53 protein-coding genes (2 of these 53 only partly in view) are annotated in these 57671 nt (G+C 43.7%); 27 read left to right on the forward strand and 26 right to left on the reverse strand.

The genetic code is table 11. The features are described from left to right. Together GVO60_RS13090 and GVO60_RS13095 are read right to left on the reverse strand one after the other, a co-directional pair. Positions 1–1302 carry the 5' portion of a M48 family metallopeptidase gene (locus GVO60_RS13090; protein ID WP_159654716.1) on the reverse strand. Its footprint begins 543 nt before the window's first position, so only the first 1302 of its 1845 coding nucleotides appear in the window; the start codon lies at positions 1300–1302; the stop codon falls past the left edge of the window. Then, positions 1302–1892 (reverse strand): LemA family protein, encoded by a 591-nt coding sequence (locus GVO60_RS13095; RefSeq protein ID WP_162596544.1) that lies wholly within the window; start codon positions 1890–1892, stop codon positions 1302–1304. The genes GVO60_RS13090 and GVO60_RS13095 overlap by 1 nt, the downstream gene beginning before the upstream one ends. A gap of 706 nt (positions 1893–2598) precedes the next feature. Between GVO60_RS13095 and GVO60_RS13100 the strand changes: the two genes are divergently transcribed. Both GVO60_RS13100 and nqrM read left to right on the forward strand, forming a co-directional pair. Beyond that, entirely contained in the window at positions 2599–3096 is a 498-nt protein-coding gene (locus GVO60_RS13100) for a NifB/NifX family molybdenum-iron cluster-binding protein (RefSeq protein WP_159654720.1), read from the forward strand. Continuing rightward, on the forward strand, positions 3096–3302 hold the full coding sequence (gene nqrM, locus GVO60_RS13105; RefSeq protein WP_159654722.1) for a (Na+)-NQR maturation NqrM: 207 nt from the start codon (positions 3096–3098) through the stop codon (positions 3300–3302). The genes GVO60_RS13100 and nqrM overlap by 1 nt, the downstream gene beginning before the upstream one ends. 1 nt (position 3303) lies before the next feature. Here the strand turns inward: nqrM and GVO60_RS13110 are convergent, their stop codons facing one another. Beyond that, positions 3304–3585 (reverse strand): DUF134 domain-containing protein, encoded by a 282-nt coding sequence (locus tag GVO60_RS13110; protein ID WP_159654724.1) that lies wholly within the window; start codon positions 3583–3585, stop codon positions 3304–3306. 49 nt (positions 3586–3634) lie between these two features. Between GVO60_RS13110 and GVO60_RS13115 the strand changes: the two genes are divergently transcribed. Then, positions 3635–4030, forward strand: coding sequence for a PaaI family thioesterase (locus GVO60_RS13115; protein ID WP_159654726.1), 396 nt, complete (start codon positions 3635–3637; stop codon positions 4028–4030). Between the two features lie 221 nt (positions 4031–4251). Here GVO60_RS13115 and GVO60_RS13120 read toward each other — a convergent pair whose 3' ends face one another. After that, positions 4252–5253 (reverse strand): metal-dependent hydrolase, encoded by a 1002-nt coding sequence (locus GVO60_RS13120; RefSeq protein ID WP_159654728.1) that lies wholly within the window; start codon positions 5251–5253, stop codon positions 4252–4254. A gap of 177 nt (positions 5254–5430) precedes the next feature. Here GVO60_RS13120 and GVO60_RS13125 point away from each other — a divergent pair, with 177 nt between their 5' ends. The 3 genes from GVO60_RS13125 to GVO60_RS13135 are packed head-to-tail and all read left to right on the forward strand — an operon-like array spanning position 5431 to position 7056. Continuing rightward, entirely contained in the window at positions 5431–5769 is a 339-nt protein-coding gene (locus GVO60_RS13125) for a cytosolic protein (RefSeq protein ID WP_159654730.1), read from the forward strand. A gap of 39 nt (positions 5770–5808) precedes the next feature. After that, complete coding sequence (locus GVO60_RS13130) at positions 5809–6681, forward strand: patatin-like phospholipase family protein (protein ID WP_159654732.1); 873 nt, start codon at positions 5809–5811, stop codon at positions 6679–6681. Between the two features lie 33 nt (positions 6682–6714). Then, the gene (locus tag GVO60_RS13135; protein WP_159654734.1) at positions 6715–7056 is read left to right on the forward strand and encodes a hypothetical protein; all 342 of its coding nucleotides are present in this window, start codon (positions 6715–6717) and stop codon (positions 7054–7056) included. Positions 7057–7247: 191 nt separating this feature from the next. Here the strand turns inward: GVO60_RS13135 and GVO60_RS13140 are convergent, their stop codons facing one another. The 4 genes from GVO60_RS13140 to GVO60_RS13155 all read right to left on the reverse strand — a co-directional run bounded on the left by GVO60_RS13140 (position 7248) and on the right by GVO60_RS13155 (position 11835). Next, a complete protein-coding gene (locus tag GVO60_RS13140; protein WP_159654736.1) occupies positions 7248–8756 on the reverse strand; it encodes a DUF3360 domain-containing protein in 1509 nt (502 codons plus the stop codon). Between the two features lie 526 nt (positions 8757–9282). Continuing rightward, positions 9283–9858, reverse strand: a complete 576-nt coding sequence (locus GVO60_RS13145; protein ID WP_159654738.1) for a nucleoside triphosphate pyrophosphohydrolase family protein — start codon at positions 9856–9858, stop codon at positions 9283–9285. 172 nt (positions 9859–10030) lie between these two features. Continuing rightward, positions 10031–10591, reverse strand: coding sequence for a DUF1415 domain-containing protein (locus tag GVO60_RS13150; protein ID WP_159654740.1), 561 nt, complete (start codon positions 10589–10591; stop codon positions 10031–10033). Next, on the reverse strand, positions 10588–11835 hold the full coding sequence (locus GVO60_RS13155) for an MFS transporter (protein ID WP_159654742.1): 1248 nt from the start codon (positions 11833–11835) through the stop codon (positions 10588–10590). Before GVO60_RS13155 ends, GVO60_RS13150 begins: the two co-directional genes overlap by 4 nt. Positions 11836–11940: 105 nt before the next feature. On the opposite strand from GVO60_RS13155, the gene GVO60_RS13160 reads away from it, so the two are divergent. The 3 genes from GVO60_RS13160 to GVO60_RS13170 all read left to right on the forward strand — a co-directional run bounded on the left by GVO60_RS13160 (position 11941) and on the right by GVO60_RS13170 (position 14751). Beyond that, on the forward strand, positions 11941–12810 hold the full coding sequence (locus tag GVO60_RS13160) for a LysR family transcriptional regulator (RefSeq protein WP_159654744.1): 870 nt from the start codon (positions 11941–11943) through the stop codon (positions 12808–12810). Between the two features lie 110 nt (positions 12811–12920). Beyond that, positions 12921–14378 (forward strand): molybdate ABC transporter ATP-binding protein ModF, encoded by a 1458-nt coding sequence (gene modF, locus GVO60_RS13165; protein WP_159654746.1) that lies wholly within the window; start codon positions 12921–12923, stop codon positions 14376–14378. Positions 14379–14394: 16 nt separating this feature from the next. Next, positions 14395–14751 (forward strand): hypothetical protein, encoded by a 357-nt coding sequence (locus tag GVO60_RS13170; protein ID WP_159654748.1) that lies wholly within the window; start codon positions 14395–14397, stop codon positions 14749–14751. A gap of 38 nt (positions 14752–14789) precedes the next feature. Here the strand turns inward: GVO60_RS13170 and GVO60_RS13175 are convergent, their stop codons facing one another. Then, positions 14790–15017: a glutaredoxin family protein gene (locus tag GVO60_RS13175; protein ID WP_159654750.1), complete on the reverse strand. Its 228-nt coding sequence runs from the start codon at positions 15015–15017 to the stop codon at positions 14790–14792. A 111-nt stretch (positions 15018–15128) separates the two neighbouring features. Between GVO60_RS13175 and GVO60_RS13180 the strand changes: the two genes are divergently transcribed. Genes GVO60_RS13180 through GVO60_RS13190 form a run of 3 tightly spaced genes read left to right on the forward strand, consistent with a single transcriptional unit; the run spans position 15129 to position 16943 of the window. After that, entirely contained in the window at positions 15129–15626 is a 498-nt protein-coding gene (locus GVO60_RS13180) for a M48 metallopeptidase family protein (protein WP_159654752.1), read from the forward strand. Positions 15627–15635: 9 nt separating this feature from the next. Further along, positions 15636–16727, forward strand: coding sequence for a 23S rRNA (adenine(1618)-N(6))-methyltransferase RlmF (gene rlmF / locus GVO60_RS13185; RefSeq protein ID WP_159654754.1), 1092 nt, complete (start codon positions 15636–15638; stop codon positions 16725–16727). Positions 16728–16754: 27 nt separating this feature from the next. Continuing rightward, positions 16755–16943: a hypothetical protein gene (locus GVO60_RS13190; RefSeq protein WP_159654756.1), complete on the forward strand. Its 189-nt coding sequence runs from the start codon at positions 16755–16757 to the stop codon at positions 16941–16943. On the opposite strand, the gene pilW is transcribed toward GVO60_RS13190, so the two are convergent. Then, positions 16940–17659: a type IV pilus biogenesis/stability protein PilW gene (gene pilW, locus GVO60_RS13195; RefSeq protein WP_159654758.1), complete on the reverse strand. Its 720-nt coding sequence runs from the start codon at positions 17657–17659 to the stop codon at positions 16940–16942. The two genes, GVO60_RS13190 and pilW, sit on opposite strands and share 4 nt — an antisense overlap. Before the next feature lie 185 nt (positions 17660–17844). After that, positions 17845–18786 (reverse strand): homoserine O-acetyltransferase MetA, encoded by a 942-nt coding sequence (metA, locus tag GVO60_RS13200; protein ID WP_159654760.1) that lies wholly within the window; start codon positions 18784–18786, stop codon positions 17845–17847. Between the two features lie 129 nt (positions 18787–18915). Between metA and GVO60_RS13205 the strand changes: the two genes are divergently transcribed. The 4 genes from GVO60_RS13205 to GVO60_RS13220 all read left to right on the forward strand — a co-directional run bounded on the left by GVO60_RS13205 (position 18916) and on the right by GVO60_RS13220 (position 24919). Further along, entirely contained in the window at positions 18916–19308 is a 393-nt protein-coding gene (locus GVO60_RS13205) for an ATP-binding protein (RefSeq protein WP_159654762.1), read from the forward strand. Then, positions 19287–19724 carry a DUF3859 domain-containing protein gene (locus GVO60_RS13210; RefSeq protein WP_159654764.1) on the forward strand — a complete coding sequence of 146 codons (438 nt, stop codon included), beginning with the start codon at positions 19287–19289 and terminating at the stop codon, positions 19722–19724. The genes GVO60_RS13205 and GVO60_RS13210 overlap by 22 nt, the downstream gene beginning before the upstream one ends. 138 nt (positions 19725–19862) lie before the next feature. Further along, the gene (locus tag GVO60_RS13215; RefSeq protein WP_159654766.1) at positions 19863–22580 is read left to right on the forward strand and encodes a bifunctional diguanylate cyclase/phosphodiesterase; all 2718 of its coding nucleotides are present in this window, start codon (positions 19863–19865) and stop codon (positions 22578–22580) included. Between the two features lie 164 nt (positions 22581–22744). Continuing rightward, the gene (locus GVO60_RS13220) at positions 22745–24919 is read left to right on the forward strand and encodes a CHASE3 domain-containing protein (protein WP_159654768.1); all 2175 of its coding nucleotides are present in this window, start codon (positions 22745–22747) and stop codon (positions 24917–24919) included. A gap of 82 nt (positions 24920–25001) precedes the next feature. On the opposite strand, the gene GVO60_RS13225 is transcribed toward GVO60_RS13220, so the two are convergent. The 9 genes from GVO60_RS13225 to GVO60_RS13265 form a co-directional block, all read right to left on the reverse strand. Continuing rightward, positions 25002–25631 (reverse strand): MarC family protein, encoded by a 630-nt coding sequence (locus GVO60_RS13225; RefSeq protein WP_159654770.1) that lies wholly within the window; start codon positions 25629–25631, stop codon positions 25002–25004. Positions 25632–25698: 67 nt separating this feature from the next. Further along, positions 25699–27195, reverse strand: a complete 1497-nt coding sequence (locus GVO60_RS13230) for an EAL domain-containing protein (RefSeq protein ID WP_159654772.1) — start codon at positions 27193–27195, stop codon at positions 25699–25701. A gap of 137 nt (positions 27196–27332) precedes the next feature. Further along, the gene (locus GVO60_RS13235) at positions 27333–28475 is read right to left on the reverse strand and encodes an ABC transporter permease (RefSeq protein ID WP_159654774.1); all 1143 of its coding nucleotides are present in this window, start codon (positions 28473–28475) and stop codon (positions 27333–27335) included. Beyond that, a complete protein-coding gene (locus GVO60_RS13240; RefSeq protein ID WP_159654776.1) occupies positions 28472–29656 on the reverse strand; it encodes an ABC transporter permease in 1185 nt (394 codons plus the stop codon). The genes GVO60_RS13235 and GVO60_RS13240 overlap by 4 nt, the downstream gene beginning before the upstream one ends. Positions 29657–29663: 7 nt before the next feature. Beyond that, a complete protein-coding gene (locus GVO60_RS13245) occupies positions 29664–30641 on the reverse strand; it encodes an HlyD family secretion protein (RefSeq protein ID WP_159654778.1) in 978 nt (325 codons plus the stop codon). A 9-nt stretch (positions 30642–30650) separates the two neighbouring features. Further along, positions 30651–32048 carry a TolC family protein gene (locus tag GVO60_RS13250; protein WP_159654780.1) on the reverse strand — a complete coding sequence of 466 codons (1398 nt, stop codon included), beginning with the start codon at positions 32046–32048 and terminating at the stop codon, positions 30651–30653. 107 nt (positions 32049–32155) lie between these two features. Next, entirely contained in the window at positions 32156–33682 is a 1527-nt protein-coding gene (locus GVO60_RS13255; RefSeq protein ID WP_159654782.1) for a tripartite tricarboxylate transporter permease, read from the reverse strand. 18 nt (positions 33683–33700) lie between these two features. Further along, positions 33701–34219: a tripartite tricarboxylate transporter TctB family protein gene (locus tag GVO60_RS13260; RefSeq protein WP_159654784.1), complete on the reverse strand. Its 519-nt coding sequence runs from the start codon at positions 34217–34219 to the stop codon at positions 33701–33703. Positions 34220–34415: 196 nt separating this feature from the next. Continuing rightward, complete coding sequence (locus tag GVO60_RS13265) at positions 34416–35387, reverse strand: tripartite tricarboxylate transporter substrate binding protein (protein ID WP_159654786.1); 972 nt, start codon at positions 35385–35387, stop codon at positions 34416–34418. A 437-nt stretch (positions 35388–35824) separates the two neighbouring features. On the opposite strand from GVO60_RS13265, the gene GVO60_RS13270 reads away from it, so the two are divergent. After that, positions 35825–38884, forward strand: a complete 3060-nt coding sequence (locus tag GVO60_RS13270; protein ID WP_159654788.1) for an HD domain-containing phosphohydrolase — start codon at positions 35825–35827, stop codon at positions 38882–38884. 36 nt (positions 38885–38920) lie between these two features. Here the strand turns inward: GVO60_RS13270 and GVO60_RS13275 are convergent, their stop codons facing one another. Beyond that, positions 38921–39718 (reverse strand): hypothetical protein, encoded by a 798-nt coding sequence (locus GVO60_RS13275; protein ID WP_159654790.1) that lies wholly within the window; start codon positions 39716–39718, stop codon positions 38921–38923. Between the two features lie 250 nt (positions 39719–39968). Between GVO60_RS13275 and GVO60_RS13280 the strand changes: the two genes are divergently transcribed. The 8 genes from GVO60_RS13280 to GVO60_RS13315 all read left to right on the forward strand — a co-directional run bounded on the left by GVO60_RS13280 (position 39969) and on the right by GVO60_RS13315 (position 50664). Beyond that, on the forward strand, positions 39969–40664 hold the full coding sequence (locus GVO60_RS13280; RefSeq protein ID WP_159654792.1) for a GntR family transcriptional regulator: 696 nt from the start codon (positions 39969–39971) through the stop codon (positions 40662–40664). A gap of 11 nt (positions 40665–40675) precedes the next feature. Continuing rightward, complete coding sequence (prpB, locus tag GVO60_RS13285) at positions 40676–41572, forward strand: methylisocitrate lyase (protein WP_159654794.1); 897 nt, start codon at positions 40676–40678, stop codon at positions 41570–41572. 117 nt (positions 41573–41689) lie between these two features. Then, complete coding sequence (prpC, locus tag GVO60_RS13290) at positions 41690–42814, forward strand: bifunctional 2-methylcitrate synthase/citrate synthase (RefSeq protein ID WP_159654796.1); 1125 nt, start codon at positions 41690–41692, stop codon at positions 42812–42814. 75 nt (positions 42815–42889) lie between these two features. Then, a complete protein-coding gene (gene acnD, locus GVO60_RS13295) occupies positions 42890–45487 on the forward strand; it encodes a Fe/S-dependent 2-methylisocitrate dehydratase AcnD (protein ID WP_159654798.1) in 2598 nt (865 codons plus the stop codon). Positions 45488–45508: 21 nt separating this feature from the next. Beyond that, positions 45509–46693: a 2-methylaconitate cis-trans isomerase PrpF gene (prpF, locus tag GVO60_RS13300; RefSeq protein ID WP_159654800.1), complete on the forward strand. Its 1185-nt coding sequence runs from the start codon at positions 45509–45511 to the stop codon at positions 46691–46693. Positions 46694–46741: 48 nt separating this feature from the next. Beyond that, entirely contained in the window at positions 46742–48619 is a 1878-nt protein-coding gene (locus GVO60_RS13305; RefSeq protein WP_162596545.1) for a propionyl-CoA synthetase, read from the forward strand. A 113-nt stretch (positions 48620–48732) separates the two neighbouring features. Continuing rightward, the gene (locus GVO60_RS13310; protein WP_159654804.1) at positions 48733–49212 is read left to right on the forward strand and encodes a GNAT family N-acetyltransferase; all 480 of its coding nucleotides are present in this window, start codon (positions 48733–48735) and stop codon (positions 49210–49212) included. A 21-nt stretch (positions 49213–49233) separates the two neighbouring features. Next, on the forward strand, positions 49234–50664 hold the full coding sequence (locus tag GVO60_RS13315) for a bifunctional NUDIX hydrolase/phosphatase PAP2 family protein (RefSeq protein ID WP_159654806.1): 1431 nt from the start codon (positions 49234–49236) through the stop codon (positions 50662–50664). A 21-nt stretch (positions 50665–50685) separates the two neighbouring features. On the opposite strand, the gene GVO60_RS13320 is transcribed toward GVO60_RS13315, so the two are convergent. Both GVO60_RS13320 and GVO60_RS13325 read right to left on the reverse strand, forming a co-directional pair. Next, on the reverse strand, positions 50686–52323 hold the full coding sequence (locus GVO60_RS13320; protein ID WP_159654808.1) for a methyl-accepting chemotaxis protein: 1638 nt from the start codon (positions 52321–52323) through the stop codon (positions 50686–50688). 146 nt (positions 52324–52469) lie between these two features. Next, positions 52470–53279 (reverse strand): Cof-type HAD-IIB family hydrolase, encoded by an 810-nt coding sequence (locus GVO60_RS13325; RefSeq protein WP_159654810.1) that lies wholly within the window; start codon positions 53277–53279, stop codon positions 52470–52472. 156 nt (positions 53280–53435) lie between these two features. On the opposite strand from GVO60_RS13325, the gene queE reads away from it, so the two are divergent. Both queE and queC read left to right on the forward strand, forming a co-directional pair. Continuing rightward, entirely contained in the window at positions 53436–54104 is a 669-nt protein-coding gene (gene queE / locus GVO60_RS13330) for a 7-carboxy-7-deazaguanine synthase QueE (protein WP_159654812.1), read from the forward strand. Between the two features lie 10 nt (positions 54105–54114). Next, the gene (gene queC / locus GVO60_RS13335; protein WP_159654814.1) at positions 54115–54813 is read left to right on the forward strand and encodes a 7-cyano-7-deazaguanine synthase QueC; all 699 of its coding nucleotides are present in this window, start codon (positions 54115–54117) and stop codon (positions 54811–54813) included. Here the strand turns inward: queC and GVO60_RS13340 are convergent. From GVO60_RS13340 to GVO60_RS13350, 3 genes are all read right to left on the reverse strand, one after another. Beyond that, positions 54770–56740: a GGDEF domain-containing protein gene (locus GVO60_RS13340; protein WP_159654816.1), complete on the reverse strand. Its 1971-nt coding sequence runs from the start codon at positions 56738–56740 to the stop codon at positions 54770–54772. The two genes, queC and GVO60_RS13340, sit on opposite strands and share 44 nt — an antisense overlap. A gap of 163 nt (positions 56741–56903) precedes the next feature. Further along, the gene (locus GVO60_RS13345) at positions 56904–57257 is read right to left on the reverse strand and encodes a DUF2750 domain-containing protein (RefSeq protein WP_159654817.1); all 354 of its coding nucleotides are present in this window, start codon (positions 57255–57257) and stop codon (positions 56904–56906) included. Between the two features lie 90 nt (positions 57258–57347). Further along, positions 57348–57671: the 3' portion of an OmpA family protein gene (locus GVO60_RS13350; protein WP_371862459.1), read on the reverse strand. It continues 294 nt past the right edge of the window; 324 of the gene's 618 nt are visible here — the last part of the coding sequence; its start codon lies beyond the right edge, outside the window; the stop codon is at positions 57348–57350.

Here is a 57671-nt window from a genome sequence, read left to right on the forward strand (position 1 = left end):
CAGTTCATAATCCAACCACGGCAGTAGCTTCGAGTGTGAGACCATTGGAATATGCCCTTTGATCATCTCTCGCTGAATATCGCTGCCGTCAAAGATTAACAGTAAGGCAATAAAGCGGGAGCTATAAGGCTCACGAGCAATATCAATCAACTCTTGCGGTAATTGACTGATAAGTTGCTTACCAGTTTCACTAAGCTCTTCAGATGTCTGTCTATTGTCTAGAGGAGCAAAGTCAGCATCTGAAGCGAAGCCACTCACTTGTTCATTGGTAAAAGCTGAACCTTGATTCTGGCTTGGGCGAAAGAAGTTGCCATCCCAGTTAGGCTCAATACGACGTATTCGCTCTTCGAGAGGTGGGTGGGTAGCAAAGAACCCAGATAGCTTGCTTTGGCCAAACATCATGTGACTCATTTGATTGCTAGCTTGAGCGTTCAGGCTAGAACCAGACGAGTGACCGCCTATCTTTTTCAGGGCACCTGCAATGCCTTGGTCATTACGCGTAAACTGAACCGCACTCGCATCGGCCAAAAACTCACGTTGACGAGAGATAGCAGCTTTGATCATAGAGCCAAACAAGGTGCCGACCCAACCGAGTACTAGGCAGACGACAGCGATGAGCATGAGGATCATAAAGCCTTTGTCGGAGTCTGAAGAGCTTCTCGATGCGCGGCTGGTGTGGTGCGTATTGTCTAAAACCAAGTGACCAAAATGCGCGATACAAGTAATGCCAAACAGCACACCAATTAAACGTGTGTTCAACCGCATGTCACCGTTCAAGACATGACTGAATTCATGAGCAATGACGCCTTGCAGTTCATCACGGGTAAAGCTATCGAGTGCGCCTTGGGTTACGCCGATGACAGCATCATCAATACTCATGCCTGCTGCAAAAGCATTGATGCCCCGTTCTTGCGGCATCACATAAACAGGAGGCACAGGAACGCCTGATGCAATGGCCATCTCTTCAACCACATTTAGCAACTGTCTATGTTTTGTGTCTAAGGTATTCGAAGAAATAAGCTTGCCACCTATGCTTTCTGCAACACCACGGCCGCCATTCGATGAAAGCTCAGATAATCGAATCATCGAACTAATGGCCACCACTAATAAAACGCCTGCAAAACAGAGTAGAGCATAGAGAATAGCGGTTTGCTGGTCAAAAGGTTCACCAGTCACTCCGTAATAGATACCAATCGACAGGACGCTGACTAAGCCCGTGATGACTAACACTGCTAATGAAAACAGAAACACCAAAAGCCCAGTACGCTGACGCGCGGTATCTTGATGATCGAAGAACTTCATTAAAACTCAACCTTCGGCGCTTCTTGAATTGCTTCGGTATCTGCAAACTCCAACAACTTGCCATCTTGGAAACCAAACATATTGGCAAACAAAACTGGCGGGAAGGTTTGCTTATAAGTGTTGTAACTGGTGACTGAATCGTTAAATGCTTGGCGAGCAAAGGCGACTTTGTTTTCAGTGCTGGTCAATTCTTCTTGTAGTTGGCTCATGGTTTCATTGGCTTTTAGCTCTGGATAGGCTTCAACAACCACATTCAATTTTCCTAAGGCATTTTGCAACATACCTTCAGCTTGAGCCAGTTGGCTAATCGCTGCGTCACTGTCTGGCGCATCGCTTGCTGCTTTCAAACCAGAAATTGCTTGGTTACGGGCTTGAATCACACGCTCAAAGGTTTCTTTTTCATGTTCCATGTAACCTTTTGCTGTACTTACAAGATTTGGGATTAGGTCATAACGACGTTTTAGCTGAACCTCAATCTGAGCAAAGCTGTTTTTAAAGCGATTACGTAGCGTCACTAGTTTGTTGTAAATGCTGACAGCGAACACCGCAATAAGCAAAATGATGACAATAAAGACAATCAGTGAAGTCATAGTAAGTTCCAATTTGTAAATGTATTGGTATTTTATATAAGTATTTGAGATATTTAGCAAATTAGTCTTGAGAGTGGTGGCTATTTATCTTGCTAAGAGTCGCAATGATCACAATCTGTATATGGACAAAACTGAGATAGCATCTATTCAAACTTAGCTATTCCTGACTAGCTTATTCTATCCCAAGTATTCAAACCTCTTAGGTATTTACGAGGGCACTCCGAGCGATGGGAAGCAAATACTTGGGATATTGAAACGATAAAGTATTAATCGGATGGTGACTGGGCACCGTTTCGAGTTGACACCCTATCACTGGGTGCCGACTGTGAAGGTTCTGGACAATTCTGAGTTAGCAGTTTTGTTAATGTAGCTCTTCTCGGGGGACTTTAGGTATGTAACATGCGATCTAACACCGCTCTAAGTCAACCACGGAAAAACCGACAGTTCAAACATAAAACCAAAGGCAGCTAGCAATCAAAGTACCTGATAGAAGTAACCAACTCAGGGTTTCGTTTGTTTGCCTTCGCTTAGATTTTCACCAACATCGATCATACCGACGAGAAAGAGCTGCATTCATGCCAGTCAAGGCACTGAATAACCGCTCAAAGTAGTAATTCGGTGGATCCTAATTTTTCATAATTGGTTATTGGCATATGCCAATAACCAATTATATAGTGTTCTCCTTACACAGACAAAGGAGAACACTATGTTGTTTGCCATTCCCTGCCGCGAATCTTCTCTTTCCAATCATTTTGCCAAAGCCCCTCAGATTATGTTGTGGGATAACCAAACCAATGCCAAACGAATCCTTGAGTTGCCTAAATCATCATCGTGTTGTGGTCACAAGCACTTTTGGCGCGAGGTATTGCAAGACAATCAGGTGAATGCTGTTGTCGTTCGTTCAATTGGTTCGAATATGCTGAGTACACTGTTTAAGCTCAATGTTCGTGTTCTAAGTGCACCGCGTGGATTCTCTCTGGAGAATTTTGATGAAAACCAATTAACTCCAGTTACTCAAATTGAATTTGCTCGGCCCTCAGCGAATAAAAATAAAGCAAACTGTTCTGCTGCGATTGGTATGCGAAAAGCATATAGTGAAGTAAGAGTAACAGGATCTCGAAAACTCACTAATAAGCTTTCGCCACAAGCGATGAATCACTTGGCAAAAGCGTTTAAGCTAATCGACCAACAAGAGAAAAAATAATGATTTACCTAATCAGCTTTGCGATTTTTCTGGTTATTGTGGTCTTAATGGCGATAGGCGTAATGCTAAAAGGTCAAACGATACAAGGCAGTTGTGGTGGGCTAGCTAGTATTGAAATAGAAAGAGAGTGCAACTGCGTCGAAGCGTGCGATGAACATGTGCATGTACTTCACCAAATACAGGAACCGCAGGCATCAGGCTATTAGGCTATGGCTCGCGACTAAACATGAGTGCCTGTCCATGAACTAAGCTCTGAGCTACTTTGGAACGAGCACGCTTTATGATATTGCCAAATGTCTGCCTAGAGACTCCCATACTAGCAGCTGCTTCTGCTTGGCTGAGATCTTCGAGATCGGCCAAGCGCAGAGCTTCAAGTTCCTCGGCCAACAGCTCAACTTTATCGAGTTGGGAAAGAGGCACGCCATTAGGTTTAAAACTCTCGTATGGTGCGCTTCGGCAAATGTTGCGCTCTTTTTTTGGTCTTGCCACTTTGTTTACACCTCTAGTTTTATCGTCTTTTCTAACTGAGTAGTATTGTATGTCTATTTATATCCCCAAAAATCACCAACAATGTGCTGTTTGCTGCCAGCCTTTTTTCAACGATCATAGTGCCATCCACTTTGAGTTGACGGCTGACGGAGGTGTTGTGGGGCAAATTGTACCAACTAAAAAAGTGCAAGGCTATCAAGGTGTCATGCAGGGCGGTGTGATTGCTACATTGCACGATGCAGCAATGACTCATTGCCTATTCGCTCGTGATGTTTGCGCTATGACAGCTCGACTTGATGTTCGCTATATCAAGCCAATCCCTCTCAACTCAGTAATTCAGCTTCAGGCTCATTGCTTGATGGAAAAGAGAGGTATGTATTTAATGCAGAGTCGCATTTTTATCGGGGAGGACTGTTACTCAGCTGCTGAAGCCAAATTTATGTAATACCCTAGACATATTTGAGATGCTTACAATCGCGTTGTGAGACAACACTGTACTAAACTTCAATGTGACTACTCAAATGGCATTCTGTGGAGAGTGATTTAGCTTAGAAATATATACCAACTACCAGACCCAGAAATATTATATTTACTAATCTAAATTATTTTGGGGCAATAATGAGTTGCTTTAGCCACCACCATCGAAAGCTCTTTTTACTGGCTTGGTTAGAAATCGAATAGCATGTCGAAAAAGAGTTGTCTTGCTTCTGAACTATTGTCACGATGTGTCACGTATTCGACATGGGTGTTCGTGCTCGCTGATGGTGACAGTTTGACGCTCCAAAGCGCGTTGAATTGATTCGGTACCATTGAATATCGTACATCGATGATATGTCGTTCGTCGTCGGGGGATCTCGCGAGAAATCTGTTTGAAAACTCACTGAAACGAGCAATGTCTTTGGCTTGTTGCGAATGCGGGTCAAGCCACGGCAAATCCCGGTTTAGGTCTAGCTTTAGGATGGACTCGCCTGGGTATTTTTTTATTGAACGAGCAACTCGAATGGCATCAACATGGTAGCTCTCCTCCGTTTCATAAATCACTTTCCAAACCAAAATATTCGCGAAAGTGGGCTTGGCTTCTAATCGAATCGGTACGTGTTGTCGTTCATTCGCTAGTTGCCATCCAGCCGCTTCAGCTCTGTCTCTTTGAATCATGCCGAGCGTGGGATAAGTTAAAGCCCAAACTACGGCGATACGTGCAAGCCACGCGTTTCGTTTTAGCAGGGTAAATACGAGTAAAATTAATATGGGAAGGGTAAACGCTGGATCAATCACGGACACAAGATTCCAAGCATAGCGTTCATTCGTTAAAGGCCAAAACAGCTGAGTACCGTAAGAAGTACAAGCATCTAACAACGCGTGAGTGCTATAACCTAGTGCGCTATAAAGCCAGCTTTGCTGAAATGATAGTTGGTGCTTTTTGCCTAACAGTCGGTGTAAGACCAGAGCGCATAGGAAACTGCCAAAAGGTATAAAAAAGAGTGAATGAGTAAACTGTCGATGGAACTCTAAAAAGAGCAAAGGATCGCTTTCAGACCGGATCAAAACATCAAGATCCGGCGCCATTCCAGCGACTAGCCCAAAGAACCCAGCGACGAGTACGTGTTGTTTTTTGCTCACCGATAGAGAGAGGGACGCGCCGAATACACCTTGCGTTAGTGGGTCCATCATTAACTCATTGATTATGTATTAATTAATAGTAGATGATTGTCTGAGCTTCACCACTAAAATGCCAGTAATACGAGTGAATGTCCGCATATTGCCATCCACTCAGAAGCTCAATTTCTACCACGTTTTTCCTCTGATAGTGATAGAATCTCCGCATCAGAATTATCGAGAATCTTTATGTTTATCCATCATGTTAACGACATCGACTGGCTGGTGATTACAGCTTTTGAAGAACTGAAACCGATGTTTATCGAAGATGCCGGTCCAATCCCTTCTTATTTTTCTACCAGCAGTGAATTGAGCCTGATTGATCAAGCCAAACGTAGCTATGGATTCTTACCGACACTCCGAGGTGTGATCACTGATACCGGCACGTATCAAAGCAAAGATCTCGAAGAAGATTTGAACCCGCAGCTTGCATGCCTAGTTGAAGGGCGTGGTCGGGTGTTCATCTATCACGGCGGCTACGTTGCTTTTGTAGACGATGAGCAAACCTTTATCACCCGTATGGACTGAAACTTACCCAAAAAACTCATGACTTAAAGGATTCATTCGATGGCAAAAACGATCTCTCTTGTACTTGGCAGTGGTGGAGCAAGAGGCTTGGTTCACGTTGGAATCATTCGCTGGTTAGTTGAGCATGGCTATCAAATACAATCTATTTCTGGCTGTTCAATTGGCGCACTTATTGGTGGTGTCTACGCTGCGGGTAAGTTGGATGAATTTGAAGGATGGGTCACCAGTATCGACCAAACGGATATGGCGATGATGCTGGATTTTTCATGGCAATCGAGCGGTATGTTCAAAGGGGACAAGATCATCGACACCCTGCGCGAACTGATCGGCGAGATTTCCATTGAAGAGCTGCCTATCCCTTATACCGCAGTAGCCGCCAACGTCGCTGATGAAAAAGAGGTTTGGCTGCAATCCGGCTCTCTGTTTGATGCCATTCGCGCCTCTATATCTTTGCCATTGTTCTTCACGCCTCATGTCATCCGTGGTGAAGAACTCATTGATGGTGGAGTGCTCAACCCTGTACCGATTGCGCCTACCTTCGGAGACAAGACAGACTGTACACTGGCTGTAAACCTAGGTGGTGAACCTGAAACCGTTAAACCGGAAACGACACCGGCTGCCCTACCAATAAAAGAGAGTAACCTGCATGAGAAGGTTGTTCACTTTATCGATAATTTAGGTAGCAGTGTAAAAAGTAAAATGACCTTCAATTTTGCTGCCTACGACATTGCAAACCAAGCGTTTGATGCGATGCAATCGACCATTGCTCGCCAAAAGTTGGCAGCTTACCCCGCCGATATTACGCTGGAGATCCCGCGTAATGCCTGTGGCACCTTAGAGTTTGATCGCTCACAAGAGATGATAGACAGAGGCTACCATTTGGCGCAGGCTAAACTGGGCAACCGGCTTTAATAGTTAGCTTGCTGACGTGACGAGAGAGTATTTATGCAAATTGAACTCAAAGAGCTTATGGCAACAAAAGATGTCATCGTTTTGACTAGCTTAGAAGTGCCTGCCGTATCATGGCTAATAGATTGCTATCAAGAGAGTGTGGATATCCAGATTATCGAGAATGCACATCAATTAGATACTGAGGCGGTTTTGGCGCAATGTCGAAGCGGCCTTAGTGAAAGCAAAAAGGTCATACTTACCGCGCAGTTTCGCAGCCAGCTGCCTATCATCCAGATCGCTTCATTGTGTAATGAGAAGCGTAAATCATTGATCAATATTGAGCTATCAGGCTGGGATGAAGAAGAAGTTCGTCCTCACTCTTACAGCAGTTTCTAGGTAACAGACAGAGTCGTTCAAGGCAACGCTGTGAAATTGATTAGTCAGTGAGTAGGGCGGTTGTAGTTGTTAAAGATAGCGGTATGAGTTCGATAGAAAAACCAAGGCCTCGCGATTGCGAGGCCTTTTTGTGTTCTGACCCAAACTTAGCAACAGAAAGGGTTAAACATTGGAAAGCTATTTTTTAGAGGTTAACGAAAGCTTGGGATAATCGCTGGCAACCCTGGTAGAAGACCAACTAACGCCATCACACTCGTTAGTACCACAAACATAATGCCAGGTAACACCCAACGGCTCATTTTACTCAGTTCACCGCTACGTTCTTTACAACCGATTAGGCCTAAGTTATCTAACAGCATGGTGAGAGACCAACCAAACGCTGGGTTAACGAGCGCGGAAGAAAACACAACAATCGCTGCCGACTGGGTTGTTTTCCCTTCCCGTGTCATTTCCATTCCAGCTTCGAGCAATGGAACAAATACCCCAACAATTAGCGCTACACACAGTACAGGTTGCCAGATAGCTAAATCCATTGGGTAACCCCAAACAGCGGCGATGATACAGAACAGAGCTGTGAGCAAAGCGCCAGCAGGAATAGGGCGTTTGGCTATCGCTGCCGGAACAATATAAGTACCCCATGAAGACGTAAAGTTAGTACCACCAAGCAGAGAACCGAACGTTTGACGAATTGATGCTGTAGTCATGGTATCGTCAATGTTCATATGTACTTTTTCTGTACGTTCGGGATAGCTGATTTTTTGAAATACTTGATGCCCTAGGAAATCTGGCGACCACATAGCCACGGCTAAAATAGCAAAGGGCAATACCACCATGAAATGTTCAAGCGTAGGTAGACCTAGCATCCAGCCTGTATTTTCTCCCCACCAATACATAGGGTTCATATTGGGTAAACCAGGCTCGGTTTGAAAAGAAAACGGGGCGCCCATGGCAAAAGCTAAAGTACCACCCAATAAGCAACTAAGAGGTACGGCTAACCAACGCTTACGAAAATGTTCCAATAACGCGTACAAAATAATGGTGCAAAAGATCACGATAAAAGCGATGTGGCTCATACCGATTCCCTCAGCCCATGCGAACAGCTTTTTTACCTGAGAAACGGTTCCAACAAAGCCGAGGTAGAGCAGTAAACCGCCGCACACTCCCTTACTGGTGAGGTTTGCCAACATGCTGCCACCTTTGCTGATGGCTAACATTAAACCAAAAGCGCCTATCAGCAAGCCAAAGGCCATAGGGTGGCCACCTGCTGCTACGACAATCGGAATTAACGGGATGAGTGGGCCGTGCGTACCTGCGAGGTTAGCAGTCGGCAATAGAAAGCCTGAGAAAAGAATAATGAAAACAGAGGCGATGAGTAATTCATAACGCACATTTTCTAAAATAAAGCCTTCATTTAACCCTAGCGCCCCGGCAAAAGTGGCTGCAATGGCTCCCACCATAACAATCTTACCAATAGTCGCCGCCATCGCTGGGATGGTATCTTCTATTTCGAACCGATAATCTTTAAGCGGCAAATTAGGACGCCAGCGTTTAGGCACCATGATTTGTAACTCATGCTCTAAATATTGTTCTCGGGAATCAAATTCCGATCTGGGTTTATGTTGTTGCTCATAAGTGAGTTCATCCTCATTGGCTTGAGGCTTATCTGATCGTATATGTACGGACTCTAAAGTACTGCTCATGTTGATTCCTTTCGTTCACACTCTAAGGTGTGTTATTCCAACAAACGTTATTGCTTCAGGGCACGAAGGTGTAGCTATATATTTTCTGCCACAAAGAATTCGATGACTCTGTATTTTTGTAAATGAATTTATTAATTAATAAGTGAAAACAACTCACGGTTTAATATAAGTAATAAATAAACTGCGAATTAAGAAGGTCACTGAGATTTGATTGTTAGTACCTTATAACAAACCAAAAAAAACAAACAGCCTCAGACAGTTAGACATTAGTCGTAGAGTATGGTGAACCGTATATGGTATGAGTCAGTTTATTTATCGGCTATGAATTTCTGGGGCTAAACAGCAGCGTTCAACACTAAGTTATTATGGTTAATATTTAATTCAGTGATTGTTTTAAACAAATTCGATGTACTGTTGCCCAAATACTTAAATGTTTTTGGCCAGTCACTAGGGGAAGAGGGATGTGTATATGGAAAGGGTGGAATTATATACCGCCACTCAGTCTGTGCTGAATGGCGGTTTTAGATTATTTGGTTAGCGGAGCTAGATCCGCCGGGCGATAGTAAACAGATTTTAGAACCTTACCTTGGCGAATCGTTTTGCCTTCAGAGACAAAATCTTCTGCACATTTTGCGATAATGTAATCGCCTTTTTGAACAGCCATTAGTTTGATGCCTTGTTCTGCGTAATGCGCTTCGGTTTCCGCGTACTCTTTCTCGCTACGGCACACTTTACTCATGTTGCTTGAGTGAACTTCATCCCAACACGGTACAAAATCAATCCCGCGGTTTACTGCGACATTCAGTAGTAGGTCGATAAGGTAGCTAATCGCTAAGTTGTCTTCGATTTTATCGTGGCCTAAGTGAACAAGGCGCCCCATCAAAACATAAACGCTATCAACAATCGCATCTGCTTGCTCTGTCTTGCTATCAGCTTCAGCAAGTTCAGTCAGTTCTTCAATAGCTAGAGACGTGTGCAGTGTGTCTGCTTTGTCATCTAAGCTCTCAGGCGAGGAAACAGGTAGGTCAAAAGTGCTACGAAATTCAGTGATGTCGCGGTAAATGTGTTCAAAGATTTCGGTAGTGAGTTTAGAAAGGTGCATATCCTTAACCTGGATTGAAATAACAGTGGGCTAATACTACCAAAGCAGAAGCATGCTCGCCATTTTTAACGAGTTGAGTGGGGAGATTATAGACGTAGTTGCTGGTAAAGGGATTTACAGGCAAGGACCCGAAGCAGGCTCTTGCCTAGTTAAATTGCGATAGGGGGCTCGATTAGCTGAATAAGTAAGGAAACAGCTTACGGCGTTCTTCTGCGGTGAGTGATTCAACTCTTGCAATGTTGGTATCAGGAATCGCTTCTGGATTCGGGTAGTGTTTCAATACTTTTTCCATACTCTCTTCACGGATCAAGTGGAACACTGGGTACGGTGAACGGTTGGTGAGGTTTTCGTCATCCTCAGGGTCTGTGCCACCAAAGCAATAATCTGGGTGGAAGGTGGCTAACTGAAAAGTCCCTTCCCAATCCTGCTGTTTGATCAGGGCTTCGACCCAATCAATGAATAAGTTGTAGTCGAAGAAATCTTCAAGCATATTCGGCACAACAACCAAAGTGGTTTCCAACTCTTCTGGTGTTGAAGACTCTAGCTCCAAAAACTGGCATAAAATATCTTCCAGTAAGCTTTCTTCTTGGGTGGCTTCGCTGACGAAAATTTTGATCTGTTTGTTACGCTGTGGTTTTGCAGCAAATGGACAGAGATTCAGGCCGATGACCACGTCATTGAGCCATTGATTAACTTGTTGAGCAATCTCTTCTGTTGAGCGTGTGGTTGTCATTTTGCTTCCAAATTAGAATTTGGGCCAAGAATAGCAGAGTTCTCAGCAAGAGGCTCGCAGTCTGTGGGTTTGGCGTCTTGTTTTGATAGCAAATAACAGAGTGAAAATAGGGCGAGATAGAGCACACTTCCGCCTTGCATGACGCTTAGCCAACCTCCATGCTGCCAGCAATAAATCAAGAAGAAGCCACCAATACTTCCACCAATATAATAGTGAACAAGATAGAGCGCTGTCGCGGTCGCTTTGGCATGTGTCGCTTTTCGGCTGACCCAAGAGTAAGCCAGAGTATGAGTGAAGAAAGCGCCGAAACTGATCAGCATTAAGCCTAAAACCATGCTGGCGATTGAATCAAAATACGCAACCATCATTCCAACAAAGCTGATCGCTGAGCCCGTAACAATACCCGCGATAGGAGAGAAATGAGCGCACCATCTTCCTGTAAGTTTTGAGCTAATTGTTCCTGCTAAGTAACAAAGAAAGATCAAAGACGCCAAACTCACGGGTAAGCTAAGTGGCGGGGCAACTAATCGAAAACCCATCACTGAGTAGAGATTAACGAATAGCGCAAAATTGATCCCCCCGACAAGCATTGCCAGCCAGAGCGTTTTGTTTCTCATATGTTTAATGAGTGCTTTATTGTGGTAACGCAACATGCCTCGTTGGGGCGTAAAGTTTTTTTGTATCGGCAACAGTCGAATTACCACTAGACCACCCAGAAAGGTTAGGCCAGCAATAACCAGCACCGCGTATTGCCAACCAAATGCGTCTGTAAGCGTACCACCTGCAATACGGCCGAATATTCCACCTAAAGAGTTGGCAGCGATATAAGTTCCAATTGCTTTGCTAAAGGCTTTTTCTGAGAGCTCTTCCACCATGTAAGCGACCGCAACCGACGCAAAGGCAGCAAGGGCTATTCCCAGTAATGCACGCAATAAGATAAGGCTAAGTAAAGAGTCATTCATTAGCATGGCGAGGTTTATGAATGGGAGTGACAGTAAGCCCGTTAACATGACTTTTCTTCGGCCATAAGACTCCGACGCGACTGCCCAAGGAACTAAGAAGACTGATAAGGCCAATGTCGAAGCGGCAAAAATCCAGTTTATTTGCGTTTCAGTAACGACGAAGTGCTGTGCCATATACGGTAGCATCGGCTGAAATAAGTAGAGGTTACAAAAAATGAGGAATGAGCCCAGAGCTAAACCCCAAGTGATGTTCTGATATTGTTTGCTGCCAATTTGAATCATGTGATAAGTCACAATAGAGCGATTAATGTGATCAAGTTATCAGTGAAAATTGGATTGATAAAATATATTAAAAATATGAACATAATATATTTTTGATATCACGATATGGACTCTAAACACCTACGCCACTTTCTCGCCGTTGCTGAACATCAACATTTTACTATGGCAGCTAAAGCGCTTCATATTGCTCAACCAGCATTGAGTATTTCAATTAAGAAGTTCGAGCAACAACTTGGGGTAGAGCTGTTTCGCCGTGAAGACCGAAAGGTTATGTTGACGGATGAGGGCGAAGTATTACTTGAGCATGCAAAGCGTGTACTTCAACAATTGGATGATGCCCAACTAGCCATTGATGAACTCAAGGGGCTTGAGAAAGGTGAGGTTCGTTTGGGAGCGCCAAGTATGATGGGTTCTTACTTTTTCCCTCAGGTGTTAATGGCTTTTAAGATGCGCTACCCCAATTTAAAACTGACGCTGGTGGACGCGGGCACTGAGTCCATCAGGCAGATGTTGCTCGACGGTGAACTAGATATTGGCGTTATCAATAATGATCATGTCCCTGATGACCTCGAAGTTGATCACCTTTTTGATACTGAGATGGTTGCTGTGGTCGGTAAAGAACATCCACTTGCTAACCAAATCAGCATCAGCTTTGAGGAGTTCTTTAAACATGAGCTCGTCATGTTCAAATCTGGTTACTTTCACCGCGAGTACATTGAAAAACGGGCGCAGCAACATGGTATTGAAATGCGGTTTTCATTTGAGACCAACTTGTTGCCGATGATTCTGAGTATTGTCCAACATGAGTTCGCGATTACGGCCTTACTGAATTTAGTTACAGAGCATGAACCTTCAGTGGTGGGTATCCCATTTGATGAGCCTGTGAAATTGAGTTTAGCGTTGGCCTGGCGCAAAGAGGGGTATTTATCGGTCGCCGATCGGACCTTCATTGATTTCGTGAAGCAGTACACCTGATTTACGTTTCCGTCTGCCAATATCACATTTCTATCTTTCTCTATCGCACGAAATAACGTCTTGAAGTAACGTGTTTTTCAATTCGATTTTTAGGTAAGGATGCCGAATCAATGCAAATTCATTTCTCAGATGTCTCGGTCGAGTCAGGCACAAGCAGATTAACGATCTCAAACTGGGCGATCAGCCGAGGTCAATCATGGGGTGTATTCAGCACTGAAGGTGATATTGGATCTGCTCTTGGCTGTTTATTGTGTGGAGAACTGACCATTGAATCCGGAAAACTAGAGTTAAGCGACGGGCGCATTGCTCAAGTCTCTTTAGTGGAACAGCAGCGTCTGTTAGAGGAAGAAATAGCCAAGGATGACACCAACTTTCTCGATAAGATTGATAAAGGAACGACGGTGTATTTTCTCATCAACGAGCAAAGTAGCGATACGCAACTGACCGAGCAACTACTGCGTGATTTGGATTTAGAACATCTCAGAGAGAGCGGTTTTCGCGTTTTATCAACGGGGGAGACTCGCCGAGTCATGCTTGCCAGGGCTTTAGCAACAGAGCCTGATTTGATTGTCCTTGATAACCCGTTTACTGGTCTTGATGTGGCACACCGCCGAGCTTTAGCGCGTTATTTAGCTCTCCGTCAGCAAACAACACAGATGCTCATCACCTTTAATCGTGAAGAAGACATTCCTGAATGGATAGAGCGTATTGCGCTTTTTAATCATGGTGCGCTTGAAAACACCATGAATAAAGATGAATGGGAAAGTCATCCGGTTGTTAGCCAGATTAAAGCGCAGTCTCAGCAACAAAGTGAGGAGATGATTGCCCTAATTCAACGTCATCAACACTCGACTCACTTTGCTAATCCGGTATTTGAGATTAAGGATGGTCGAGTCGAATACACCGAAAAAACCATCTTTACCGGGTTAAATTGGCGCATTAATAATGGCCAACACTGGCAGGTGAAAGGCCCCAATGGTTGTGGAAAAAGTACTTTGCTAGGTCTGATTTTTGGCGATCATCCTCAGTGTTACTCTAATGATATCCAAATATTTGGTAATCAACGTGGTAGTGGAGAGTCGATATGGGAGATCAAAAAACACATCGGTATGGTTTCCTCAGCTTTGCATTTGCAGTATCGAGTCAGCTGTAGCGCGCTCGAAGTGATTTTATCTGGTTTCTACGACTCGATAGGTTTGTACCAACAACCAACCAAGAAAGAGATACAACTCGCGCAGGAATGGTTGGCCATTTTACACATGAGTGAATACGCCAAAACATCATTTAGAGAGTTGGAGTACGGTCAGCAAAGGCTACTATTAATCGCACGAGCAATAGTCAAACAGCCTGCATTGCTTATTTTAGATGAGCCGTACCAAGGTTTAGACTATCTTGGTCGACGCCTGGTTAAAAACACGTTGGAGCTGATCGCACGTGAGAACTTAAGCCAATTGCTCTATGTTTCTCACTATCAACAAGATAAGCTAGCGAGTATTGGCAATGAGTTGGAGTTTGTGTTTGATGAAAGCTTAGGCTGCTATCAAGCAAAACTGACAACGACAAATTAAGCAAAGAAATAGACAAATGGAATTAAGAAGTACCATCAAATTTGCGCTTATCGGTAACGTAGTTGCGCTTGCAATTATTTATGCGATTGAAGCTACCACTGCATTTTTCGGCCTGAAATACGCTTCAGACTACGCTTTCATGGTGCTGATGTCTTTGTGGGGATGTGCAACACTGCTTTATATGTACCCACCAGGCAGTGGATTTGGCAGTAATTTACCGGAGAGTCGTGAGACAGAGGTTGTTGAAGAGCCAGAGGAAGCGGAAGATATTGATGAAAAACGCCTTTCTGCCAATAGCATCGTATGTTTGAAGTTTTTAATGGCAGGAGTACCCGCGTTAATTTACTGCGGGTTTAATCAAGCTTTCAACTAGAGTGCTGATGGAACACTCTAGTTAATTGCACTCAAGAGTTAGCTCTTATACATCTTCTCGAAGTTACCTGGGTTCCAACCGATCATGTAGCGGTCACCAATCTTCAATACAGGGAGAGAGCGGGCACCAATGGCGTCTAGCTCTTTTCTTCCTCTTTGCATTTTTGCATTCGTTAACCTGTACTTATAGCCTTTAGAATCGAGATAGCGCTGGGCATCTTTACAGTGTGGGCATTTGTCTTTTACGTACAGTACAAGTCGTTTCATTAGTTTGTTCCTACATCTTTGATAGGGGAAGTGTAATGAAAAGACCGTGAATGGCAAGTGTGATTCGGGTAGACTGACGCCTCTTCAAAACTACTGACCAAATATTGATTAATGAACTCTGTACTGAGATACATTCAAGGCTACCCTGAACATATCGTAACGCCAGTAACGCAACTGGTTGAGTCTGGGCGATTGAAAGCTTGGTTCGAGCAGCGATATCCTCAAAATCACAACATCAAAAGTGAAAAAGCGCTGTTTGAGTATACGATGGCTTTGAAAAATCGTTATATGAAGAAAACATCTCCGCTGAGCAAAGTCATTTACGATAATAAGATCCACCTGATCAATAATGCGCTTGGATTGCATACTTACGTGTCCAAAGTGCATGGCGGTAAAATCAAATCAAAGAACGAAATTCGTATCGCGAGTGTGTTTAAGAACGCGCCGGAACCGTTGTTAAAAATGATAGTGGTTCATGAACTTGCTCACTTGAAAGAGAAAGATCACAACAAGGCGTTTTATCAACTGTGTTGTCATATGGAGCCTGACTACCACCAGTTGGAACTCGATGCTCGCCTCTTCATGATGTACTTAGAAACAACGAACTAGAATAAAACAATGAATCAAGCGAAAAAGCCTAACTCACCACGACGTAAAAGCCTTGATGATAAGTCGAGCTCTAAGAAAGCGAAAGCCACCTCAAATAATCACGGTGACAAATCCGTAATGAAGGTGACGACGTTAAGCGGTAAAAGTGGCCTGCACAATAAGAACCCTCATAACGGTCGGTATGATTTCGATGCGTTAACCGAGGCGCTACCACAGTTAAAAAAGCATGTGATTAAAAACCCGCGCGGTGAGCAGAGCATTAACTTTTCAGACCCGAAAGGGGTGAAGTTACTCAATCGCGCATTGTTGGCGCATCATTACAACGTCACACAGTGGGATATTCCAGAAGGTTATTTGTGCCCGCCTATCCCGGGGCGAGCTGATTACATACATCGCTTAGCTGAGTTGTTAAACAAAGAGAGCCGTACCTTAAAGCACTCTATGGTTAGAGCGCTAGATGTTGGAGTCGGCGCAAACTGTATCTATCCTATTGTTGGGGCAACTCAATATGGGTGGGAGTATATCGGCTCTGATGTTGATCCCGTATCTGTGGACAATGCTAACAATATCGTACTGGTTAATGAGGCGTTAAAAGGCAAAGTTGAATGCCGTTTGCAGGCTGAGAGTAAGCATTTCTTTAAAGGTGTCATACAGCCTGGTGAATTTTATGATGTCACGACTTGTAATCCGCCTTTTCACAAATCCTTGCAAGAGGCGCAACAAGGCACTGAGCGTAAAATAAAAAACCTTGCTGCAAATAAAGCCAAGCGAGGTCAGCAGAGCCAATCCGCTAAAGCTAAGCCATCGCCTATACTTAACTTTGGTGGCCAAAAAGCGGAACTTTGGTGTCTTGGTGGTGAAGCGGAATTTATTAAGAATATGGCCTTTGAAAGTAAACAGTTTGCTGATCAGGTCTTATGGTTTACGACCTTGATATCAAAAAAAGAAAATGTCCGTTGGATGCGTAAGAATCTCGAAAAGGCAGGGGCTTTGGAGGCGAAAATCGTCGAAATGAGTCAAGGTCAAAAGGTCAGCCGTTTTATTGCATGGACGTTCAAAACCCCAGAGCAACGTCAAGCATGGCTTAAGTTGAAAAGCTAACCAGTTGAGTATAGGTAAGGAGGGTGTATGGAGTTTGAAATTTATATGCCCTGTGAACCCGCGTGGATTTGCACCAGCTTTTTATGGCTGTTTTCCATGCTGGCTTTATTAGGCTTACTTGGGTTTATCAACATCCTTTATAAAGAATACAAAAAGATTCAACGCGCCTCTCGTGTTAAAAAGCGGCGCCAAACTCATCATAGAAAAAGGCGCTAGCTATCTGGTGTGATTTCAGCCAGCTTCGCTCGATAATTCGCTTCTAAACTTGGGTTGCCAGCCTGATTTTCTAGTTCGATTAGCAACCGTAAAGAAGCGACTTGCAAGCCATATTGTTGATGGAATTTCATCAAGCGAATACGTGCTTGTGTGTATTCCATATCTTTGATTTCTAACTTGGCCAAGTTCAGAATAGACGGTACGCGTTGTGGATCATGTTCGATGGTTCGAATGAAGTAACGCTTAGCTTGAACGTTATCACCAGATTTTAGAGCACATAGGGCTGCATTTTCATAACTAGAAGAGACTTGATAGTAAGAGGGTTGCTCAATCGCTTTACGGAAATACTGGTCAGCTTCTTGGTAGTCGCCGCGTTTACATAGAAACGTCCCATAATTATTAAGTACATTGCCATTGTTGGGGTGCTGCTTTAATGCTTTGTTATATAGAGATTCGGCAGATGCTGACTCACCAACATTTTCAAAGTAATGCGCTAAAGAGAGTTGTGCTCGATAATAATTAGGGGCGTGTTGGAGCGCTTTTTCGAGGTTTTCGCGCGCTTTTGGCATATTCCCTTGTTCCATATACCCAAGGCCTAATGCGATGCGAGCTTCTGAACGCTGCTCGGGGTGTGAAACTAGCGGTTGTTGGTTATTTGATTCAACGGTGACACAACCGCTGAGGGCAATTGTAAGCCATAGTCCTATTCGTCGCATATTCCATTCTTTATTTTGCACATCTAGTTGCATGTATAACGTAAACGAAATGGGATATAGAGATAGTTACAAGAACAATGCGACTGACTCAGCAATTATTCGTATTCAAACCACATAGGAAAAGGTAAGGCATTGAAATATAACAAAGGGCTCGATGTGAGCCCTTTGTTATTATTGATATTGGATTAATCGTCCTTAGTGAAATTAGCTTCACTAAAGTGATCCAAATCGTAAGGTGTTTGCTGGTAGACGCAGTAGTTCAGCCAATTCGCGAACAGCAAATGTCCGTGACTGCGCCAGCTTGCGTTTGGTTTATTGTCTGGGTTGTTGTTCGGGTAGTAGTTTACCGGAATCACAGGCTCCATCCCTTCACCAAGGTCGCGGATATATTCGTTATGTAATGTGAACGAATCGTACTCTGGGTGCCCAGTTACAAAGACATTTCGTTTGTCTTTCGTCGCTGCGAGGTAAACACCTGCAACGTCAGAGGTCGCGAGAATATCTAAGTCGGTATGCTCTTCAAGAAACTCGGCGGAAAAGTCTGCGTAGCGAGAATGAGGGGCTAAAAAGTTATCGTCGAAGCCACGCAGAATAGGGTGATAAGGTTGCAATGTTTGGTGGTGGTAAACACCAGATAGCTTCTCTTTGCGAGTGCGCTTTGGCAGATCGTAAAGCAGTTTAAGCCCAGCTTGCGCCGCCCAGCAGACATAGAGTGTTGAAGTCACATGCTCTTTTGCCCAGTTCATGATGGTTTGCAAGTGATCCCAGTAAATCACATCTTCAAACTGAACTAAACCAAGTGGCGCACCAGTAATGATTAGACCATCAAAATTGCGTTCTTTGACCATCTCAAACTGGCGGTAGAAGTTATCCAAGTGTTCGGTTGGCGTGTTCTTGCTCGGTCTGTCATCAATACGAAGAAGTTCAATGTCTACTTGAAGTGGGCTGTTAGACAGTAGACGTAAGAATTGAGTTTCCGTCTCAATTTTTTTCGGCATAAGATTGAGGATCAGCACCTTAAGCGGACGGATCTCCTGAGTCGAAGCGCGAGACTCCGGCATAATGAAGATATTTTCCTCACGTAATACGTCAGATGCAGGTAATTGATCGGGGATCTTAATTGGCACAGCTTACTCCCTAAGCGATGTTTGGACGTCTATACATCTAAACTTAACCTAATGCGAATGAGATGTCGATAGCAATTTTGAGCGATTTTGTATTAATATCCAACTTATCAATACTTACAGAATATCAGTATGAGTATCAAACTAACCTTGATTCGTGGCTTGCCAGGCTCGGGGAAAAGTACGTTGGCGAAGACATATAGCTGCAATCATTACGAGGCAGATATGTACTTCATCCAGTCTGATGGTACGTACCTCTATCAAGCCGAAAAAATTGGTGACGCGCATCAATGGTGTAAGGCTATGACAGAAAGATCACTGGCGGCAAAGCAAAGTGTCGTGGTATCCAACACTTTCGTCCGGCGCTGGGAGATTGCACCTTACCAAAAGTTAGCCCGTCAATATGGGGCGACTTTTGAAGTGATTGAGTGTACTAACCAATACGGCAACATTCACGGGGTTGACCCAAAAACAATAGCAACAATGAAAAAACGGTGGCAGCAATGGCAAAACGCTCAGCGATAGTCGAAATGACATCGTATGGAATTTATAGCGAGTGGGACTCGAAAGCCAAACAGTTACCTAAAATTCAAGAGTTTACAACTAAAGTTCCGGCTGATGAAGATATCGAGTTCGGCTTTATCATTAACGTAAAAAAAGCCAAAGGCGAGGTTGTGGAGTTTTGCATTGATCATCCTGGAGTATTAGGGAAAAAGGGTCAGGTGCTTGAGCCTTTTACTGGTGATCTGCATGTAGGCAGTAATGATTGGGACTTTTACCTAGGCGACACAATCCAACTTCTTGACCCTATGAATGGTTTTGAATCCAATATCGGCAAATGGCGTATGACTATTTCAATGAAAGGTAGAGTCGTTGCAGATAAAACTTTTGATGTCTACTCAAGGGATGAAGGGGAGTTTTGGAAGAGACGTGGTTTTTAGAAGTAAAGTGATTCAATAGTAAGAATAAACGAATGTTTATAGTCGTACCAAATACAATAACTTAGAGCCATATCAAATCAGATGCTGAGTACTTTATATAAACTCTGTTTATAGAACTAAAAATATAAATAAGTTTGTATGAACCGAATCCGCTTGCTCAATCTAAACTTGCAGACCAAAACAGCCCTTTATTTCATTTTTGGCCTGCTTGGGGTGACCTTGAGTTGCCTTTTCATTACCCGTTATTTCTTCTTAGTCAGTCTTGATAGTCTCGAACGTATGGAGTCTGAAAGAGCAAGCGCTCAAGCGAACAGTCTCATTAATATGGTCGTTGAAGAGCTTGAGTCGCGTTCTTATGATTGGGCATATTGGGATGAAACCCATGAGCTTCTAATAGAGAAAAACGCAGACGAATATCGTGAACGAAACTTATCAATCGATGTTCTGGACTCATTGGGTTTAGATTCAATGATTTTTAGCACTCTACAAGGAGAAAATATTGTCTCCATTGTAAGAGAAGAGAATGCAGCGTTCGGTGGGGGTGACTTGTTCGAACACCCAGGAATTCAAGAGCATATAAGGTCTATGCAAGGCTTACTCGATAGTTATCGAGAAAGTTTCAGCGGTCTCATCGTCTCAGGAGAAAGTGTTTGGAATATTAGCATCACACCAGTAAGAGGCAGTGAAGGTACTTCGGCTTCCTCCGGTTGGCTTATTTGGGGCGAAAATCTTACTTTTCGATTCCCTGGCAATTTTGAATCCGTTCTTATTGCGGACAATAAGATAGAGCTCGTTGATCCTGAATTCGTTGGTCAAGCCTCTGAATTGGTGCAACCGTATGAGAAAACAGAACAAACCATTACCCAGCGTATTTCTTTATACGATATTTCTGGCTTACCTATCGCCAAACTTTCTACCACAATCGGTCGTAATCATTTCATCAAAGGAAGCGTAATATTCAGCTACTTATTCATCGCCGTTGCTGTTGTTGCCACCTTCATCTCATTCACTACGTTTTTGTTGTTTAGGCGTCGAGTCGCTGTTCGTTTTTCTGATTTAGAGAAAGATATAGATGAGCTCTTCGCGGCATATCAATTGGATGGATTAAATCAACCCAATAAGGATGAGCTTGATCGATTGATGAAGTTGGTTCAAGCATTAGCGAATAACAATTCAGTTACCCAAGAACAGTTACAAGATGCGCAGCAAAAATTTGATGCGTTATATCAAAGTCGCACTATTTCAATGCTACTGGTCAGAGGTAGAGAAATTGTTGATATTAACCAGACGGCACTAGAGTTATTGGGGTATCAGCGGGATGAAGTTATTAATCAACCTTTAGACTATTTGTGCCCAGATAATGCTCAGCCAGAATGCCAAATAGATGAAATGCATCGTCAGTATCAACAAGGCGAAACTCAATTTGAAGCTCAAATGCTTCCTAGAAATGGAGACTGTATCGATTGCCACTTGGAAGTCAGTACGATTCAATATCAAGGTGAGGATGCATTGATGTTGTCAATTCGCGATGTAAGAGAAAGCAAACAACAAGCAAAATTAATCGAAGACCTAGTCGAACGAGACCACCTTTCTGGTCTTTGGAATCGCAAGGCGATAATGGAAAAAGCTCGCCATCTCGTATATACGGCTCCCAACCGATTTTCATTTCTCTACGTCACCATCCCAAACTTGAAACAGGTGTCTGAACGATATGGGCATCAAGTGTTTGACGAAGCGATGGTCTTTATTGCTTCGCGGTTTGGTGTCAATCTCGCGAGTTATTTAGTCGGACGTATCAGTGAACATGAATTTATTGTTTTGATTCCGAGTAAATCTGAATGTGAAGAGGCCGTTTTGGGTGCGACTCGGTTAATGGAAGAGTTGAAAGAGAAACAGAAAATTGAAGGCATTGAGCTTGATCTGAATTGTGCGATTGGTCTGATTGATCCTGATATAAGCCACGAAGCTTTAGACGCACTAATTCATTCGGCAATTTTTGCAATTGAGAAGAACAAAATGAACAAACTGCCGATAGGGATTGTTCGAATTGATCAAGAGCAGTTTGAGCAAGCGCAAACGTCTTATGCGATTAACAATGATCTAGCGGCCGCTATTCAAAATGGTGATATCTGTGCTCACTACCAAGCCATTGTTGATACTAAAACAGGTAATATTAATGGCTTTGAAGCTTTAGCTCGTTGGAATCATCCTAAGTTTGGTCAGATATCACCGGTCGTCTTTATACCTTTGGCAGAGCACAACGATCTAATAGTCGAACTTGGTGAAAGCATCTTAAAGCAAGCGTGTCAGTTTATAGAGCGACTTAATCGAATGCAGAAAGAGCGTGGTAACTCGCCATTCTCTATTCATGTTAACTTGAGTGCACCACATTTTTATCATCCAGATTTAATCGCCTATCTAAAGCAACTGGTCATTCAATACCATATTCAGCCGGGTCAACTTGTCATTGAAATCACGGAAAGTATGTTACTTGGGGTAGAGCAAGAAATTAGTAACCGAATGGATGAGATCAAACAGCTTGGCGTACTCTTTGCCTTGGATGATTTTGGTACTGGATATTCATCTTTCAGCACCTTATGTAGCTTTCCATTAGATATCGTGAAGTTAGATAAGTCTTATATTGACCAACTTGAAACCAATGATAGAGCAAAAAGTTTGGTGAGAAATATCGCGAATATGGCTCTTGAGTTAGGATTAACCACGGTAGCAGAAGGGGTAGAAACTGCATCACAAGTACGTAAACTGGCGAAATGGCGTATTGAAGAAATTCAAGGTTACTATTTCTACAAGCCTCAATCCGCTGAGGAAATAGAAGCTAGGTTCGAACGCGAGTAGTCACTAAATAAAAGTTTTTAGAGCCTAGAGAGTTCAAATTTTCTGTATTCTTAGTCATAAACTAAGACTTTGGTTTGATTTCTAGATTTGTCTTCTGAATGAGTCTATACCTTACATTAGCGAACGCAAATGTAATATCCCGAAGAAGGATTAAGGATAGATTCATGCCTTTTAGAAATGTTCCCCTACGTTTTAAAGTTGCACTTGGAGCAGCTGTACCGCTAATTCTACTCGTTATCTTAACTATTATTGCGATTAACAGTTCACGTTCTCAAGTTGAAACGAGTGCGATGGTAGATCATACCCATAAGGTGATAGAGCAGGCGATGAAAATCGAAGCTGCGGCTGTTGATATGGAAACCGGTATGCGTGGCTATTTGTTGGCGGGTAAAGAGGGTTTTTTGGCTCCTTACAAAAGCGGCCAGCAGGAATTTACGCGCTTAGTCAGCAAGTTAAAACAGACAGTTAGTGATAACCCTGCCCAAGTTAAACGTTTAGGTGATATAGAAAATACCATCAATGGGTGGCTCAACAATGTTACTGAGCCTGCCATTCAACTTCGCGGTGAAATTGGCCATGCGAAAACGATGGATAATATCTCTGATTTGGTGGCTGAAGCTCGCGGAAAAGTTTACTTTGACAAGTTTCGGGGGCAAATCAATCTGTTTATTGAGCGTGAAGCTAAGTTGCTTGTAGATAGACAAGAGCAGAATACTAAAACGTTTGAAGGCAGCATTAAGGATCTCAATCGAATTAATAGCCAAGGGTATATGTCCCTTCAAGATTACAATACGTTTTCATCGACGCTTAACGCTATGGATGAAGCTACAGGCTGGGTAAATCATACTCATAAAGTGATTGAAGCCGCACAACAAGTACTTGCGGCAGCAGTTGATATGGAAACGGGTATGCGAGGGTTTTTACTCGCCGGTCGTAGTGAGTTCTTAGACCCATACAGACAAGGTAGCCAATCATTCGAGTCTCAAGTAACCGATTTAAAAAAAACAGTCAGCGATAATGCTGCTCAAGTGAAGTTGCTTGGAGAAATGAAGACGACCATCAATGAATGGCAGACAGATGTTGTAGAACCGATGATTCAACTTCGAACAGACATTGGCGATGCGAAGTCGATGAATGATATTGCCAAGTTAGTCGGTGAAGAACGAGGAAAAGTCTACTTCGATAAGTTTCGTGGGCAAATTGCCGATTTCATTGCGATGGAAGACAACTTGATGGCGAAACGTCAAGCTGCGGCAACTGGAGCGGCGGAGTCGACAGAAAATACTCTGATTATTGTTTCAATTACTGCCATCATTCTTGGTTCAATCATTTCATTAGTTGTGTTGAAAGCGATTAATGAACCCGTTAGAGAAGTCGCAAGAGGCTTGGAGCTTTTAGCCAAAGGTGATCTGACAGCGTCAGTAAAAGTAGATTCGAAAGATGAACTTGGTTTAATGGCGGCTAGTTTTAATCAGGCTGTAGAAAAAACCAACTATGCGATGTCTCAAGTCTTATCGACTACCGATGAAGTTGTTGAAGGATCGAATTCAATTAGCCAGGCCAATAGCGGCATGACTCAAGAGTTACAATTGCAATCAGACAAAGTCGCGCAAATCTCGGCTTCTATCGAAGAGATGGCTGTCAGTATTCAAGAAGTTGCAACGAAATCGGCAGATGCAACAGCTAGTGCACAAAGTGCTGGTGTGACAGCAAACGAAGGTGGAGAGATAGTAAATAGCACGATAACGGGTATGAACTCAATCAACGAAGCGGTGGCGGCTTCTTCAAGTAGTGTTGCGGAGCTTGGTAAACGTGGGGCAGAAATTGGTGAAATCATTAACGTGATAAACGATATCGCAGAACAGACAAACCTGTTAGCGCTTAATGCTGCGATTGAAGCTGCGCGTGCGGGGGAAGCAGGTCGAGGCTTCGCTGTCGTGGCGGATGAAGTAAGAGCACTAGCCGATCGCACCACAACGGCAACACAGGAGATAGGCCAATCCATTGAAGCGATTCAAAGTGAGACTCAGCATGCTGTAGATCGTATGGAAGTAGGGACGAATCATGTTCACGAAGGGTTAGGGTTAGCCAAAGAAGCGGGGAATAGCCTCGGGGAGATCGTTAGTGGAGCACAAGAAGTTGCAGGGATGATTGACAGTATTGCTGCGGCAGCAGAGCAGCAATCATTAGCGAGTAGCGAGGTCGCGAAGAATGTTGAGAGTGTCTCCGAAGCGTCTCTGAGTGCGACTGATCAAGCAAATAATGCGGCTGCTTCTGCGCGTGTATTGGCAGATAAAGCCGAGTCACTGAAACAGCTAGTCAATCAGTTTAGAGTCTAGGTAAATATTCAATAAAAACGCCTCCAGTATGGAGGCGTTTTTTGTTTAATGGCATAAATGTGTGACTGACGTACTCTGAAGCCTATGCTGGTTGGAAGAGCATGTATGCATCATGCACACCTTGAATAAACATCTGCATACCAATGACAGTTAAAATCAACCCCATTAATCGGGTGACGATACTAATACCGCTTTCACCTAGCTTATCAACGAGTTTGGGGCCAAATAAAAAACAGATGAAAGTAATGATACATAAAGAAGCAAATGCCCCAATTGTCACAAAAATATTGAGCATGTCGCCAGAAGCTGAATAGTTCATTGCGGTTGCTATTGTGCCTGGGCCCGCAAGTATTGGCAGTGCTAGTGGAGAGATTGCTACATCTTTTGGCTCTTCTTGTTCTTCGGGCTGAGAATGAAGCTTAGAAGAGCTCCCTTGTAGCATATGATAGCCAACCAGAAAGACTAAGATGCCGCCAGAAAGCCTCAAGGCTGGTAATGTAATACCAAAGACTTCGAAGATCCCTTTACCCAATAAACAAAATGCTGCAACAATAAAGAAAGCGGTAATCAATGCTTTGGTGGCAGTGGCTTTTCTTTGCTGTGGTGTTTGATCACCTGTCATTCCTACAAAAACTGCGGTGTTAGCGACTGGGTTCATCATAGCAAAGAAGCCCATAAAAACGGTGACAGCCGTGGTGGTTACATCGTGCATAGTTTGACCATATATTTGAGTGTGAAACCATAATAATCATGACATTAACATGATTTATAAATCTGCTCTATAACCAAGAATTCTCAATTTCTTTGAGGCTACATGGTTTAGCGAAGTAGTAACCTTGAAGTTTATGTACACCCATCTGAGCGAGATACTGAGCTTGATGTAGCTCCTCAACACCTTCTGCAACCATTTGTACGTCTAGTCGATGACCCAGTTCAATAATGGTATTAAGCACTGCGGAGTTGACTGTTTCCACACCGATGGTATCAACAAAGCATTTATCAATTTTCAGGTAGTCAAATTCGGTTTGTTGGATAACCGAAAGTGCCGTGTGTCCTGTGCCAAAATCATCGATAGAAATTTTGATGCCATGTTGACGTAGAAAAGCGAGCGCGTTTCGACCTAGTTCATCAAGTATTTGGCGCTCGGTAATTTCGACAGTTAACGTTACCCCGAGCAGCTTAAACTTCTCAGCGTAGTTGACCAGTGTTTGTAGATGTTTTTGTTCGTGTAGGTAAGATGGTGGCACATTAATACCAAGCGATGTACTAAATGTGTTTTTAGATTGATTTATCTCACTATAAGCAAACTCGAGCACGTAATCCGTAATGTCATTGATAAGCTGCTGTCTCTCGGCAAGTGATATAAAAATATCTGGCCTGACGAGACCTAATGAAGGGTGCTGCCAGCGAATCAAAGCTTCCATCCCCAGAAGTTTATGAGTTTGGCTATTTACTATAGGTTGGTAAGCAAGAAAGAACTCTTTACGATTGAGGCCATTTTTCAGATCTGCACCAAGATCTTCTCGTTGTTTGAGCTTGCGCATCACGAGAAAGAGAATACCAGAGATCAGCAAAGATAAAGGAAAGCTAGTCGAAAAAGCAAAAAGAATGGTTCGATTAACATAAGTTGGGCTTACTTCGATGAGTAATGAAAAACCGTATTGTCTAGATGTTAGTATTTTATATACGTAGTTTGAGTCGAAGCTACGAGTACTTGGGTAAATCTTCCCATTGAACTTCGCGGTAATATGATTGATTTTGTCATCTTCAATATGAAGAATTCTGTCAACTAAATAGCTCTTATCGATAACGGCAAAGACGCCGTTCTTTCCGCCATCTTGAATAGAGTTTGCGACAACGATAGTACGCTTCTCAGGATCGCCTTCAAGATCGTAAAGGAACACACCATTAGTTATAGGTTGTCCGTTTAGGATCGGGGTGATATCTGCATTCAATTTACCGCGCTTTGATGAACACACGGCGATGTTGTCGCGCACTACAATTAGCTCTCGGAGGTTACTTGCAAAGAGTAATTTCTCACCAATAGCTTCACAACTGCTGAGTTGATTCATGGCTAGAGAGGTATCAATCTGAATTTCAGTAATGACATCTTCTATGCGATCAACATAGTTTGCACCTGCCGTTTTAAGCGTATTTTCTATTCCCTTTTTAGCAAGATATAGAGAGACAGGTGTGACTATCAAAAGTGGGATTAGTAAATAAGCTAACAGCGATTTGGTCGCGAACGTGAGTTCTTTGCTGGTAGATACCTTCATACAGTCCTAATTCATAGTTATTCGTTGTACTAAGCGTAGCTTATAATGATAAAACTATTGTTATCTCATTGATATTCTTTGACTAGTTTTTGGCAAAAACTCTCAATTTATTAGTCAATAAAGTAGGGGACGTATCATCAATGATGACTGTTTAATCTGCCTTGGCGTTTTAGTGCCCACCAAGCTAACAGGATCCAAGCGAGGCTTTGGAGCCATAGTTGGCTGTATGGCAAACTGATATCACTCCAATCGCCGCCCATTTGGTTGATCGTCAAGAAGCCTTTGATAGCTGGGGTGCTAGGAAACAGTTGAGATAGCCAAACCATAGCGCTTGGGATAGCTTCTACTGGCCAAATAAAGCCGGCACTGAATACCAAAGGCATTGAGCTGATGAGTATCACTAATGTGACTAACTCGCGTCTTGGGGTAACTGCTCCCACCCAAAGTCCTATTGCGCAAGATGAAACAAGGAATGGCAGTAATAGTGATAGAAGGTTCCCCATGCTGGCTAATTGGTTAACACCATGCATGGAGAAACTGGCACCAAAGTAATACATGCTTAATAAGTAATAGATGACAGTAAGAACAACCACGCGCGCCAACATCAACTTGCTGGTGGAAACGCGACTCCAATATCCTCGACCCTGTTTTTGTGTACCGACCATCAAGCCAGACGCCATCGCCATGGTTTGTTGTAAAATGAGGATAAAGACAGCAGGTACAACATAGTCGACATACCCCATACGAGGATTGAAGGTCGGTTTTAAATTAAGTTTTGTTGCGGCGTATTGGTTTTGTGCTTGAGATAACGGCTCTCCATCAAGGACCAATTTAGCGACTTTGGTTTCTGCTGCTAGGGTGCCACCAGCTTGAGCTAGACCTTCCACAATAGTGCCGTAAACCAGAAAGTACGAGGCATCCCCAGCGTAAGAGAGTGTCGGACTTTTACCGAGTAAGAGATCTTTGTAAAAATGTTCAGGGATCACCAGAATGCCACTCACTTCACCTTGTAAGAAGGCTTGATGTGCAGCTTCTAAAGAGTAGTCACGGCGCACGACATCGACTTGCGGCGTCGCATCAACCATACGCTCCAATTTAAAGCTGGTTTGGCTCATATCCAAGTTTACGACACTGATTTTTTGCTCTCGCGGTGTTTGATGACTGTATGGCAGTGGATAAAGAAATGAGTAAAACACCACGCCGCCAAACACAGTAAGTATCACGACAGGGTTAGTCAGCAGTGCTTTCAGTTCCGCTTTCAATAATGCTAAAAAGCTCATGCTGGTTCCTTAGTCGTGTTTGGTTGAGACGAAAGCGTATCCAATTCTTGTTGATGGCGAAGGTGCTTTCTTATCAGCAATAGACTTAACAGTGCAGGGAGCAAATAACCCAACATCGGCAGTAAATGCTCTAAAGATTTTAACCATTCTTGCCCATAACTGACTTGGCTTACCTGAACTTCAATGTAATGACTAATCGGCAGCAGACTACGCCAAAACTGCGCAAGACCACTCATGTCACTGACTGGGAAGGTAATCCCCATGAACGCAAAGCTTGGCGCGGTGAATGCACCAGCAAAGCTCATTGCTCTTGCCGGATCTAACGTTAAGAAAAAGAATAAGCACCCCATGATCATACAAGCGATTAAGGTGACCCACTGAGCTAACACTAGCACGGCAAAGCTACCATTCATCGGCCATTCAAATCCTAGATAGAACCAACAAAGATACGCAAATCCATGTAAGGCAAAGATGAACGTGTAGGGAAATAGAGTCGAGCACAATGCACGGACGGGGCGTTTCGCCAACCAAGCATTAAGACCTCTATCTCTTAAGTTAGCGGCTAGAATTAGGATGGTCGAAACCACCACGGCAATTTGCCATAGCGCAGGAATGATGGCTGAAACCAAAAACTGCGCGTAGTTGGAGTTTTTATTAAATAATGGCGTTATTTGCGTTCTTACAGGCACGGCTTTACCCATGGCAGAGAGTAGCGTCGTGTCGCCTTTCGCTAAATCAATGCCAGTGCTTATCTGGGCGTTAAATGTACCTTGAGCTTGAAGAAACGCAGAATTTAGCAGTTTGCCGACCAGAATCATTTGGCTGTTGTAAAACACACTGACTTGAGGCGCGAGTTGCTTATAGATATCCGTTTCAAATTTGTTCGGAATAACGGCATAAGCGTATATCTCGCCACGAACCAGTGCGGTTTTAGCTTCGGCGACACTGTTGTAGTTTTGGGTGACCTGCATAGCTGAAGTTGCGTCATAGTAGCGAATCAGCTTTTGTGACATTTGACCAGGGGCGAAGTTGACCACACCAACAGGGAGATCTCGGGCAATACCCTGCGAGAATACAGCCCAAATCATCACAGCAAGCATGATTGGAATCCAGGTCAGGCTTGATAGTAGCCACTTGTCGCGTCTAACTATCGAAACTTGAGAAACAGGTTCAGTGCTCATACGTAGCTCAGTCGAGGTTCACAACAAGGCTCATACCCATACGCAGATCAACATCTGGCTGGGTAGGGCGCGCTTCAACTTCAAAGGTACGAAGATCAAACCCTTGTGACGCATCTGTCGAGCGCCAAGTAGCAAAATCGCCCATCACAGCGACATGCGTGACCTTAAACTCTACGTTTTTATCTAGAGCAGGAAGGTAGGCCTCAAAGGTAGTGCCTTTATCAAAGTGTTTTAACCAATCTTCGCGAACGTTCAGTACTGCCCATGAATCTTTGGTATCGATGACAGTCACCACAGGGAAGCCTTGCGGGGCTAGTTCGCCGCTTTGCAAGAGCACTTGAGACACTTCGCCATCAAACCAGCTTTCAATCGCAGTATCTTTTGCGTAGGCTTCTACTTCCGCAACCGCGCCTGCAGCCATGCGTGCTTTTTCTGCCGCAGCGACTTTGGTTTCACTTCGAGCGCCTTCTTTCGCCATTTGATACATCTGGAATGCGGCACTTTCAGTGTATTTTGCAGCATCCCATTGAGTTTTCGCTTCGTCGCGTTTTTGCTCTGCAACCACACCGTCGCTGTATAGGTTATTGACTCTTAGGTAGGTCTTTTCCATGAGGGATGCGGCAGCTTTGGCTTTTAACCATTGATCTTTCGCAGCTTGGATCTGTTGGCTACGAGCGCCTTTTTCTGCTTCTTTTGCTAGTGCTCCTGCGGCTTTTTCACCTGCTTTAGCTTGTTCAAGTTTTGCGGCAATTTCTGGGCTGTGCAGCGTGAAGATCAACTCACCTTTTTCGACAGAATCGCCTTTGCGTACCAACACTTGGTCTATACGACCCGGTACTTTAGAAGAGATACTGTATTGCTGAGATTCAATTTGACCTTGTAAACGAATCGGTTTTGGTTGGTACGCTTGGTAAAAGCTGAATCCCACCCAAGATGCGAGAGCCAGTGCCGCGGCAGTCATGACTAGTGGTTTTGCATTTTTCATCTTGAGTCCTTAAAACGTAGAAACGGCAATCGCGTTGTCTTGATACTGGTTGAACGCATCCATTTCATTGGATAGCGCTAATAATTTTGATAGTGAGATTAAGTAGTTAAAGCTTGCCGCTGCTTTTTGCGTTTGTACGCTGGCCACATAAAGCTGTGCGTCGACAACATCTGTAGACGTTGAAAGGCCTTGAGAAAACGCTTTTTCTCTAAGCTTCAAGTTTTCTTGAGCTAATTGAATGCTGGAGGCTAAACCTTGGACTTCTTCTTGAGCTTGTTGGGCTTCTAGGTAGGTTTTTTGCACCAACACAGATAAGTCTTGTTTAGCTTGCGCTTTAAGAAACTTCACTTGAGACAGCGCGCTTTTGGCTGCCTGTACGTGGTCGCTACGGCCGTGAGTGTCGATAAGTGGAATATTAACGCCAACACCGACCAACCAATCAGGTTTCATTTGGCTTGCGAGAGAATCATCTTCGTACAGACTGTAGTTACCATAGAGGTAAACCTCTGGGTAATATTTGCCTTTCTCAGCTTTGATTAGGCTATCTGCTTGCTTTTGCTTTGCATCTAATAGGTCTAAACCTGGGTAGGTGTCTAAAGTTCGATCGACAAACGCATTCAGTGGGGGTAGAGACGAGTTAATAAACAATGAATCTGACGGCTCAACAGTCGCATTTTGATTAAGGATTTGGGTTAATGCAGCTTGAACAATATCGAGTGATTTTTGCGCTTTTTTACGTTCAATGACCGCTTTGTCTAGCGCTGATTCCGCTTGTAAACGTTCTACTCGCGCAATCTGACCTTGCTGCTCTAGTTTTAGAGCATTGTCTCTGTGTTTGGTCAGCCCTTGTTCAACCAGTTTGCGTGTTTCTAAGACATCTTGTGCAAGTAGAACGGAGAAATAGTACTTGCTGAGGTCTTCAAAGCGAGCTTGAGTTTCCATCGCCAGTTCACTTTGCGCCTGCTCTTTTTTCCCTTCTGCCGCGGATTGTGCTGCGTTAATTCGGCCACCGGTAAAAATAGGCCAAACCGCTCGGATAGAAGAACTAAAAATGTCTCGCTCTGTGATGGTTGAGGTGATACCACCAATTCCGGCAAGTAGAGGGTTCAGTGGGCCCAAGTTTGGTAGAGCTTGACCTGTGCTTTCAAAAAGTTGTTCGCCAGAGACGGTCACATCAGTATCGAGTCGAGTGTAGTTTGCGCCAATAGAAACTGACGGGAGGTTTAAACTGTCGGTAGCGTTTTGTAGGTGCTCATAACGTTCGACATTCGAACGTTGAGCCGCGAGTGAATTGTTCTCTTGTTGTAAAACTTGCCAAGCTTGGTCGAAGCTAATTGCAGCCGCATGACTTATTGGAGAGAAGGCACCAAGACAACCAATTAAAATCGCTAAGGGACGCATCGACATAGGAAATGTACTCTAGCTGTTAAAAAATAGAGTTTATACTCTAGAGTTTGATGGGGCAACAAAAAAGGGACACCGAAGTGTCCCTAAAGAAGATAGTTGGCCAATTGTTATAATTCAACTTTTTTAGGAGTTGCTCTAAGCTTTTGGAACAGCTTTACAAACACTGGACTGCACAATACAAGGACCGCCAATACAGTGAAAGTCATGGTGATTGGTCGTTCCCACAAGAAGCTTAACTCACCATCGCTGATCATTAATGCGCGACGTAGGTTTTCTTCCATAAGGCCACCAAGAATAAATCCTAGTAGTAGTGGTGCTAATGGGAAGTTTGCCAATCTCAATGCTATGGCTGCCATTGCGATGAGCAGCATGATGAACACATCCATAGTATTGAAAGAAACTAAGTACACACCCGTGATAGAGAAGAACAATATCATCGGAAGCAGAACCGTTCTTGGTACCGCAAGAAGCTTCGAGATGTAAGGGATTAAAGGCAAGTTCAAGATAACCAGTACGATGTTGCCAAAGTACATAGAAATGATCACTGACCAAAATACATCTGGGTGCTCAACAAATAGGCGCGGACCAGGCTGAATGCCGTAAGCGATTAGAGCTCCTAGCATGATAGCCGTAGTACCAGAGCCTGGGATACCTAACGTAAGTAGTGGTACAAATGAGCCACTTGATGCGGCGTTGTTTGCAGATTCTGGTGCAACTAGACCACGGATGCTGCCTTTACCAAATTCTGCTTTTTTCTCTTTTGGCGCCAAGTTACGTTCAAGACCATAGCTTAAGAAGGCGGCGATGGTTGCGCCGGCGCCAGGCAATACGCCAGTAAAGAAACCAAGAATAGACGAACGAATTGATACAGGCGCCACGTCTTTAATCTCTTCTTTGGTGACTTTCATGCTGCCGATATCGCTAAGTTTGCGTTGCTCGTCACCACGGGTATCTTGTTCCGGTTTTAAAATGCCCATTAAGGTTTCGCCGAGCGCGAAAGTTGCCATAGCTAATAGCAAGAAGCTAAAACCATCCATAAGATCGGTCAGACCAAAAGTAAAGCGTTCAACACCAACACCTTTATCGATACCAACCGTTGAAAGCATCAAACCAAGTACTGTCATCATCCATGCTTTGATCACTTGACCTGGGCCGGCAAATGCTGCGACCGCAGATAAACCGAGTAGCATCAGTGCAAAGTAATCTGAAGACTGGAAGCTCAGTGAAACACTTGCTAGCGCTGGTGCAGCAACTAACAGCATAATGGCAGATAGCGTGCCGCCAGTGAACGATGAGTATGCTGCGAGCGCAAGAGCTTTACCTGCTTGGCCTTTTTGCGCCATTGGGTAACCATCAAACGCAGTAACAACGGTTGATGAACAGCCTGGAGCATTGATTAGAATTGATGATGTAGAGCCGCCGAAGACCGCACCATAATATACACCAGCCATAAGGATCAGACCTGAAGATGGGTCTAAACCATAAGTAATTGGGATCATCAGCGCAATGGCTGAGATTGGACCTAGTCCCGGAAGCATACCTATAAAGGTACCCACGAAACACCCAACGACCACCATCATGATGTTCATTGGCATTATTGCGGTCGAAAGACCTTGTAAGATTCCATCTAACATTTTGTTTTCCCTATCTTATTAAGACCACATAGTGAAAATAACGCCAGGCTCAAGATAGATATCTAAGCCTTGGGTGAGAAGCAAATAAAACGCAATCACGAACGGGAATGAAGCACCGAAAAGGATTGATTTGCGTCTTTCACCAAGTAGGTAGAATCCTGCAAGCAAGAAGAACCCCGTTGCTAGAACAAAACCAAGGTACGTTAGGCCTACGCCATAAAGTGCCATTAGAACGAGGAAGCTAATCAGTAGTTTCCAATTGAACTCAATAACAGCACCGCTTTGTTTATCTGGTTGACCTGTGACGAGTAAAAGTAATGACAAACCGATACCTGCGAAAGTCAGAAGAGTAGGTAAAGTACGCGCGGTAAAGGGTTCATATTCGTCACCAGGGAACAATGGGATCTGCGTGGTTTGGTAGCCATAGCATAGGCATACGAGCAGAAATATCATCGCACCAACACGATCACGGCATAGGAGGTATTCTTTAGAAAAGAAGTTTCCTTTATTGAAAGAATTCGTTGGTAAATCAGACATATCCAACTCCATTTGCTTTGAGGGGAAGAAAAAGGCCGTACAAGAGGGCTAATGAGCATGTATTCATTAACTAAGTAAACCTTTTCGCTGCTAGTCGATTCGGTTTAGCTGTTTACAAACTATAAACAAGGAGATTGATGTTATCTCGTGTACGGCGAAGAGGGTGAGGGCAGTGGTTAAGCTGCCCTCTACAGGGTTACTTCAAGAAACCAAGTTCACGCATTAGGTCGCCCATCTGCTTCTCTTGATCTTCTAGGAAAGCGTAGAAGTCTTTGTCCGCTTTGTAGTTGTCAATCCAACCGTTGCGATCACGAACCACTTGCCACTCGTCCGTTTTGTACATCTTGGTCAGAGCAGCGTTCCATTCATCGATTTTCGCTTGGCTTGCACCTGGTGCTGCGAAGAAACCACGCCAGTTAGCAAATACAGTTTCATTGCCATATTCAGTTAGTGTTGGGATGTCTGGAGCTGCATCAAGGCGTTTTGGTGCGGTTACTGCGATCACTTTTACTTGACCAGATTTAGACATCTCTAGCACTTCACCAAGGCCAGTAGAAAGTAGTTGAGTTTCGCCTGAAAGAAGCGCTGCCATCGCTTTGCCACCTGCATCGTAAGCGATGTAACGTACTTTCTTCGCGTCAAATCCTTCGCCTTTAAATGCTGCTGCAACAACAAGGTGGTCCATACTACCGCGAGCAGAGCCGCCAGCGATTTTTACTTTACGCGGGTTAGATTCGAAATCTTTTACGACATCTTCCCAAGTGTTGTATTTAGAGTCAGCAGAAGCCACGATTGCGCCGTAATCCGCAATAGTCGCAGCGACGGGTGTTAAATCACGGAATGATTGAGGGAAAATACCTGTCAATGAGCGAACAACGATAGGAGTCGAGTTCACCATTAGCGTGTCTTCTTGACGTTCTGCTGTTTCGATAAGGTGCGCAATAGCTTTACCACCGCCGCCACCTGATAAGTTTTGGAAAGAGACATTGTCTACGATGTCTGATTTCACTAGCACATCACCTGTACCACGTGCAGTCATATCCCAGCCACCGCCAGCACCACCAGGGATTAGAAAATGGATTTTCTCAACATCAGCACCAATTGCGCTGAAAGAAAATGATGCGGCAATGATTGAAGCTGCCAGTGTTGGTTTTAGTACCTTAAACATGATTCACGTTCCTTATGTAGGTTTGTGTCTCTCTAAGAAAGCACACTTATCGTTATGAATTATCTATCTACAAGGGAGGGATGCTTGTTAATAGATGTGCTTAAAGTTAATGGAGTGTTAAGGGTTTGTCTGTAATGCGTTGATAAAAACAATATTGAGCATTAAGTCGGTTTTGTTCATTAAGTTCACGGTTGGATTTATAAAATTACCGTTGGTTGTATTGTATGTGGTTATGCGTTATAGATTAGTGACCTAGCACGAATTGTTGAGGTTTATAGTGTGTAATTACGAGTAAGTGGTTATGCAACGACTACACTATTTTAGTGAGTTTGCTAGGTTATCTCTTACGACAGTATTCTATAGCCACGGAGGGCTTGCAGTTGGTCGGCTTAACACAAAAAAAACAGAAGTTTTCAATTCGCTTCACGGTTGGCACTATGTTCATCATGGCGACGGTGATGACGTCACTTTTAGCCATTAGTCTTCAATATGTATTTACCAAACAGATGTCACAGGAACATGTGCTAAACAAACTGGTGATGGCAACGACGGATGTAAGTGACTATATCCAAGAGGTCGATTTAAATGCCAAAAGCAGCGCCCGGATACTAAGCCGCCTTTCGAATACAATTGATCATCAATGGAGTGAGGAGGAGATTAAAACTCTGCTCGTTCAGGTATTAGAAGATAACCCTCTGTTTTATAGCATTTATATTGGTAGTGATAACGAATATTTCTATCAGATAATTAATTTAGATTCTTCTCCAATCGTTAGGCAACGTATCGAAGCATCACCTAAAGATCGCTGGGTCGTTATTCGAATTTCGGGATCTAAGCAGAACCGAGTTAGGGAGACTCTCTATTATACCCCAGAGTTCACCTTAACCAACGCGCGCACTGAATCGAGCAATTACTTTCCAACTCGCCGGCCTTGGTATGCATCTGCAAGCGTTGACTCTGTATACAAAACAGAACCTTATCTCTTTAAACATTTAAAAATCACCGGTCAAACGTATTCGGTACGCGGTAAAAGTGCCGTACTTGGTGTCGATATCGTCCTCTCGTCTATAAGCGAAAAACTCACACCGAGCTCTTTAGGATTACCGGATGACGCTGGCGTTGAAGCGTACGTGTTTCACCATTCAGGTGAAGTGATTGCGTCCAATACGTCATCAAAGGAATCAACAGAAGATATGGTGGTAGAGCCAATCTCATTGAATACGGAAGAAAAGCAACTCGTAGAGATGACGCCATCTTTACTTGTTTCTAACCAAGTGGACTGGCGTCCTTATGACTATACAAGAGCAGGTGAGCCGCAAGGTTATTCTATCGATTTGCTTAAATTGTTGGCGATTAAAATTGGTTTAGAGCTGGAGTTCATTAATGGTTTTAAACAGACCTCTTTATTAGAAAAGTTACAAAGCAATGAGATCGATGTTGCTCACTCCTTGGTTGGCTTAGGTTCTGAACTCAATCGGCTGCTTTTATTTGAAGAGCCACTCGCGATGGCGAGTAATAGCCCGGTTCTGCCAGCAGTTCAAGAAATGCATTTTGGTGTGTTTGCAGGTCATGATTTTAGCCAACAAGTAAGGCTGTTTAATCCTAGCGCAAAAGTAACAATATTTAATGACAGCCAAGAAGCGATAGATGCACTGAATCGCGGGCAGATTAATGTGCTAGTCGATACAAAACGAGCACTGGAACATCGCAATCAGATTAACCAGTCAATGCTTGCTATCCACCCTTTTTGGATAGATGCAACGGTGCCATTTTACCTTTCCATTAATCAAAAACAGCATCATCTCCTGCCTTTATTCTCAAAGGCATTAGCAAGTGTGACGGCTGAGGAGTTTGCCCAATTAGATGAGTTATGGTACCGAGAAGCTAAAGATAATCGAGTTCCTTATGCTGAATTGTATTCAATGAGCCAGTCTCCAACCTCTCAAGATTCCATTCACCGAGGAAATGTCAGTGGGCAAGCTGCTTTTCTCTATGTAAGTGCCTTGAGCGGTGCTGCTGGTGACGGAGAATATTTGGCGGTTGTTGTCCCTGAATCGATTGTGATGGCACAAGTATATCAACGGGTCTATACGACATTAGGTATTACCATGCTTATCATGGGGCTTCTTTTGCCACTTGCATGGGTGTTTGGTTCGCCAATCGTAAAGCCGATTCGAAAACTGATTCACCAAACGCATAAGATTAAGCGTCGTGAGTTTGATGCTGTTGAGCCCGTCGACTCGAACATTAAAGAAGTTTGGGAGCTGTCAAATTCTATTCAGGAGATGGCGCAAGAGATAAAACAGCGCGAGAAACAACAGCAAGATTTTGTTGATGCGTTTATTCAGCTAATTGCGCAAGCCATCGATGATAAGTCCCCTTATACGGCTGGGCATTGTAACCGAGTGCCAGAACTGGGCATGATGTTAGCGAGAGCTGCTGAAAAGTCACAATCTGGCCAATTCGAAGCGTTCAAGTTTGAGAATGACAATGAACGTAGGGAGTTCAGAATTGCAGCTTGGCTACATGATTGCGGCAAGATCACGACACCAGAGCATATCGTAGATAAAGGCACTAAGCTTGAAGCAAACTACAATCGAATTCATGAAGTCAGAATGCGCTTTGAAGTGCTATGGCGAGATGCTGAAATCGAATTTCTTCAATCACAACTTTCTTCAACTCTGAGTAAAGAAGAGGCGTTGACTCAATTACACTCCAAGAAACAGCAACTCCAAGAGGATTTTGGTTTTATCGCGACGGCGAATGTTGGCGGGGAGTTCATGAGTGATGATAAAGTTGAACGAATCAAACAAATTGCGGCTCAAACGTGGCAGCGCCATTTCGATGATAGGTTGGGTTTATCACCGTTTGAAGAACTGAATAAGTCAGAGTCGGAAGTGAGGCTACCCGTAACAGAACCATTATTGTCTGATCGCCCTGAACACATTGTTAAGCGAATTAGACCATTGGTATTTGATCCGAGTTTTGGCATCAATGTCGATGTGCCAGAGCATCAATATAATTTGGGTGAAGTGTACAATCTGTCCATTAGTCGTGGAACCTTAACAGCAGAAGACCGATTTAAAATCAACGAGCATATGATCAGTGGAATCAAGATGCTTGAAGCACTACCATTCCCTGCAGAACTAAGCAATGTTCCTCGTTATGCCTCTACCCACCATGAAACGCTAAAAGGAACAGGTTACCCACGTAAGCTTAGCGCCAAAGATCTATCAATACCTGAACGAATTTTGGTCATTGCCGATATTTTTGAAGCGCTCACCGCAGCAGATAGACCGTATAAGAAAGCTAAGCCAGTCAGTGTGGCCATCGATATTTTATATAAGATGGCACTTGATGAGCATGTCGATATTGAGCTGTTTAGATTGTTTTTATCGAGTGGTGTGTATAAAGAGTACGCAGAGCAATTCTTACCTGCAGAGCAAATTGATGAAGTCGATATTAGTCAGTACTTTTCGGAGCAGAAAGTCGCTTAATTAATGGATACGCTAATCAACTTGAGGTCAGGTTGATTAGCGACTATCCACCAATAGTAGCTTTGCACTTCGATAAGCAAAGTTCATACTTTCGATTTCGTTCGGTCGATTAACTAGCTGATCAACGGTTGGCAATACAACAAAGAAAACAAGCGGATCCGGATTCATTTGACGCCAAGTTGCGTTTTCTGAGGGCTTTTTATAGGCCTGCAAGTTAATAGTGAGTACCAAATTGGTTTCATCTAACTGACTGTCTTTGAATGCTCCCAGCTCATGGACAGCCCCCCACAAACTTTCAAGAGAGCGTTCATTACTACTCTTTAAGAAAAACTCTAGTTCGAGCGTCTCTTGCGCATTACGTACGACAGAGACGAGTCGTTCGGTTCTACGTACTCCATCTTCGAAGGGCAGGTAACCTAAGTTATTGTCGACAATCTTCTGTGATTGGGGGCAAACCTGAATGGTGTCTGCACTTTGCTGGCTGGCATACAGTTCGCAAGTAAACTGCTTAATCAGAGTTTCTAAACCTAGATGAAACTCATCTTGATAGAGATCGGTAATAGACAAACTATTGCTAGCGATCACCTCTGAAAAAATCGTCGCGGCATTATTGTTTACTTCGGCTGTGTCATTGACGGGTACATATCGATTTTGCTTGATCGCACTTTTTAACACGTTATTCGATTCAATCACTGAGATCTTTTCATCAGAGTATGTTGAGTCTCTGATCGACGGGTAATAGGGGGTTCGTTCAGGCTGTGAAAACATCGAACAACCTAGTAACGAAGTGCTTAAAGCAAATAGAACTGTAGAGTTAACGATATGACTGCGCATTGCTCTTCATGAGTATCTCAAAAATGACTATGTATCGATTCTATGCCCTTTGACTTAACTCGTCATTAACTCCATATCAATTTTGCAAACGTACTAGCGTTTTGTTCAAGCGACATCTGCGAATTAAGAGTTATACCTTAGTCTAAATTGTCGACAATTCCCTTGATTGTCGACAATGTTGTAGTCTATTTTATAAACAAGTTAAGAAATTGTTGACACTCTTTGAATGGATGTCTTCTACGGATGGGCTATGAACGTTGAACTAAAACCAAGCTATAAGTCAGCAGGTGGTGAGAAAGAGAACACCAAATCTGAAACGCTGACGGAGTCTCTAGTAGAAGCTATTGTAGGTGGTGAAATTGAGCCTGGCAGCAAAATCTCAGAGCCAGAGTTGGCAAAAAAATATTCTGTAAGCCGAGGGCCACTACGAGAAGCCATTATGCGTTTAGAAGGATTGGGGCTGATTGAACGTATTCCACATGTTGGTGCTCGTGTTATTACTCTCTCTCCTGACAAGTTGATCGAGCTTTACGCAGTGCGGGAAGCGCTAGAGGGGATGGCAGCCCGCTTAGCCGCCCGTTATATCACCCAAGAAGAGTTACTGGGCCTAGAAACCTTATTGTCGACACATACCCGACATATTGAGCAGGTAGAAGGCGCATCTTATTTTCATCAGCATGGCGATTTTGATTTCCATTACCGCATCATCAAAGCAAGTCGAAATAGCAAATTGATAGGATTACTTTGCAACGAGCTATATCACTTGCTGAGGATGTATCGCTACCAATCTCCGCGCTCGCAATCGAGGCCTGTCGAAGCACTTAATGAACACAAACTTATTCTTCAGGCGATTCGTAATCGTGATGAAGAACTATCTGAAATGCTAATGCGACGCCATATATCGGGCAGTCGAAAACTTATTGAACAACAAATACTAACGGACTAGAGGATTTCATCATGAGCTTATCTCCGGGGGCGAAGTTTAGACTCGCTGTAGAGCAAAATGATCCACTACAGATTGTGGGCACCATTAATCCATATTGCGCCATGATGGCCAAAAATCTGGGCCACCAAGCCATTTATTTATCAGGAGGTGGTATCGCTAACGCCTCTTATGGTTTGCCTGATTTGGGCATTACTACATTGAATGATGTGCTGGTGGATGTGGATAGAATTACTAATGCTTGTGATTTACCACTTCTGGTTGATATCGACACCGGATTTGGCGGCGCATTCAACATCGGCCGAACTATTAAAGCGATGGAAAAAGCCGGTGCTGGTGCGGTTCATATGGAAGACCAAGTAGCGCAAAAACGTTGTGGTCATCGCCCGAATAAAGCCATTGTGAGCCAACAGGAAATGGTCGACCGAGTGAAAGCGGCTGTAGATGCACGTAATGATGAAAGCTTTGTCATTATGGCGCGAACAGATGCTTTGGCAGTCGAGGGTATGGATAGCGCCATTGAGAGAGCAATCGCTTGCGTAGAAGCCGGGGCGGACATGATTTTCCCTGAAGCGATGAACCAGCTTGATCAATATGTTCAATTCTCAACTGCACTATCAGATGCAACAGGTAAGCACGTGCCTATTCTAGCCAATATTACAGAATTTGGCCAAACACCGCTGTACGGTCGGGAAGAACTCGCAAAATCTAAGGTTGATATGGTGCTTTACCCATTGAGTGCTTTCCGTGCCATGAATAAAGCCGCTGAAATGGTTTATAAACACCTGCTTGAAGTGGGTAACCAAGAAGCATTGCTTGATTCGATGCAAACACGCAAAGAGTTGTATCAACACCTTAATTATCATGATTACGAAGACAAACTCGACCAACTGTTTTCTGAAGGAAAGTAATCGCAAAAATAAGTGGAAGTCCAAGAAGACTCATTAACCTAATCCAATAACGTAAAACGTCTGGCCTCCAATCGCTCCGACTAAGAGAGCAAAGTCAGACAGAAAAGGAGTTCTATCATGCCTAATGAACTAGGTGGCGCAGGCCTACGCGGTCAAAGCGCAGGAAGCACAGCTTTATGTACTGTCGGTAAAACGGGGACAGGTCTTACTTATCGAGGCTACGATATTACGGATCTGGCCAATAATGCCCAATTTGAAGAAGTAGCCCACTTACTGTTACGCGGTCACTTACCCAATCAGCAAGAACTGGACGATTATAAAACGCGCCTTGTCGGTTTACGTGGTTTACCGAAAGAGCTTAAGCAGGCGTTAGAGCTTATTCCAGCTGACGCTCACCCGATGGATGTGATGCGAACGGGTAGCTCTGTATTGGGTAATCTAGAACAAGAGATGGATTTCTCTGAGCAGCTTGATGCCACTGAACGAATGCTTGCGCTGTTCCCTGCAATTATTTGTTACTGGTATCGATTTAGTCACGACGGTGTTCGTATTGACACGGAAGATAGCTCAGAAGATTGTATCGGCGGGTACTTCTTGAAGATGCTAACCGATAAAGCGCCGAGCGCACTCCACAAGCAAGTAATGCACTGTTCGTTGATCTTATATGCAGAGCATGAATTCAATGCATCGACTTTCTCTGCCCGTGTTTGTGCTTCTACTCTGTCAGACATTCATTCATGTATTACTGGGGCAATTGGTACGCTACGTGGTCCTCTTCATGGTGGTGCTAATGAAGCCGCGATGGAGATGATTGAAAACTGGATGACACCAGATGAAGCAGAAAGCAACATCCTGAATATGCTGGCGAACAAAGACAAAATTATGGGCTTTGGCCACGCTATTTATCGCGAAAGTGATCCGAGAAACGCATTGATCAAACGTTGGTCTAAAGAATTGTCAATTGCAGTCGGCGATACCCACCTATACGCGGTTTCAGAACGTGTGGAATCGGTAATGAAGCGTGAGAAAGGGCTCTTCTGTAATGCGGACTTTTTCCATGCATCGGCCTATCACTTCATGGCTATTCCAACCAAGCTATTTACACCTATCTTCGTGATGAGCCGTTTGACGGGCTGGGCGGCGCACGTGTTTGAGCAGCGAGAGAACAATCGCATCATTCGCCCGAGTGCCGATTATACCGGTCCAGATCATCAAGATTGGGTTCCTATCGATCAGCGTTAAGCGCGAACTCGATGCTGCCTCTTCTTACTCAATGGATGGGGCAGTTGGAACTGGAACAAGCATTGGAAGCATCTTATGAATATAAACACACAATATAGAAAACCGCTTCCGGGAACTCATCTTGACTATTTTGATGCCCGTGAAGCCGTTAATGATATTTCTGCCGGTGCGTATGACGGATTGCCATACACGTCACGTGTACTTGCTGAACAGTTGGTACGACGTTGTGATCCAAATACGCTCACCGACAGTCTAAAACAGTTGATTGAACGTAAGCAGGAACTTGATTTCCCTTGGTATCCGGCTCGGGTCGTCTGCCACGATATTTTAGGCCAAACTGCGTTAGTCGATTTAGCTGGGCTGCGTGATGCCATTGCAGATGAAGGTGGGGATCCTGCCAAAGTAAACCCAGTGGTAGAGACGCAATTGATTGTCGATCACTCGCTAGCGGTTGAACATGGTGGTTTTGATCCAGACGCATTTGACAAAAATCGAGTGATTGAAGAGCGCCGTAATGAAGACCGCTTTCATTTTATCGAGTGGTGTAAAACCGCGTTTGAAAATGTCAGCGTGATCCCTGCTGGTAACGGCATCATGCACCAGATCAATCTGGAGAAGATGTCGCCAGTCGTCCAATCGAAAAATGGCATCGCCTATCCAGATACTTGTGTCGGGACAGACAGTCATACGCCACACGTAGATGCGCTCGGTGTCATTGCGATTGGTGTAGGCGGCTTAGAGGCGGAAACGGTTATGCTAGGTCGTCCTTCAATGATGCGCTTGCCTGACATCGTCGGTGTTAAATTGGTCGGGACACGTCAAGCGGGTATTACTGCGACGGATATCGTATTAGCCATTACTGAGTTTTTACGCGAGCAGCGTGTTGTTTCTTGTTACTTAGAATTCTTTGGTGAAGGGGCAAGTAGTTTAACTATTGGTGACCGTGCCACCATTTCAAATATGACTCCGGAATATGGCGCGACTGCAGGTATGTTCTATATCGACCAGCAAACCATTAACTACTTGAAGTTAACAGGGCGTGATGATCAGCAAGTGGAACTGGTCGAACAATACGCGAAACAAACCGGACTGTGGGCAGATGACCTTGAAAGCGCACAATATGAGCGAGTTTTAGAGTTCGATCTCTCTTCAGTGACGCGTAATATGGCTGGGCCGTCGAACCCACATCGCCGATTGCCGACATCAGAGTTGGCCGAGCGTGGGATCTCTGGTGAGTGGCAAGAAAAAGAAGGGGAGTTGCCTGATGGTGCTGTCATTATTGCGGCGATCACTTCATGTACCAATACCAGTAATCCACGTAATGTGGTGGCAGCGGGCCTAGTCGCGAAAAAAGCCAATCAACTAGGGCTGATTCGTAAACCTTGGGTCAAATCTTCTTTTGCTCCGGGTTCCAAGGTGGCCAAGCTTTATCTTGAAGAAGCAGGGTTGTTACCAGAATTAGAGAAGCTAGGTTTTGGTATTGTCGCGTATGCTTGTACTACCTGTAACGGCATGAGTGGAGCGCTAGACCCTCAAATTGAAAAAGAGATTATTGACAGGGATCTCTATTCAACCGCTGTGCTGTCAGGTAATCGAAATTTTGATGGTCGTATCCACCCTCACGCTAAACAAGCTTTTTTAGCCTCACCTCCGCTTGTTGTCGCTTATGCTTTGGCCGGTACGATTCGCTTTGATATCGAGCGCGATGCGCTAGGTCATGATACGAATGGCAACCCCATTTACTTAACGGATCTATGGCCCACGGATGAAGAGATCGATGAAGTCGTCGGTCAACATGTTAAACCTGAGCAATTCAATCAGATCTACATTCAAATGTTTAAGCTTGATGATGAAGAGCGCAGCAGTAGTCCACTGTATGACTGGCGCCCTCAAAGCACCTATATTCGCCGTCCTCCCTATTGGCAAAAAGAGGGTGAGGGTGCATTAGCAGGTGAGCGAACTTTGTCAGGTATGCATCCATTGGCCATTCTTGGTGACAACATAACTACTGATCACCTTTCTCCTTCGAATGCGATTATGGCCAGCAGTGCTGCTGGTGAATATCTAGCGAAAATGGGCGTGCCAGAAGAAGACTTTAACTCTTACGCCACGCATCGAGGCGATCACCTAACAGCCCAACGCGCAACATTCGCGAATCCCAAACTCTTTAATGAGATGGTGCAAGAGAATGGTCAAGTGAAGCAAGGTTCATTGGCGCGGATTGAACCGGAAGGTCAAGTTGTTCGGATGTGGGAAGCGATTGAAACCTACATGCAGCGTAAGCAACCTCTCATTATTGTCGCAGGTGCGGATTACGGGCAAGGCTCTTCTCGAGATTGGGCGGCAAAAGGAGTTCGATTAGCTGGTGTGGAAGCGATAGTCGCAGAAGGGTTTGAGCGTATTCACCGGACTAATTTAGTTGGAATGGGAGTTCTGCCTTTGCAATTTAAAGAGGGGATCACTCGCCATATACTCGAACTTGATGGCACAGAAGTCTATGACGTGTTGGGGCATATTGAACCCGGCGCTGATCTTGCGCTGGTCATCACTCGCTCGAATGGTAAGAAAGTCGATGTCGCTGTGACTTGTCGTCTGGATACGGCAGACGAAGTCCATGTCTACAATGCAGGCGGTGTACTACAGCGCTTCGCACAAGATTTTTTAACTCAATAACGGCTTTGTAGGAGTAACGCTATGGATAAAGTACAAAGCCAAATCAAAGTTGCTGCAACCTACATGCGAGGCGGTACCAGTAAAGGGGTTTTCTTTAACTTGAAGGACTTGCCAACTAAGGCACAGCAGCCAGGTGAAGCAAGAGACAAACTGCTAATGCGAGTTATCGGAAGCCCAGATATGTATGGCAAACAAATCGATGGCATGGGGGGCGCGACATCAAGTACCAGTAAAACGGTGATTGTTAGCCAAAGCGAACGAGAAGATCATGATGTGGACTATCTATTTGGCCAAGTCTCTATCGATAAACCTTTCGTTGATTGGAGTGGTAATTGTGGCAACCTTTCTGCAGCAGTTGGGCCGTTTGCAATTCATGCTGGGCTAATACCAGCGCAGAGAATACCAAAAAATGGGATTGTCGAAGTACGTGTTTGGCAAGTCAATATCGCTAAAACAATTGTTGTGCATGTGCCGATAGTTAATGGACAAGTGCAGGAGACAGGAGCGTTTGAACTTGATGGTGTGACCTTTCCTGCGGCAGAGATACAAGTTGAGTTTATGGATCCAGCTGATGGTGAAGGGAGCATGTTTCCAACTGGTAATCTAATTGATGATTTTGATGTGCCGGGTATGGGAACACTTAACGCAACCTTTGTGAATGCAGGGATCCCAACCATCTTTATTGACGCTGAATCTATCGGCTATCAAGGTGTAGAGCTGCAAGGTGATATCAACAACGATGTCGCTGCATTAGAGGCGTTCGAGACGATTCGGGCATATGGTGCGTTGAAAATGGGCTTGATTGAAACTCTTGAGCAAGCGCAGAGCCGTCAACACACACCAAAAGTTGCGTTTGTTTCAAAGCCTAAGACATACCTATCTTCAAGCCAAAAGAGGATTGAGCCATCTGATATTGACCTATTAGTTCGAGCTTTGTCTATGGGTAAATTGCACCATGCAATGATGGGAACTGCCGCCGTGGCTATCGCTTCAGCAGCTTGCGTTCCAGGAACCTTGGTGAATTTGGCTGCTGGTGGTGGTGAGAAAAGTAGCGTGACGTTTGGCCACCCTTCAGGAACCTTAAAAGTCGGGGCGAAAGCCACGCAAACCAAACATGGCTGGGTAGTAGATAAGGCCGTTATGAGTCGTAGTGCGAGAATTATAATGGAAGGTTTCGTAAGGGTGCCCTCCAACGTTTTTGAATAACTCACTTGCTGCAAAAATACAGTGTCAGGACATACTGGAGGAAGCAATATGTCTGCATATCAAAAAGAATACTTATGGGCGCAAACCGAGCCGGAGCAGTTTTGGCAAGCGCAAGCAAAAAACATTGATTGGTTTGAAGCACCAAAAACGATTATCCAATCCGATGAAAATGGTATCGAGCGATGGTTTCCAGACGGTTTGCTAAATACCTGTTGGTTGGCGTTGGACTATCATTGCGAGCAAGGTCGAGGTGATAACACTGCCTTGATCTACGACTCTCCAGTCACCAATAAGAAACAAAAATTCAGTTATACGCAGCTTCGCGATCAGGTTGCAAAAATTGCAGGTATGTTAGCAAATCAAGGAGTGACGAAGGGCGATCGAGTGGTTATCTATATGCCGATGATTCCTGAAGCTGCAATGGCGATGTTAGCCTGTGCTCGGTTAGGGGCAATTCACTCTGTGGTCTTCGGTGGCTTCGCGCCAAATGAGTTGGCAGTACGTATCGAAGATGCAGAACCCAAAGTGATAATGACAGCCTCTTGTGGCGTTGAAGTCAGCAAGGTTATTCCTTACAAGCCACTCGTTGATAAAGCCATAATGGACAGCAGATGGAAGCCCGAAAGCGTATTTGTATTGCAGCGCCCTGAATGTGAAGCTGACTTGAATTCTGCCCGTGATATTGACTGGAAGAGTGCTTATCAACAAGCACTACCTCATGCATGTGTGCCGGTACTTGCAACGGATCCTCTCTATATTTTGTATACATCAGGAACAACCGGAAAACCAAAAGGTGTGGTCCGTGATAACGGTGGCCATGCAGTTGCGATGAAGTATTCGATGAGTGCAATCTACAACATGCCGCAAGATGGCGTGTTCTGGGCAGCATCGGATGTCGGTTGGGTTGTTGGCCATTCTTATATTGTTTATGCGCCGTTGATTCATGGCTGCACCACGATTTTATTCGAAGGTAAACCAGTAAGAACGCCGGATCCTGGTGCATTCTGGCGAGTGTGTGAGGAATACAAAGTTGACGTGCTCTTCTCTGCGCCTACGGCATTTCGCGCGATTAAGAAAGAAGATCCAGACGGCAAGTTTCTTGACCAATATGACTTATCTAAGCTGCAAACCATCTTTATGGCCGGTGAACGTTTAGATCCACCAACGTTAGAGTGGGTTGAGTCTAAATCGAGTAAGCCTGTGGTTGATCACTGGTGGCAAACGGAGACTGGGTGGGCAATCGCTGGCAACCCAACGGGTATCGAGTCTATGCCAGTTAAAGCAGGATCAGCAACTAAGCCGATTCCAGGCTATCAGGTTGAAATACTTAATGAGTTAGGCGAAGTGGCACAGGCTAACCAACAAGGTTTTGTTGCCCTTAAACGCCCGTTGCCACCAAGTTGTCTACCAACGGTATGGCGTAACCATGACCGCTTTGAATCAGGGTATTTAAGCCAGTTCCCAGGTTATTACGTTTCTGGAGATGGCGGCTACTTAGATGAAGACGGCTATTTGTTCATTATGGGACGTATTGATGATGTCATTAACGTTGCCGGTCATCGACTTTCAACCGGTGAGATGGAAGAGATTGTCGGCGGCCACCCTGCTATTGCTGAATGCGCGGTAGTCGGGGTTCATGATGATCTTAAAGGTCAGCTTCCGCTAGGGTTTGTCGTTTTAAAAGACGGCGTCAAAGTAAATGACCTCGAGTTAGAGGGTGAGTTAGTGGGCAAGGTCCGTGACGAAATTGGTGCAGTGGCTTGCTTTAAACATGCGCTAGTTGTGGAGAGGTTACCGAAGACGCGTTCAGGTAAAATACTGAGACGCACGATTCGTCAAATCGCAGATGGTGAGCAATACACGGTACCGTCAACCATTGACGACCCAACCAGCTTAGACGAAATCGAGAAAGTTCTGAGCTCTTGAGTAAGAATTCTTACATTTGAGTCACAAGGCCTCCTTATCTAAGGAGGCTTTTTTGTTGATAATTGAATCGGAAACAATCACACTATTACTTTATTCGCATTACGAAAATATCTATGCAATCCCTAACGTTACGAGCGGCTAATCAGAGCGATCTAGAGCAACTTAATGAGCTTATGTATCAGCTTCATGATGAGCACCATAGGCAGTCTCCAGATTTTTTTAAGACAGCAGAAGACATTGAACAAGAGAAGAGTATTGCGCGTTATCTTGATAACCCTGAATGCTTGGTGTTTGTCGCTTGTGATGACAAGAAAGTGATTGGCTTTATTTCTGGGCATTTTTGCGAGCTCATATCGACTGTGAGCAAACCCGTTCAAATGGGCAGCATTGATGAGTTGTATGTGATGCCAAGTCACCGAAAACAAGGTGTAGCGGGTATGCTTTGTCAACGAATCGAACAGACGTTCGAAGAGTATGGTGTAAAAGAGATGTTTGTTGAGGTCTGGGATTTTAATCAGCCAGCCAACCAGTTGTATCATCAATTAGGTTTCGTCAGTCACATTAATTGGTTGCGTAAACCACTAGGAAAATAAATAGAATTAATGAATATATATATGAGAATGCTTAGCTCTTGGTTTGTCTTACTGCTAGGCGTTGTGTCATTGGGTAGTGCCGCCAAAACATTTGCTTCAGAAGACTCTAATTCCGAGATTAAAGGCGCTGCATGTATCATTCGAGCAGACAACAAAGTTGTGCTTGTTCATGAAATTATCACTAAAAAGCTTTCTTTACCCGCAGGTCGCGTAGAAAAAGGTGAAGACCCAGCCATCGCAGCGCAGCGTGAGACTTGGGAGGAGACCGGCTTAGTTGTGCAAACAAAAGGGGTCTTAGGGCGTTCAAAAGACGCAATATTTTATGACTGTGTGTCTGAATCGGATATTGTTTCTTTTCAATTTAATAACGTCCATGATGGTTTTGAGTTGCCTATTTGGTTCGCCCCCCATTATGGAATTGAGATTTCGTCAGCTATGTTAGTGGATCCAAGTCTGATCCCAGTTGATGAGTATCGATTCCCAGAGCAACGTGACTGGGTAAAGGAAATCGCAAAAAAAGCGACCGACCAGTCTGTTGTTTACGTTGGAAACTTGGTCGAAGCTGCCCCAAGTTTCAATCAAGTTGAATTGAATTGGATGCTGCATTTTCAACATGCCATTATTTCTTTACCCGATAGTATTCGTGATACTGTTCGTAGCTTTTTGATGAGTGGGAATATTCTTGCTCAACCTTTCTTACTTATTGTTTTGTTGCCTTTGGTGTACCTGAAATACGGTAAGCACTTTACTTACAAGATTTTCTTCGCGATTACGATTACCTCTTTGATGAGCTTGATTGCGCAGCAAGGTTTTTCGTTTCCTAGACCGCATGTTTATTTGCCAGCCGTGGAGTTGGTTCAAACCTATGGATACAGTTTTCCAAGCACACCTGCTGCGATTTGGTTATGTGTTGGAGTGTTGATTTTACATGCGGAGAATAAACTAAATTTCAATCAGCAATCTGTTGGCTTCGCTTTGTTCATTGTATGGCTAGGTGTCGCTAAGTTTTATACGGGCTCTGCCTTTTTCATCGATATTTTAAGTGGAGCGCTGCTTGGTTTCTTATGCTCTTGGCATATCATCCGTCTGGAAAGTAAACCCGGTATTAATGCGATTGAATTGCTCTCCTCAAAGGTTGTGTGGCTAATGTTGATGGGGATGTGTTTGGTGATGGGAGTGTTTTGGCCGAGCCCAGTTGTTGGGTATTGGTTGGCAATTATCATTACCGTGCTGTTCTTAATCTTTACCTTGAAAGAGAGTCAGGGTGTTGTTACGAAACAAGCTGTTTTACTGGTGATGCTTTCTTTGCTGGGGCTTAATTTTGTGATTTCGCTATTTTCTAACTATGTTTCCCATAGCACGAGTATCACTTTAGCGGTTGAAGCGATGCGTTATCCTTTACTCATCGTATTGTTTGTATTAGCAATTCGGAAAAATTTAAAGGCTGCCTGAGCAGCCTTATTTTTTAAGCTATTAGCACTTAAATTGTGAAACTAACTTATCTAAACGCTCACATTGATCAGCGAGAGACTGTAGAGATTGCTCGGCTGAGCATACGGTCTCTACCATCTGATTGCTGTTTTCTGCAATTTTCTGAATGTTGAAGTTCACTTCTTCACTTACTGAGCTTTGTTGTGTTGCGGCTGTTGCGATCTGAGTGTTCATTTCATTCATCTTCGAAATCGCAGCTAAGATTTGATGTAACGATTCGGTGGCGGTGCTAGCTGACATTATAGTGCCTTCACTGCTTTCTTTACTTGCTTGCATTACTTTAACCGCTTGTTCAGCGCCAGCTTGTAGACGTTCAATCATCTCTTGAATTTGGCCTGTGCTCTTTTGAGTACGGCTTGCTAGAGAGCGAACTTCGTCAGCAACGACTGCAAAACCTCGGCCTTGTTCACCCGCTCGAGCAGCTTCAATTGCAGCGTTCAAGGCAAGCAAGTTAGTTTGCTCTGCAATACCACAAATAACATCCAAAATTGAAGCGATGTTAGAGACATCTTCATCAAGAGTATGGATCACGCCACTTGCGTTTTCGACGTCATTGGCAAGATCACGGATGGATAGTGTGGTTGACTCAAGAACTTTATTCGTATTTTGAACTTCTTGGTTTGCGCTGAAACTTGCACTGGCAGCATCGCCGGCATTTTCACTTACAGATTGGCTAGTCGCTTGCATTTCATGAACAGCGGCGGCAACGAGTTCGCTCTCTTTTTGTTGCTGATCTGTAGAGTGAGAAATGGATTCAGTCACATTTTTTAAGTGGGACATTTCTCCACGAATGGACGTGGTGGTTTCGACGACCTGTTGAATCGTGTGTTGAATCTTACTGGCGAATAAGTTGAATGCGTCTGCAAGTTGGCCGATTTCATCTTGTGATTGAGCGTCAATACGTTGATTTAAGTCACCGTCGCCAGATGAGATTTCTTTCATCGCAGACGTAATCTTTTCGATCGGTTTTACAATTGCCTTAATTAGGAACCAACATGTCATTAGACCCATAAGAATGACAATAAGAGTACCTAGTTCTAACGCCCATTCAGCATGTTTAGCCGCTTTTGCGTTCTCTATTTGAGCTTGCTGGCGAGCTTCTTCAATCTGATCTTTTACGATGTTCAGTTGTTTGCGTACTGCAATGAATTGGCTGTCGTATGTGCGCTTGTTATCTTCGTAGATTGCATTCCATTCACTTTGCGGTGCATTGATGAAGGATTCGTAGCTAGACAGCCACTGCTGTCCTAGGTTGACTAGAACGTCGATGTCGCGAGCAGAAGATTGAGGGATTAGCTTTAAAGAGACTAATTCTGAAGGGCTTTCCATACGAGGAAGTGCTTTGTATGCATTGTCCTTATATTCAAATAAGTGGTGTTCAACTTCGCTTTTCGAGGTTGAGAGCACAAGAGCTTGTACTGCAGAGGTCGCTTGGTAAAGATCGCGATAGGCATCTTCGAGGGTAAACAAAGCAGGTAAGTAGTGCTGCTGAATAGTATCAGATATCTTGACTTGCTTTAGTGACGTGACGATATTGATGATCGAACTTGCTGAAAAAAGAAGAATAATGAGTGAAACGGGTAAAATGATTTTCTTTTTAACGCTTAAATTACTAAACATTAGATATGCCTTTAACTAAAAACTAGTTAAATGATATCAACTGTTTCATTTGATGTCGTATAAGTTAATGTTTTTGTTAATTAAAACTTTTAATCGTCACCATGAATCTGTGTAATGGGAGGCCGTTAAGCCTCCCATGTTTTACATTATGCATTGAGTACGTATTGCTCAATCACTTTGGCTACGCCGTCGTCATTGTTACTGTCCGCGATAATATCTGCGATGGCTTTTGTCTGAGGCATAGCATTCTCCATTGCCACTCCAAGGCCAGCGTAATGAAGCATGTGGTGGTCGTTTTCCGCGTCACCCATACAAATGACTTCATCTGCGGTGATACCAAGGTGATCGGCAATCGCTTTAACGCCAACACCTTTGTTACTTTGTAAATCGAGAAACTCTAGGAAGAAAGGAGCGCTTTGCACTATGGTGAATTCATCGTGTAACTGCGCTGGAATCGCGGTAATAGCTTGAGTTAATTTCTCTGGTTCACCTACAATCATTGCTTTGATGATAGGGTGGTCATCTGATAATGCGTCGAAGCTCATTTCGGTTACGGGAATTTGGTTTATTTTTGATTCGATTCCGGTGAACTCATTATTCTGGGGAGTAATTAAGCCGTGCTCGCCGCTAAATGCGTGACAAAATAACCCCAACTCGTCTGCCAGAGCAGCAACTTGTTTAGCTTTCTTTCCATCGATCATCGCATTGTGAATGATTTTGTCAGTGCCAATTTCTTTCACCATTGAGCCATTAAAATAAACAACGAATTCGTTGTCACCGAACATCTCTAGCTCGTTCAATGCTTGCTGCATGCCTGCCAACGGTCGACCTGACGCCAACACTACCTTTACACCTTTGTGGCGCGCTTGTGATATAGCTAGCTTAGTGCGGTCACTGATTTTTTTGTCGCTGGTTAGCAGTGTGCCATCCATATCCAAAGCGATTAATTTGTACATAACTTACCTAAAAACTGATAATAAAAAGAGGCGAGACTTGGCAGCATAATGCTTCATGAAGTAATGTTCAATTTATGTAGAGGTTGACCTTAAGTATCAGGTCATTTAAGGTCTCGTCCTTGCAGATTTTTGCTAACAAAATAGGCTGAGAGTAAGTTGTATAAAGTTAACGAGATGTTTGAAACAATTCAGGGAGAAGGGGTGTTTACTGGTGTTCCTTCAGTATTTGTGCGGTTACAAGAGTGTCCGGTAGGGTGTGCTTGGTGTGATACGAAACAGACATGGGACGCGACGCCGCAAGATGAAACGGATTTTGCTCAAATTCTCCTAAAATCTGAAGATTCTCCAACTTGGTGTAGTGCCACGGCTGAAGACATTGTTAGTGAATATGTAAAACAAGCATATACTGCGAATCATATTGTTATTACCGGTGGTGAACCGTGCATTTATGATTTACGTCCTTTAACTATGGCGTTTGAAGCTCATGGTTGTCAGTGTCAAATCGAAACGAGTGGCACGTCGGAGGTAGTAACATCAGACAAGACTTGGGTGACGGTGTCACCAAAAGTGGCAATGAAAGGACAACTTCCAGTATTAGACTCAGCTCTGTTACGCGCGAATGAAATTAAACATCCTGTTGGTACCACGAAAGATATAGACCAACTAGACATTTTATTAGAACGCGCTAACGTCTCGAAAGAAACGGTCATTGCACTTCAACCGATTAGCCAGAAGCCGAGAGCTACACAATTATGCATTGATGTCTGTGTTGCTAGAAACTGGCGTCTATCGATTCAAACTCATAAGTATTTAAGTATCGCTTAAGGAATTCCTCATGAAAATAGCTGTTGTCGTTTTTAGTGGTGGGCAGGACTCGACCACCTGTTTGGTAAAAGCGTTAAAAGAGTACGATGAAGTCCACGCGATTACGTTCGATTATGGTCAGCGACACAAGCTTGAGATAGAAGTAGCGCAGAATCTAGCGAAAGAATTGGGCGTTAAAGCGCACAAAGTGATGGATGTGGGTTTACTTAATGAACTGGCTATTAGCTCATTGACTCGTGATGATATCCCCGTTTCACATGATCTTCAGGAAAACGGATTACCAAATTCATTTGTGCCAGGACGCAATATTTTGTTTTTGACGCTTGCAGGTATTTACGCTTATCAGATTGGTGCAGAGTCGGTGATAACCGGTGTGTGTGAAACTGACTTTTCTGGTTATCCAGATTGTAGAGATGAGTTTGTAAAATCAATGAATAAGGCGCTAGTACAGGGAATGGATCGCTCATTTGATATTGAGACTCCACTAATGTGGCTGAACAAGGCTGAGACATGGGCTCTTGCCGACCAATATGATGCATTGCAGCTTGTTAGAGAAAAAACTCTAACATGCTACAACGGTGTCATTGGTGATGGTTGTGGAGATTGTCCTTCCTGCGAGCTGCGTAAAGTGGGTCTAAACGATTACCTTGATGATCGAGAAGCGGTTATGGCGGCGTTGGTACATAAGCAGACTTATCAAGGTAGATAGGTTCATTAAATGCGTCAATCACGCTATTTTTTCCTTTTTGTTTAACCTGATATAACGCTTGATCCAAAATAGAATATAGCTCGTTGAAGTCGGCCAAAGACTTAGAGGTCGCCAAATAAGAGAAGCTTGCGGTAACGTTAAGCTTCTTATTACACTCAGACAGAAAGGATGTATTCGCAATCGCTTTGTGAAGACTCATTACCTTGTCTTGAATATCTAATTCATCAAGATTTTTCATCACAATGACAAATTCTTCTCCCCCCAAACGACCGAAAATATCGTCTGTATTGCAGTGCTGAAGAATAAGCTCGGACACATGCGATAGTGCAGCATCGCCAGTAGGGTGCCCATATTGATCGTTAATTAATTTAAAGTCATCTAAATCAAGAAGTATCACTAGGTATTTGTAGTGGTCATCCTTAATCTTTGGTAGCTTTTTAATATCTCGTATAGCGGCAGCACGGTTCCATGCACCAGTTAATAGATCTTTTTCTGCCTGCTTTAGAGCTTTTCGTTTAAAAAATGAAGTACTAAACAGCAATACTATGAGTATTGCAGAAAAGAAGGCAAACACTTGACTTAATGAGGTTAAGCGCTGTATTTCAGCGGATTGACGCTTGTTGGTATCCAGCAGTTTAGAGTGCTGCAATTGTTGAATATATTCTTTTCTCGCGGTATCTAAAGCAATATAAGCTGACTGATGTTGTTTGTCTCGTTTATCCAACTCAGTATCAATGTATCTTTGATAATAAGTAAGAGATTGTTGGTATTTTCCTTGAGCTTCAGCCAAATTGGCGAGAGTCTTAAGAGCTTGACCTTTAAGTGGGGCACTCTTGATTGCGAGCGATAAGTTCATTGCATTGTTAGCGAAATCTTCTGCTCGGATAAAGTTGTTCTGTTGTTGATGAGCACTGGCGAGAGTAAGGTATATTTCACCTCTAAGCTGTCCATTGCCTTGAACCGATGCGTTTTCGAGTGCCTCTAATAAATATCTATTACCTAACGCATAATCACCTAATGCAGTATATGTCTTACCTAAGCCTAGAAGCGCATACGTCAAACCATAGATATGGTTAAACTGCTGGAGTATTTTTTTAGACTGCGTGAAGTGATGAAGTGCTGATTGATAGTCGCCATCGGTTAACAATATATCACCCATGCTGTGGTGAGATTGAGCGAGAAATAGTTTTGTTGGATTGCTACCGCGTAACTTGAGGGCGATTCCTACATATTCTTTAGCTAACTGCATATTTCCAAGGTTTTTGAGTAGTAAGCCTGCGTCGTTATACACGCCAGATGGATCGATGTAATTTGGAATTATGGCTAGATACTCTTGATAAAATTTTAACGCATTCTGATAGTCACCAAGGTATTCGAAATTGTTTGCTATAACTCTTAGCGCCTTATAGCGAGGGAGTATTGACTGTTTTGTATCGTCTAGATGGGTGTTTAAAGATGAGCAATATAATGCTGCTTTATGAAATTGCCCTTGTCGATTGAGGGATCGGCATAGGTGATATTCGAATAGGATCTTACCATCTATTTGGTTGGACTCCGTGACATGCTTTAACAGCGATAAGTAGTTTTGCTTTGAAACATCGAACTCTAATGCTTCTTCACTATTTAAGGCAGCGATAAAAGTTTGCTCTAATTGAGAGTATTCTGAGTCATAAGAAATCTTGTTGCCATGAAAGGGCTGCCCTCTAAGAATCATAAATCCATGAATTTTAGAACTTATGTAAAGTTTCTCTATGCCGGGAGGAAGTGCGTTGTATCTATCTTGAAGCATAGACAGCGCTCGCTGCTCATCTTGAGGTAGCACTTCGCTATAAGCTTGTTCCCAACTGGACAAGTCGTCTTGTGCATTAACAGCAAAAGAAATAGCTAACACGGGAGTTAGCAGTAACCTAGAAATTAGACGTTTCATAATATGAATATTGTTATGTTTGTTCCATTCTAGATGAAAGCAACCATAGCGCACAATGTGTTGTTTTTAGAGAATAAGAAAATTGCGATGTAAGTAGGGTTGTATTTGGAAATAAAAAAGCGCTCTGAGTGAGCGCTTAAAGAAGTGTTTTGTAATTATAAGCTTAGCCTATGTATAGCTTTGCTAGGTCACTTGGTTCCATTTCACGGCCTTCAAGTGTTGCGTTCCAGTTTGTACCAACCAAAACACCATCTTCTGCTAACGTTAGTAGCCAATCTTCAACGAAAATATCAAGTGGGATTTCTAACACTTCGAAATCAGCCCACTCTTCAACGTTATGTGCTTCTGCGTCTTCTTTCGCTGACCAGAAAGGCATCACTTCGCTGTTTTCAAATTCAGTAGAGTCACACGACAACCAACCTTCTTCATTGCGTAAGCCCCAAACCATTTTGGTTTGTTGTGTTTCAGCAACGAAAAGCTCAAGGTTTGCCTGAATATCTGAAGTTAGTTTACTCATGAGTTTTATCTCTTAATTAGAATCGTCGCTAGATTAGCATTGTTAGCAGCAAAGCTAAAATAAAAAGGGAGCTTATCGCTCCCTTAGTTGTTATTTTTCAATTTTGGTGAAGATTGACCACTCTTCTTTTACATGACCTTTATAACCGACTACGCTCGCAACCACTTTTCGGTTTTGGGCGTGACTTTGCTCATCGTCACCAAATACAGATAGGTTAGTATCACCAAAGCCTACAATCTGGATTCGACTTGCATCAACGCCATAGTCTAGAAGCAGTTGCTCTACTGCAAACGCACGTTGCTTTGACAACTCAAGGTTGTACTCCGGTTTGCCGACTTTACTGGCAAACCCTTGAAGTTCAATTGAAGTCGATGGAAACTCTTCTAAGAAAGCAGCCATCTCACGAACTTGAGT

Origin of the sequence: Vibrio atypicus, from assembly GCF_009811315.1 — a bacterium.
GTDB lineage: Bacteria > Pseudomonadota > Gammaproteobacteria > Enterobacterales > Vibrionaceae > Vibrio > Vibrio atypicus.

Excerpts from the sequence above, each read along its gene's own strand:
- GVO60_RS13205 (WP_159654762.1), top strand. The coding sequence starts at position 18,916 with ATGAGTATCAAACTAACCTTGATTCGTGGCTTGCCAGGCTCGGGGAAA.
- GVO60_RS13345 (WP_159654817.1), bottom strand. The coding sequence starts at position 57,257 with ATGAGTAAACTAACTTCAGATATTCAGGCAAACCTTGAGCTTTTCGTT.
- GVO60_RS13095 (WP_162596544.1), bottom strand. The coding sequence starts at position 1,892 with ATGACTTCACTGATTGTCTTTATTGTCATCATTTTGCTTATTGCGGTG.
- nqrM (WP_159654722.1), top strand. The coding sequence starts at position 3,096 with ATGATTTACCTAATCAGCTTTGCGATTTTTCTGGTTATTGTGGTCTTA.
- GVO60_RS13225 (WP_159654770.1), bottom strand. The coding sequence starts at position 25,631 with ATGCACGATGTAACCACCACGGCTGTCACCGTTTTTATGGGCTTCTTT.
- GVO60_RS13275 (WP_159654790.1), bottom strand. The coding sequence starts at position 39,718 with ATGCGCAGTCATATCGTTAACTCTACAGTTCTATTTGCTTTAAGCACT.
- pilW (WP_159654758.1), bottom strand. The coding sequence starts at position 17,659 with ATGCGACGAATAGGACTATGGCTTACAATTGCCCTCAGCGGTTGTGTC.
- GVO60_RS13115 (WP_159654726.1), top strand. The coding sequence starts at position 3,635 with ATGTCTATTTATATCCCCAAAAATCACCAACAATGTGCTGTTTGCTGC.
- prpB (WP_159654794.1), top strand. The coding sequence starts at position 40,676 with ATGAGCTTATCTCCGGGGGCGAAGTTTAGACTCGCTGTAGAGCAAAAT.
- queC (WP_159654814.1), top strand. The coding sequence starts at position 54,115 with ATGAAAATAGCTGTTGTCGTTTTTAGTGGTGGGCAGGACTCGACCACC.
- GVO60_RS13175 (WP_159654750.1), bottom strand. The coding sequence starts at position 15,017 with ATGAAACGACTTGTACTGTACGTAAAAGACAAATGCCCACACTGTAAA.
- GVO60_RS13250 (WP_159654780.1), bottom strand. The coding sequence starts at position 32,048 with ATGTCGATGCGTCCCTTAGCGATTTTAATTGGTTGTCTTGGTGCCTTC.
- GVO60_RS13145 (WP_159654738.1), bottom strand. The coding sequence starts at position 9,858 with ATGCACCTTTCTAAACTCACTACCGAAATCTTTGAACACATTTACCGC.
- GVO60_RS13310 (WP_159654804.1), top strand. The coding sequence starts at position 48,733 with ATGCAATCCCTAACGTTACGAGCGGCTAATCAGAGCGATCTAGAGCAA.
- GVO60_RS13280 (WP_159654792.1), top strand. The coding sequence starts at position 39,969 with ATGAACGTTGAACTAAAACCAAGCTATAAGTCAGCAGGTGGTGAGAAA.
- GVO60_RS13125 (WP_159654730.1), top strand. The coding sequence starts at position 5,431 with ATGTTTATCCATCATGTTAACGACATCGACTGGCTGGTGATTACAGCT.
- rlmF (WP_159654754.1), top strand. The coding sequence starts at position 15,636 with ATGAATCAAGCGAAAAAGCCTAACTCACCACGACGTAAAAGCCTTGAT.
- modF (WP_159654746.1), top strand. The coding sequence starts at position 12,921 with ATGCAAATTCATTTCTCAGATGTCTCGGTCGAGTCAGGCACAAGCAGA.
- GVO60_RS13155 (WP_159654742.1), bottom strand. The coding sequence starts at position 11,835 with ATGATTCAAATTGGCAGCAAACAATATCAGAACATCACTTGGGGTTTA.
- GVO60_RS13170 (WP_159654748.1), top strand. The coding sequence starts at position 14,395 with ATGGAATTAAGAAGTACCATCAAATTTGCGCTTATCGGTAACGTAGTT.
- GVO60_RS13260 (WP_159654784.1), bottom strand. The coding sequence starts at position 34,219 with ATGTCTGATTTACCAACGAATTCTTTCAATAAAGGAAACTTCTTTTCT.
- GVO60_RS13240 (WP_159654776.1), bottom strand. The coding sequence starts at position 29,656 with ATGAGCACTGAACCTGTTTCTCAAGTTTCGATAGTTAGACGCGACAAG.
- GVO60_RS13320 (WP_159654808.1), bottom strand. The coding sequence starts at position 52,323 with ATGTTTAGTAATTTAAGCGTTAAAAAGAAAATCATTTTACCCGTTTCA.
- GVO60_RS13180 (WP_159654752.1), top strand. The coding sequence starts at position 15,129 with ATGAACTCTGTACTGAGATACATTCAAGGCTACCCTGAACATATCGTA.
- prpF (WP_159654800.1), top strand. The coding sequence starts at position 45,509 with ATGGATAAAGTACAAAGCCAAATCAAAGTTGCTGCAACCTACATGCGA.
- GVO60_RS13255 (WP_159654782.1), bottom strand. The coding sequence starts at position 33,682 with ATGTTAGATGGAATCTTACAAGGTCTTTCGACCGCAATAATGCCAATG.
- GVO60_RS13315 (WP_159654806.1), top strand. The coding sequence starts at position 49,234 with ATGAGAATGCTTAGCTCTTGGTTTGTCTTACTGCTAGGCGTTGTGTCA.
- GVO60_RS13340 (WP_159654816.1), bottom strand. The coding sequence starts at position 56,740 with ATGAAACGTCTAATTTCTAGGTTACTGCTAACTCCCGTGTTAGCTATT.
- GVO60_RS13100 (WP_159654720.1), top strand. The coding sequence starts at position 2,599 with ATGTTGTTTGCCATTCCCTGCCGCGAATCTTCTCTTTCCAATCATTTT.
- GVO60_RS13230 (WP_159654772.1), bottom strand. The coding sequence starts at position 27,195 with ATGAAGGTATCTACCAGCAAAGAACTCACGTTCGCGACCAAATCGCTG.
- GVO60_RS13220 (WP_159654768.1), top strand. The coding sequence starts at position 22,745 with ATGCCTTTTAGAAATGTTCCCCTACGTTTTAAAGTTGCACTTGGAGCA.
- GVO60_RS13305 (WP_162596545.1), top strand. The coding sequence starts at position 46,742 with ATGTCTGCATATCAAAAAGAATACTTATGGGCGCAAACCGAGCCGGAG.
- GVO60_RS13325 (WP_159654810.1), bottom strand. The coding sequence starts at position 53,279 with ATGTACAAATTAATCGCTTTGGATATGGATGGCACACTGCTAACCAGC.
- GVO60_RS13235 (WP_159654774.1), bottom strand. The coding sequence starts at position 28,475 with ATGAGCTTTTTAGCATTATTGAAAGCGGAACTGAAAGCACTGCTGACT.
- GVO60_RS13130 (WP_159654732.1), top strand. The coding sequence starts at position 5,809 with ATGGCAAAAACGATCTCTCTTGTACTTGGCAGTGGTGGAGCAAGAGGC.
- prpC (WP_159654796.1), top strand. The coding sequence starts at position 41,690 with ATGCCTAATGAACTAGGTGGCGCAGGCCTACGCGGTCAAAGCGCAGGA.
- GVO60_RS13215 (WP_159654766.1), top strand. The coding sequence starts at position 19,863 with ATGAACCGAATCCGCTTGCTCAATCTAAACTTGCAGACCAAAACAGCC.
- GVO60_RS13150 (WP_159654740.1), bottom strand. The coding sequence starts at position 10,591 with ATGACAACCACACGCTCAACAGAAGAGATTGCTCAACAAGTTAATCAA.
- GVO60_RS13140 (WP_159654736.1), bottom strand. The coding sequence starts at position 8,756 with ATGAGCAGTACTTTAGAGTCCGTACATATACGATCAGATAAGCCTCAA.
- GVO60_RS13270 (WP_159654788.1), top strand. The coding sequence starts at position 35,825 with ATGTTCATCATGGCGACGGTGATGACGTCACTTTTAGCCATTAGTCTT.
- GVO60_RS13210 (WP_159654764.1), top strand. The coding sequence starts at position 19,287 with ATGGCAAAACGCTCAGCGATAGTCGAAATGACATCGTATGGAATTTAT.
- GVO60_RS13135 (WP_159654734.1), top strand. The coding sequence starts at position 6,715 with ATGCAAATTGAACTCAAAGAGCTTATGGCAACAAAAGATGTCATCGTT.
- acnD (WP_159654798.1), top strand. The coding sequence starts at position 42,890 with ATGAATATAAACACACAATATAGAAAACCGCTTCCGGGAACTCATCTT.
- GVO60_RS13190 (WP_159654756.1), top strand. The coding sequence starts at position 16,755 with ATGGAGTTTGAAATTTATATGCCCTGTGAACCCGCGTGGATTTGCACC.
- GVO60_RS13160 (WP_159654744.1), top strand. The coding sequence starts at position 11,941 with ATGGACTCTAAACACCTACGCCACTTTCTCGCCGTTGCTGAACATCAA.
- GVO60_RS13265 (WP_159654786.1), bottom strand. The coding sequence starts at position 35,387 with ATGTTTAAGGTACTAAAACCAACACTGGCAGCTTCAATCATTGCCGCA.
- GVO60_RS13120 (WP_159654728.1), bottom strand. The coding sequence starts at position 5,253 with ATGGACCCACTAACGCAAGGTGTATTCGGCGCGTCCCTCTCTCTATCG.
- GVO60_RS13245 (WP_159654778.1), bottom strand. The coding sequence starts at position 30,641 with ATGAAAAATGCAAAACCACTAGTCATGACTGCCGCGGCACTGGCTCTC.